The 55,322-nt window shown below is 57.7% G+C and carries 55 protein-coding genes, 2 tRNA genes and 4 pseudogenes (1 of these 61 running past the window's edge); 39 read left to right on the forward strand and 22 right to left on the reverse strand.

Annotated elements, in window-relative coordinates:
• Nucleotides 1-209 precede the first annotated feature (209 nt).
• Nucleotides 210-560 (reverse strand): hypothetical protein, encoded by a 351-nt coding sequence (locus tag ACZRJ6_RS15695; RefSeq protein WP_463970563.1) that lies wholly within the window; start codon nucleotides 558-560, stop codon nucleotides 210-212.
• Nucleotides 561-742: 182 nt separating this feature from the next.
• Here ACZRJ6_RS15695 and ACZRJ6_RS15700 point away from each other — a divergent pair, with 182 nt between their 5' ends.
• Both ACZRJ6_RS15700 and ACZRJ6_RS15705 read left to right on the forward strand, forming a co-directional pair.
• Nucleotides 743-1,231 (forward strand): hypothetical protein, encoded by a 489-nt coding sequence (locus tag ACZRJ6_RS15700; protein ID WP_463970562.1) that lies wholly within the window; start codon nucleotides 743-745, stop codon nucleotides 1,229-1,231.
• Nucleotides 1,232-1,441: 210 nt separating this feature from the next.
• The gene (locus ACZRJ6_RS15705; protein ID WP_463970561.1) at nucleotides 1,442-1,723 is read left to right on the forward strand and encodes a hypothetical protein; all 282 of its coding nucleotides are present in this window, start codon (nucleotides 1,442-1,444) and stop codon (nucleotides 1,721-1,723) included.
• Nucleotides 1,724-3,082: 1,359 nt separating this feature from the next.
• Here ACZRJ6_RS15705 and ACZRJ6_RS15710 read toward each other — a convergent pair.
• On the reverse strand, nucleotides 3,083-3,871 hold the full coding sequence (locus ACZRJ6_RS15710; protein ID WP_463970560.1) for a hypothetical protein: 789 nt from the start codon (nucleotides 3,869-3,871) through the stop codon (nucleotides 3,083-3,085).
• Nucleotides 3,872-4,031: 160 nt separating this feature from the next.
• Here ACZRJ6_RS15710 and ACZRJ6_RS15715 point away from each other — a divergent pair, with 160 nt between their 5' ends.
• A complete protein-coding gene (locus ACZRJ6_RS15715) occupies nucleotides 4,032-4,631 on the forward strand; it encodes a hypothetical protein (protein WP_463970559.1) in 600 nt (199 codons plus the stop codon).
• On the opposite strand, the pseudogene ACZRJ6_RS15720 reads toward ACZRJ6_RS15715, so the two are convergent.
• Nucleotides 4,607-5,158: pseudogene (locus tag ACZRJ6_RS15720) on the reverse strand (NlpC/P60 family protein); the annotation flags it as partial. The gene ACZRJ6_RS15715 and the pseudogene ACZRJ6_RS15720 overlap by 25 nt on opposite strands.
• Between ACZRJ6_RS15720 and ACZRJ6_RS15725 the strand changes: the two are divergent.
• Nucleotides 5,127-5,348 (forward strand): hypothetical protein, encoded by a 222-nt coding sequence (locus tag ACZRJ6_RS15725; protein WP_463970558.1) that lies wholly within the window; start codon nucleotides 5,127-5,129, stop codon nucleotides 5,346-5,348. The pseudogene ACZRJ6_RS15720 and the gene ACZRJ6_RS15725 sit on opposite strands and share 32 nt — an antisense overlap.
• A 61-nt stretch (nucleotides 5,349-5,409) precedes the next feature.
• The gene (locus ACZRJ6_RS15730; RefSeq protein WP_463970557.1) at nucleotides 5,410-5,583 is read left to right on the forward strand and encodes a hypothetical protein; all 174 of its coding nucleotides are present in this window, start codon (nucleotides 5,410-5,412) and stop codon (nucleotides 5,581-5,583) included.
• Nucleotides 5,584-5,749: 166 nt separating this feature from the next.
• Here ACZRJ6_RS15730 and ACZRJ6_RS15735 read toward each other — a convergent pair whose 3' ends face one another.
• Complete coding sequence (locus tag ACZRJ6_RS15735; RefSeq protein ID WP_463970556.1) at nucleotides 5,750-6,085, reverse strand: hypothetical protein; 336 nt, start codon at nucleotides 6,083-6,085, stop codon at nucleotides 5,750-5,752.
• Nucleotides 6,086-6,262: 177 nt separating this feature from the next.
• Between ACZRJ6_RS15735 and ACZRJ6_RS15740 the strand changes: the two genes are divergently transcribed.
• From ACZRJ6_RS15740 to ACZRJ6_RS15760, 5 genes and pseudogenes are all read left to right on the forward strand, one after another.
• Nucleotides 6,263-6,928, forward strand: a complete 666-nt coding sequence (locus tag ACZRJ6_RS15740) for a lambda exonuclease family protein (RefSeq protein WP_463970555.1) — start codon at nucleotides 6,263-6,265, stop codon at nucleotides 6,926-6,928.
• Nucleotides 6,925-7,413, forward strand: a complete 489-nt coding sequence (locus tag ACZRJ6_RS15745) for a single-stranded DNA-binding protein (RefSeq protein WP_463970554.1) — start codon at nucleotides 6,925-6,927, stop codon at nucleotides 7,411-7,413. The genes ACZRJ6_RS15740 and ACZRJ6_RS15745 overlap by 4 nt, the downstream gene beginning before the upstream one ends.
• A 250-nt stretch (nucleotides 7,414-7,663) precedes the next feature.
• Nucleotides 7,664-7,984, forward strand: a pseudogene (locus ACZRJ6_RS15750) (hypothetical protein); the annotation flags it as partial.
• A 701-nt stretch (nucleotides 7,985-8,685) separates the two neighbouring features.
• Entirely contained in the window at nucleotides 8,686-9,318 is a 633-nt protein-coding gene (locus ACZRJ6_RS15755; RefSeq protein WP_463970553.1) for a hypothetical protein, read from the forward strand.
• A gap of 72 nt (nucleotides 9,319-9,390) precedes the next feature.
• Entirely contained in the window at nucleotides 9,391-10,155 is a 765-nt protein-coding gene (locus tag ACZRJ6_RS15760) for a phosphoadenosine phosphosulfate reductase domain-containing protein (protein ID WP_463970552.1), read from the forward strand.
• Nucleotides 10,156-10,187: 32 nt separating this feature from the next.
• Here ACZRJ6_RS15760 and ACZRJ6_RS15765 read toward each other — a convergent pair whose 3' ends face one another.
• Nucleotides 10,188-11,165: a hypothetical protein gene (locus ACZRJ6_RS15765; protein ID WP_463970551.1), complete on the reverse strand. Its 978-nt coding sequence runs from the start codon at nucleotides 11,163-11,165 to the stop codon at nucleotides 10,188-10,190.
• Nucleotides 11,166-11,224: 59 nt separating this feature from the next.
• On the opposite strand from ACZRJ6_RS15765, the gene ACZRJ6_RS15770 reads away from it, so the two are divergent.
• From ACZRJ6_RS15770 to ACZRJ6_RS15800, 7 genes are all read left to right on the forward strand, one after another.
• The gene (locus ACZRJ6_RS15770; protein ID WP_463970550.1) at nucleotides 11,225-11,536 is read left to right on the forward strand and encodes a DUF4406 domain-containing protein; all 312 of its coding nucleotides are present in this window, start codon (nucleotides 11,225-11,227) and stop codon (nucleotides 11,534-11,536) included.
• Nucleotides 11,533-11,868, forward strand: coding sequence for a hypothetical protein (locus ACZRJ6_RS15775; protein WP_463970549.1), 336 nt, complete (start codon nucleotides 11,533-11,535; stop codon nucleotides 11,866-11,868). Before ACZRJ6_RS15770 ends, ACZRJ6_RS15775 begins: the two co-directional genes overlap by 4 nt.
• 328 nt (nucleotides 11,869-12,196) lie before the next feature.
• Complete coding sequence (locus ACZRJ6_RS15780; protein WP_463970548.1) at nucleotides 12,197-12,799, forward strand: hypothetical protein; 603 nt, start codon at nucleotides 12,197-12,199, stop codon at nucleotides 12,797-12,799.
• 64 nt (nucleotides 12,800-12,863) lie between these two features.
• Nucleotides 12,864-13,220, forward strand: coding sequence for a hypothetical protein (locus ACZRJ6_RS15785; RefSeq protein WP_463970547.1), 357 nt, complete (start codon nucleotides 12,864-12,866; stop codon nucleotides 13,218-13,220).
• Nucleotides 13,221-13,292: 72 nt separating this feature from the next.
• Entirely contained in the window at nucleotides 13,293-13,496 is a 204-nt protein-coding gene (locus ACZRJ6_RS15790) for a hypothetical protein (RefSeq protein WP_463970546.1), read from the forward strand.
• Between the two features lie 17 nt (nucleotides 13,497-13,513).
• Nucleotides 13,514-13,723, forward strand: a complete 210-nt coding sequence (locus tag ACZRJ6_RS15795; protein ID WP_463970545.1) for a DUF4224 domain-containing protein — start codon at nucleotides 13,514-13,516, stop codon at nucleotides 13,721-13,723.
• Nucleotides 13,724-14,755: a site-specific integrase gene (locus ACZRJ6_RS15800; RefSeq protein WP_463970544.1), complete on the forward strand. Its 1,032-nt coding sequence runs from the start codon at nucleotides 13,724-13,726 to the stop codon at nucleotides 14,753-14,755.
• Nucleotides 14,756-14,834: 79 nt separating this feature from the next.
• Here ACZRJ6_RS15800 and ACZRJ6_RS15805 read toward each other — a convergent pair.
• Together ACZRJ6_RS15805 and ACZRJ6_RS15810 are read right to left on the reverse strand one after the other, a co-directional pair.
• A tRNA-Leu gene (locus ACZRJ6_RS15805) sits at nucleotides 14,835-14,921 on the reverse strand.
• 649 nt (nucleotides 14,922-15,570) lie between these two features.
• Nucleotides 15,571-16,179, reverse strand: a complete 609-nt coding sequence (locus tag ACZRJ6_RS15810) for a LysE family translocator (RefSeq protein ID WP_463970543.1) — start codon at nucleotides 16,177-16,179, stop codon at nucleotides 15,571-15,573.
• 172 nt (nucleotides 16,180-16,351) lie between these two features.
• Between ACZRJ6_RS15810 and ACZRJ6_RS15815 the strand changes: the two genes are divergently transcribed.
• Entirely contained in the window at nucleotides 16,352-16,771 is a 420-nt protein-coding gene (locus ACZRJ6_RS15815; RefSeq protein ID WP_463970542.1) for an RDD family protein, read from the forward strand.
• A gap of 354 nt (nucleotides 16,772-17,125) precedes the next feature.
• Here ACZRJ6_RS15815 and ACZRJ6_RS15820 read toward each other — a convergent pair whose 3' ends face one another.
• Both ACZRJ6_RS15820 and ACZRJ6_RS15825 read right to left on the reverse strand, forming a co-directional pair.
• Nucleotides 17,126-17,656, reverse strand: coding sequence for a hypothetical protein (locus tag ACZRJ6_RS15820; protein WP_463970541.1), 531 nt, complete (start codon nucleotides 17,654-17,656; stop codon nucleotides 17,126-17,128).
• Nucleotides 17,657-17,942: 286 nt separating this feature from the next.
• Nucleotides 17,943-18,155: pseudogene (locus ACZRJ6_RS15825) on the reverse strand (MPN domain-containing protein); the annotation flags it as partial.
• Nucleotides 18,156-18,454: 299 nt separating this feature from the next.
• Between ACZRJ6_RS15825 and ACZRJ6_RS15830 the strand changes: the two are divergent.
• A complete protein-coding gene (locus ACZRJ6_RS15830; RefSeq protein WP_463970540.1) occupies nucleotides 18,455-19,024 on the forward strand; it encodes a MepB family protein in 570 nt (189 codons plus the stop codon).
• 5 nt (nucleotides 19,025-19,029) lie between these two features.
• Here the strand turns inward: ACZRJ6_RS15830 and ACZRJ6_RS15835 are convergent.
• Nucleotides 19,030-19,556, reverse strand: a pseudogene (locus ACZRJ6_RS15835) (IS66 family transposase); the annotation flags it as partial.
• A 58-nt stretch (nucleotides 19,557-19,614) separates the two neighbouring features.
• Here ACZRJ6_RS15835 and ACZRJ6_RS15840 point away from each other — a divergent pair.
• A complete protein-coding gene (locus ACZRJ6_RS15840) occupies nucleotides 19,615-19,866 on the forward strand; it encodes a site-specific integrase (protein ID WP_463970539.1) in 252 nt (83 codons plus the stop codon).
• 78 nt (nucleotides 19,867-19,944) lie between these two features.
• Here ACZRJ6_RS15840 and ACZRJ6_RS15845 read toward each other — a convergent pair.
• Together ACZRJ6_RS15845 and ggt are read right to left on the reverse strand one after the other, a co-directional pair.
• Nucleotides 19,945-20,018: transfer RNA gene (locus ACZRJ6_RS15845), tRNA-Cys, on the reverse strand.
• Nucleotides 20,019-20,259: 241 nt separating this feature from the next.
• A complete protein-coding gene (gene ggt / locus ACZRJ6_RS15850) occupies nucleotides 20,260-21,984 on the reverse strand; it encodes a gamma-glutamyltransferase (RefSeq protein WP_463970538.1) in 1,725 nt (574 codons plus the stop codon).
• A gap of 593 nt (nucleotides 21,985-22,577) precedes the next feature.
• On the opposite strand from ggt, the gene ACZRJ6_RS15855 reads away from it, so the two are divergent.
• The 7 genes from ACZRJ6_RS15855 (at nucleotide 22,578) to ACZRJ6_RS15885 (ending at nucleotide 30,990) form a co-directional block, all read left to right on the forward strand.
• The gene (locus ACZRJ6_RS15855; RefSeq protein ID WP_463970537.1) at nucleotides 22,578-23,507 is read left to right on the forward strand and encodes a LysR family transcriptional regulator; all 930 of its coding nucleotides are present in this window, start codon (nucleotides 22,578-22,580) and stop codon (nucleotides 23,505-23,507) included.
• Between the two features lie 125 nt (nucleotides 23,508-23,632).
• Nucleotides 23,633-25,270 (forward strand): GMC family oxidoreductase, encoded by a 1,638-nt coding sequence (locus ACZRJ6_RS15860; protein WP_463970536.1) that lies wholly within the window; start codon nucleotides 23,633-23,635, stop codon nucleotides 25,268-25,270.
• Between the two features lie 19 nt (nucleotides 25,271-25,289).
• The gene (locus tag ACZRJ6_RS15865) at nucleotides 25,290-26,747 is read left to right on the forward strand and encodes an aldehyde dehydrogenase family protein (protein ID WP_463970535.1); all 1,458 of its coding nucleotides are present in this window, start codon (nucleotides 25,290-25,292) and stop codon (nucleotides 26,745-26,747) included.
• 160 nt (nucleotides 26,748-26,907) lie between these two features.
• Nucleotides 26,908-27,852: a catalase family peroxidase gene (locus ACZRJ6_RS15870; protein WP_463993547.1), complete on the forward strand. Its 945-nt coding sequence runs from the start codon at nucleotides 26,908-26,910 to the stop codon at nucleotides 27,850-27,852.
• Nucleotides 27,849-28,391 carry a hypothetical protein gene (locus tag ACZRJ6_RS15875; RefSeq protein WP_463970533.1) on the forward strand — a complete coding sequence of 181 codons (543 nt, stop codon included), beginning with the start codon at nucleotides 27,849-27,851 and terminating at the stop codon, nucleotides 28,389-28,391. Before ACZRJ6_RS15870 ends, ACZRJ6_RS15875 begins: the two co-directional genes overlap by 4 nt.
• A 38-nt stretch (nucleotides 28,392-28,429) precedes the next feature.
• On the forward strand, nucleotides 28,430-29,707 hold the full coding sequence (locus tag ACZRJ6_RS15880; RefSeq protein ID WP_463970532.1) for an MFS transporter: 1,278 nt from the start codon (nucleotides 28,430-28,432) through the stop codon (nucleotides 29,705-29,707).
• A gap of 134 nt (nucleotides 29,708-29,841) precedes the next feature.
• Nucleotides 29,842-30,990, forward strand: coding sequence for a MalY/PatB family protein (locus ACZRJ6_RS15885; RefSeq protein ID WP_463970531.1), 1,149 nt, complete (start codon nucleotides 29,842-29,844; stop codon nucleotides 30,988-30,990).
• Between the two features lie 54 nt (nucleotides 30,991-31,044).
• On the opposite strand, the gene ACZRJ6_RS15890 is transcribed toward ACZRJ6_RS15885, so the two are convergent.
• From ACZRJ6_RS15890 to ACZRJ6_RS15905, 4 genes are all read right to left on the reverse strand, one after another.
• Entirely contained in the window at nucleotides 31,045-31,260 is a 216-nt protein-coding gene (locus ACZRJ6_RS15890) for a TOBE domain-containing protein (RefSeq protein WP_133102741.1), read from the reverse strand.
• Nucleotides 31,261-31,429: 169 nt separating this feature from the next.
• On the reverse strand, nucleotides 31,430-33,820 hold the full coding sequence (locus ACZRJ6_RS15895; RefSeq protein WP_463970530.1) for a TonB-dependent siderophore receptor: 2,391 nt from the start codon (nucleotides 33,818-33,820) through the stop codon (nucleotides 31,430-31,432).
• A gap of 126 nt (nucleotides 33,821-33,946) precedes the next feature.
• Nucleotides 33,947-34,897, reverse strand: a complete 951-nt coding sequence (locus ACZRJ6_RS15900; protein WP_463970529.1) for a FecR domain-containing protein — start codon at nucleotides 34,895-34,897, stop codon at nucleotides 33,947-33,949.
• Entirely contained in the window at nucleotides 34,894-35,412 is a 519-nt protein-coding gene (locus ACZRJ6_RS15905) for a sigma-70 family RNA polymerase sigma factor (RefSeq protein ID WP_350612774.1), read from the reverse strand. The genes ACZRJ6_RS15900 and ACZRJ6_RS15905 overlap by 4 nt, the downstream gene beginning before the upstream one ends.
• 203 nt (nucleotides 35,413-35,615) lie before the next feature.
• Between ACZRJ6_RS15905 and ACZRJ6_RS15910 the strand changes: the two genes are divergently transcribed.
• Entirely contained in the window at nucleotides 35,616-35,792 is a 177-nt protein-coding gene (locus tag ACZRJ6_RS15910) for a carbohydrate porin (RefSeq protein ID WP_463970528.1), read from the forward strand.
• Here the strand turns inward: ACZRJ6_RS15910 and ACZRJ6_RS15915 are convergent.
• Nucleotides 35,789-36,409, reverse strand: a complete 621-nt coding sequence (locus tag ACZRJ6_RS15915) for an LbetaH domain-containing protein (protein WP_463970527.1) — start codon at nucleotides 36,407-36,409, stop codon at nucleotides 35,789-35,791. The two genes, ACZRJ6_RS15910 and ACZRJ6_RS15915, sit on opposite strands and share 4 nt — an antisense overlap.
• Before the next feature lie 166 nt (nucleotides 36,410-36,575).
• Between ACZRJ6_RS15915 and ACZRJ6_RS15920 the strand changes: the two genes are divergently transcribed.
• The 3 genes from ACZRJ6_RS15920 (at nucleotide 36,576) to ACZRJ6_RS15930 (ending at nucleotide 39,643) form a co-directional block, all read left to right on the forward strand.
• Complete coding sequence (locus ACZRJ6_RS15920) at nucleotides 36,576-37,490, forward strand: pyridoxal-phosphate dependent enzyme (protein ID WP_463970526.1); 915 nt, start codon at nucleotides 36,576-36,578, stop codon at nucleotides 37,488-37,490.
• A gap of 287 nt (nucleotides 37,491-37,777) precedes the next feature.
• Complete coding sequence (locus ACZRJ6_RS15925; protein ID WP_463993548.1) at nucleotides 37,778-39,028, forward strand: ribonucleotide-diphosphate reductase subunit beta; 1,251 nt, start codon at nucleotides 37,778-37,780, stop codon at nucleotides 39,026-39,028.
• A gap of 126 nt (nucleotides 39,029-39,154) precedes the next feature.
• Nucleotides 39,155-39,643, forward strand: a complete 489-nt coding sequence (locus tag ACZRJ6_RS15930) for a DUF1289 domain-containing protein (RefSeq protein WP_149414558.1) — start codon at nucleotides 39,155-39,157, stop codon at nucleotides 39,641-39,643.
• A gap of 124 nt (nucleotides 39,644-39,767) precedes the next feature.
• Here the strand turns inward: ACZRJ6_RS15930 and mdeB are convergent, their stop codons facing one another.
• The gene (gene mdeB / locus ACZRJ6_RS15935; RefSeq protein ID WP_463969584.1) at nucleotides 39,768-42,446 is read right to left on the reverse strand and encodes an alpha-ketoglutarate dehydrogenase; all 2,679 of its coding nucleotides are present in this window, start codon (nucleotides 42,444-42,446) and stop codon (nucleotides 39,768-39,770) included.
• 191 nt (nucleotides 42,447-42,637) lie between these two features.
• On the opposite strand from mdeB, the gene ACZRJ6_RS15940 reads away from it, so the two are divergent.
• Together ACZRJ6_RS15940 and pcsA are read left to right on the forward strand one after the other, a co-directional pair.
• Nucleotides 42,638-43,576: a class I SAM-dependent methyltransferase gene (locus ACZRJ6_RS15940; RefSeq protein WP_463969583.1), complete on the forward strand. Its 939-nt coding sequence runs from the start codon at nucleotides 42,638-42,640 to the stop codon at nucleotides 43,574-43,576.
• Between the two features lie 150 nt (nucleotides 43,577-43,726).
• Nucleotides 43,727-44,446, forward strand: coding sequence for a phosphatidylcholine synthase (gene pcsA, locus ACZRJ6_RS15945; RefSeq protein ID WP_463969582.1), 720 nt, complete (start codon nucleotides 43,727-43,729; stop codon nucleotides 44,444-44,446).
• Nucleotides 44,447-44,486: 40 nt separating this feature from the next.
• On the opposite strand, the gene ACZRJ6_RS15950 is transcribed toward pcsA, so the two are convergent.
• Nucleotides 44,487-45,272: a sulfite exporter TauE/SafE family protein gene (locus tag ACZRJ6_RS15950; protein WP_463969581.1), complete on the reverse strand. Its 786-nt coding sequence runs from the start codon at nucleotides 45,270-45,272 to the stop codon at nucleotides 44,487-44,489.
• A gap of 109 nt (nucleotides 45,273-45,381) precedes the next feature.
• Nucleotides 45,382-46,152 carry a class I SAM-dependent methyltransferase gene (locus ACZRJ6_RS15955; RefSeq protein WP_463969580.1) on the reverse strand — a complete coding sequence of 257 codons (771 nt, stop codon included), beginning with the start codon at nucleotides 46,150-46,152 and terminating at the stop codon, nucleotides 45,382-45,384.
• A 197-nt stretch (nucleotides 46,153-46,349) separates the two neighbouring features.
• Here ACZRJ6_RS15955 and ACZRJ6_RS15960 point away from each other — a divergent pair, with 197 nt between their 5' ends.
• From ACZRJ6_RS15960 to ACZRJ6_RS15975, 4 genes are all read left to right on the forward strand, one after another.
• Nucleotides 46,350-46,871 (forward strand): DUF3455 domain-containing protein, encoded by a 522-nt coding sequence (locus tag ACZRJ6_RS15960; RefSeq protein ID WP_463969579.1) that lies wholly within the window; start codon nucleotides 46,350-46,352, stop codon nucleotides 46,869-46,871.
• Nucleotides 46,872-46,961: 90 nt separating this feature from the next.
• Entirely contained in the window at nucleotides 46,962-47,501 is a 540-nt protein-coding gene (locus ACZRJ6_RS15965; RefSeq protein WP_463969578.1) for a sigma-70 family RNA polymerase sigma factor, read from the forward strand.
• A complete protein-coding gene (locus ACZRJ6_RS15970; RefSeq protein WP_463969577.1) occupies nucleotides 47,498-48,208 on the forward strand; it encodes an anti-sigma factor in 711 nt (236 codons plus the stop codon). Before ACZRJ6_RS15965 ends, ACZRJ6_RS15970 begins: the two co-directional genes overlap by 4 nt.
• A 104-nt stretch (nucleotides 48,209-48,312) precedes the next feature.
• On the forward strand, nucleotides 48,313-48,867 hold the full coding sequence (locus tag ACZRJ6_RS15975; protein ID WP_463969576.1) for a UPF0149 family protein: 555 nt from the start codon (nucleotides 48,313-48,315) through the stop codon (nucleotides 48,865-48,867).
• Between the two features lie 4 nt (nucleotides 48,868-48,871).
• On the opposite strand, the gene ACZRJ6_RS15980 is transcribed toward ACZRJ6_RS15975, so the two are convergent.
• The gene (locus ACZRJ6_RS15980) at nucleotides 48,872-49,225 is read right to left on the reverse strand and encodes a DUF1428 domain-containing protein (RefSeq protein ID WP_463969575.1); all 354 of its coding nucleotides are present in this window, start codon (nucleotides 49,223-49,225) and stop codon (nucleotides 48,872-48,874) included.
• Between the two features lie 239 nt (nucleotides 49,226-49,464).
• Between ACZRJ6_RS15980 and aroA the strand changes: the two genes are divergently transcribed.
• A complete protein-coding gene (gene aroA, locus ACZRJ6_RS15985; protein WP_463969574.1) occupies nucleotides 49,465-50,721 on the forward strand; it encodes a 3-phosphoshikimate 1-carboxyvinyltransferase in 1,257 nt (418 codons plus the stop codon).
• 32 nt (nucleotides 50,722-50,753) lie between these two features.
• Nucleotides 50,754-51,143 (forward strand): hypothetical protein, encoded by a 390-nt coding sequence (locus ACZRJ6_RS15990; RefSeq protein WP_463969573.1) that lies wholly within the window; start codon nucleotides 50,754-50,756, stop codon nucleotides 51,141-51,143.
• Nucleotides 51,144-51,298: 155 nt separating this feature from the next.
• Here the strand turns inward: ACZRJ6_RS15990 and ACZRJ6_RS15995 are convergent, their stop codons facing one another.
• Nucleotides 51,299-55,322 carry the 3' portion of a filamentous haemagglutinin family protein gene (locus tag ACZRJ6_RS15995; RefSeq protein WP_463969572.1) on the reverse strand. It continues 8,540 nt past the right edge of the window, so only the last 4,024 of its 12,564 coding nucleotides appear in the window; its start codon lies off the right edge, out of view; the stop codon is at nucleotides 51,299-51,301.

Consider the following 55,322-nt stretch of genomic DNA (forward strand, 5'->3'; position numbering starts at 1 on the left):
GGCTTAGTTTTTGTTGGTGTGAGAGCTTACATTTTCTAAGATCCTCGACTCCTTTTCCAGCCGGTCAGATTTTTTCTACACCCTTAAATGCGAAGAGCCCGTAAAGAAGAATCGTAGTCATGGGTTGGTAGTTGATCGCCAGTGCAGCCATATAATTCTCCGGGCAATAAAAAGGCCCACCGAAGCGAGCCTGGGATGATCGTTTGTTGTTACAAGCAGCCTTGGAGTACCGTCAAGCGCTTGCTTGCTATCCAATTGCGGACCACGACATAGTATTTGGATACCGATCCCGAGCCTTCGGGCTGAATGTCCACGAAGTAGGCGGAGGCCTCTGTGAAAACGGTAAAGCCGCCGCCTCTACCTGCTTGAAGGGTCGCACCTGGCGTACCGCCGAAGATTGGCTGATTCTGCCATTCATACTGAACGCATTCCGCTACGTCTTTATCCGACTTCTTCGAGTGCAGGACTTTGTACGGCCCCTCTTGTCGCGCTTCGTTCATGGTGGGCGGCATGCACCCCGCCAGCATCGCCACCGCTACCGCCGCTATCAAAATCCGCATGTCGTTCCCTCTCTGTTTAGGGCGGAAATCTAGCATCTCTGATCTCTAGCTCAAACCGACATTGGGTCGATCTCCGGTTTATTTATCAATCCGGTCGAGGCTCATCCACCAATTTTCCACCCTGCCATAAAGATTCGGAGAACGGTGCCGACAAGACGTGCTCCAAAATATGGAAATTAATCATGCTCCCTCGTATCAGAAACACCCTTTCGCTGCTCGCTATGCTGGTAGCTGCCTCCGCTACGGCCCAGCAGCAGGCCACTGAGCAGTTCCCGCACATCCCAGCGATGAGCCATCAAACAATGACCTACAACGGGAAGGTCATTTACGAAGCGGACGTAGATCAGAACGCCCCAAATCCCAGGCCGTTTTCTCTCCAAGTGAGTGTCGATTCCTATTCTGGCAATTGCAGCAGTATCGTGGGCCATGTTTCGGCTGCCGCATCAAATGATAAAGGCGCGAAAGGAAGTGCATCATCTGAATACATCAGCTGCGTAGTTACAGAACTCGCCCCTGACGGCCAAGCGAAAGCAGACATCGTTTATGACTTCCAGAACGAGAAACAAAACGTTCACAAATCCGGCCACGTCAAAGCCAATCTGCAAGTAGGGAAAGAATACAAAACCGAAAACAATGGCTCACAAGTAACTCTTCTTATGCGTACCTACTGACGTACGAGAGCGGCCGAGCTGAGCGAAGCCAGTTATGGTGATGGTGATGGTGATGGTGATGGTGATGGTGATGGTGATGGTGATGGTCACCATAACTGAATCGAATGACCATGCCCGGCCCGCCGGGCTTTTTCATGCATCATCTATATTCGAAAACCCATCACCAAATCATAAGGACCTGATATGGCGCCTAGCCAGAATGACCTGACCATGAAACTGAACAGCGCGTTGGAGTGCCCAGCAGATGACCCTGATGCGTATATACGCGTGCGAGTTGCCGTAGTCAGCGTTTTAGCTTTATGGCCGATCGATGCTATCCATAAGGCCCTGGTCAAGTTCCTCCCGTGGGACGAGGACATTTCTCTAGAAAATAGAAAAACTTTCGCAGGGCTAGGCGAGTCGGTGGAGATCTTCATATCCGCCAGCCCTGACGAATACGATGAAGTTACTCTCCAGCACGTTTTAAACTCCGCCCAGATGCTAGCAATCTAGCATCCCGCGTCCACCCCAGCGGCGCTGGATGCTGTGCCCGCCAGATGCAAAAAGCCCAGCGCGGGGCTGGGCTATTTCCGGGGTCAGCTTTCGATCAAGAAAAGACGACGATCAGTTGAAGCGTCTCAAAGCACACGTCTACAGTCTCTCGTAGACAACTTCAAATTCAGATCCAAGCTCTTGTTGGAGGACAGCAAGCATGGCATCAGCGGCATTATCAAACTCAGTATACTCATCTTCCCCCCATGGGCCTGGATCTGGTGGATAGTCCCAGTTCAAAGCTTTGTCATGCCACCGTGTCATTTCAGCCAGGCGCACGAGAGTGGTAGTACTCAGTGACAGTTTATCTTCGATTGACCCCACCGAAAATCGTGCGAGAGCGGCCTCATTTCCGCACCACAATGCACCGCCTCCCCACTCAAACATCAACCGTATGCGAAACCGTTCAGCCATGCGTCCCCCGATACGTTTATCCAAAAAACCAATCGTATCGTGGATCAGTTGCTTAGTGATTAATTCTGGCCTAGAGAACGACTTCGAGTAGAAAATAGGCTTCCCACCATTTTGTTGGCCCTGGCCAGGCATCCAGTGTGGATGGAATGCCAGTAACTGGGCTGCTCCTCACTCCCAGCCAAGGTCCTTATAGGAAGTTTTGTCCTGCTCAGGAAAGTCGGTTGTGTAATCTCCCCAGCCCATATACGAATAGTATTTGCTCGTCGCTTCAAAATGGCTGGAGGCTTCGACCTGCCAAGTAAGTATTGCCTCGGGCTCAAGAAGGTTCCGCGCACCTTCGCCGTGAGGGCCAGCAAGACAAAATGTCTGACACCCGTCGGGCTCTAGCCAGAGTTCATGATTCATTGAACGCTTGGTTCCCTCTTTGGTTTGGCGGGACTGTAATACCTGCACAGAGGTTAGTTAATATAACTGCACTTTATTCTTTATAAAAAATCGAGCTCGGCCAAATAATGTTATTACAGCCAACTCTCGAACCCTTCAACTCATCAACAAAGCCTTGTCAACCTATCAACAATTCGCAGTGACTCAGCAAGATGCTTTTTTGCGCCAGCCTCACTTATTGACAAACTCAGATCATAGTCGCAATTATTTCGAAACCTTTTTAATCTATCCATATCAGTAGCAAGAGATTTAGAGCCGGGACTAATCGATCTGACTACATCTATGACTGCCTTATGAGACCCCTCCTCTGAACTTTTTGAAGCTTTCCCCAGCACATCGAGACGCTCTCTCGCCGCATGAAAAACCGCATAATAAGCTCGACTACTGGCATTCCTGATTTCAAACTCACTTAAATCACTCGCGCTTAACTTGGCGCAAGCATAATCCAAAAAATCAGCTGATTTAATTGACAATCCGGAGCTCTCCATCCATGGGTGAAACGCCAATACTAATATGCTGAGAAAATGTATCCTCAAACATCTCGGCTAGTTTTTCAGATACTTGCATATCGATCTCTACAAGTGCGTCAATATCAAAATCAACACAATACTCGAAAGTAATACCAAACTCATTGGCAATGACAGAAAAACTTCTCAGCCCGTCTGCAACGGACGCTACAACTCTGGATCCTGCTTGGACTCTTTGAGCAATATCTATCTCTAAAACCTCCTGTTCCTTTAGATATCTTGCAGCAGCGACCAACTGCCTAACATTTGCCCGAAGATAAACTTGAACATCTTCAACTCCCAGCTTCAGCAGACAAGATGCCGCCTCATGCGCACTTATGAACAAGCCTGCCTGAAAACAAATATCAGCAATATTTGCAACAGTACCTATATGGTCTTTTGGATATCCAAAAGAAAGCATATCAGTGACCATATCAAGCCGACAGATCCGCGGCCCGATCATTGCTCGAACGTAATACCAATCCCAGTCTTTTCCATAAGTCCTAGCATACCGATTTAGAATTTCGTCGATCTTGGCGTTATCGGCCTTAAAGCTCCACATCACTGCCTGCCCGCGCAACGAATGTCCGGCGTCCTTTGGTATTGCTTCCAGCCCCTGCAGATCCTTGAGAAGTCGCCTCCAATTCCAATCATCAAGCTTTTCACCGCGCATAAGTGACTGACCGATATCATTAATTCGGTCAGTAAGCTCTCCCGCCTTCGTCTTTGGTACTGCGCCGACCATGGCAATCTCGCGTCATTATGGTTGCGATGACTATATCATAACGACATCAAACAGCATCTTATCGACTGGTCAATGCTTAGAGCCACTGTCCAAATCATCAGTTCCCATGGCTACGACGCGCCAGTAGGCTTTGATACTCCTTTGACTGCCAGGAGGCCGCATGTCCTCACTCTTGTTCTATACGGATGAAGACGAAGCGATTGTGGCCACGGATACGCTTTTACATTATTCCGTCGACACGCCCCCAGGATTCGCCAGCAAGGCCATCTCGATCCCTCACATGCGCATGATCATCGCCGCTACTGGATCGGCCCTTCTTTTCAGCCGATGGATCGGCCTTGTGAATAACCAGGGTTTTGCCCTCGATGTAGATGCAGTCAATGCTCATGCGCCCCAAGAGCTTCAGGCCCTCTGGAGCGAACTGAATCGCCATGTCCCCGCCCTCCACGACCAATCTGCAACGATCTATCACTTCGGGATTTCCGACGATTCTGGAAAAATCCATGGGTTCGCTTACCGTTCTGTGTCGGACTTTAAATCCGAGCTTTTAGATTATGGCCTTGGCGTAAAGCCAGAGCTTATGGACAAGACGGGAATCGACCTGAGTTCGTTCCCCGAGTGCGCGCCTGAAATAATGCGTGCACAGTCGCGACAAGAAGACGAAAAGACCAAGGATCGCGTTTACATAGGCGGTACGACTCAAGTTACTCATCTAACGAAAGACGGGTTTTCGATCTACTCATTGGGCAGTTTGGACTGAGCATCTTTGTGCCTGAGGATCAGGCGCGTTCGGTCGTGCCAGGGGCCGCCGTAGACAATGATCTCGGACGGCCTGCCGTACATGTGGTGCAGCAGGAACGGGCCGGGGCCGAATGTGCCAGACTCTTCACCCGGTAGCGACGGATCGGTGCCCAGGTAGATTCCGGCGTGATTCGGGTGAGCAGTCCGCCCAACCTGCATAACGATCAGATCGCCACGCTCCGGCCGGTCGACGCGCACGAAGCCGGCGGCCTCGTAGTTGTCCTCGTACAAGCTGGCGTTCTCCGCACTCTCCCACCAGCCATCGGCGCGCTGGAAGGCTTCGAACTCAAGACCCCACTCACGTTGATACCAATCGGCGCAGACCTGCCAGCAATCCCAAGCGCCATGCACGAACGGACGCTTGAGCAGTGGCGTACTGCCGGTCGGCGTGATCGTTCTCAGATCCCCCTCGGGCCAGCTCAAAATGTGCCAGGGCAAGACCGTGGCTTCGCACATGGCCAGATCATGCGGTGACCTGCGCACCGTCGGCAACATGCGAAGCATCGTGATCCCAGCACTGCAGCGTGAAGCGACAGCGCATCGCAGCGCCGCAAGCGAGTTCGCCGGGGTCTTCCCTGAGCTTGAGCAAGACGCCGAACTGCTGGAGTCAGCCATACGGGCCGGAATCCAGCGCTGCACGCCTCAGCCGCACCAGCAAGAGCTTTTTGCAGCATGACGGACCTTTTCACTGATGCACCTGGTGACGGGTGCATTGGGAAAACAACCGAGGGTTTGACATGAAAAGCTTCACGAAAGAAATCGCAGTCGAACAGGCTCGCTCGTTCAACCATTCGGCAGTCTTTGCCGCAAAGCTTGGCAGCCTCCCGGCCACTATCGAAATGTGCCGAAAGCGCCGTGACGAATGGATGCGCGTTGCTCGCGGCGAGATCCGCCACCCATTCTTCGCATAGGACAACCAACGCCAACGACAGCCTGTCGCTAACTGCCCGGTCACCTGCGTGCCGAAGCGCAGGCTGTATAGGCACGGGCCTGAATGCACAGGCTGATGCAACAAAACGACTTGGCGGGCGACTGCATACCTCGCAAGGACCGCGGAGCAATGTATTCGGCGTGACTTTATTTGGGAGCGTACACACCACACATATCTTTTTGAAGCGCCAGGAACGGTGGGGTGCTTAGGGTGTTCACCATATTCGCTACTTCGGCGGCATGAGCAGGGTCTGCTTGCACTTTTCTGACCTCAGGCTTTATTGACTCCATCGATGAGTCGTTGGCGAATGCGTTTTCGATGCTTGCGTTCATGCCAGGGTTTGATTTGTTGCAAGCTTGTTCCATCGCGATAGCAGTTAACGCGGTTTGATGCAGCTCTTCACTCTCATTTGCGAAAGAACTCGCCGCGAAGCAAATGCCTGCCAAGCATAGCGACAGCCTACAAATCCTTACTACCGACATTCAAAGCTCCTTATTTATAGATGCTGAGGCCAGCAAGCCCCTAGTCAAAGCCCTATCAGCTTAACACCTACCCTTCCCCGCCTCTATTACGTCAGCACTCACCCCGCGCCCATCGGCAACCAGCGGGAGGCATGAGTGTTGACGAATACAGGTGAACCAACCACTGAGGAATCAGCGATGGAATACATGGCAGCTCAAATGGATCGCCAGATTGAAGGCGCCCAGCTCCGGTACGACGCGGCGATCGAGGACGGGCTGCAGCCGGCCTTCCCTGTCGCGGATTACGACCACCAGATATTTCAGCCGGCAACCGTCGAAGAGTCGAAGCGGCAGCTGTCGGGTATTCAGCTTGGCCTTGAGCGTCTGACCGGCATGCCGGCCGACGACTTCTTCGTCAGCAAGGAAATGATGTGGGGCACCGAGCAAGAACCATTTGCCCGCATGGCCTACGAAGAGAAAACTGGCCTGATCGTCCAAGAGTGCGGATTCATCTGCCTCACTGATTTTATGGCTGGCTGCAGCGTCGACGGCTTCATCGAGTTCGAGGGCCGCAAAGGGGTCTGGGAGGCGAAGTGCCCGAAAAGCTCGACTCACCTTGGCTACCTCGAAGCTGACCGCCTCCCTCCAGAGCACGCACCGCAGATCCTGCACAACATGTGGGCTACCGATGCTGAGTTTGCGGACTTCGTTTCGTTCGACCCGCGTATGCCTGAGCACCTGCAGCTCTTTATTCATCGGGTTGAGCGTGATGAAAAGGCAATCGCCGACTACGAGGCTGAAGTTGTCGACTTCCTGCTCGGCGTGGACGCAATGGTGCTTCGACTGATGGAGAAGGCAGCATGAGAGGCGTTAACAAAGTCATCCTGGTCGGAACCTGCGGCCAGGACCCAGAAGTCCGCTACCTGCCCAACGGCAACGCGGTCACCAACCTGAGCCTGGCAACCAGCGAGCAGTGGACGGACAAGCAAACCGGCCAGAAGGTAGAAAAGACCGAATGGCACCGGGTTTCGATGTTCGGCAAGGTTGCGGAGATCGCCGGTGAATACCTGCGTAAAGGTTCGCAGGTCTACATCGAAGGGAAGCTCCAAACCCGCGAATGGGAGAAAGACGGCATCAAGCGCTACACCACGGAGATCGTGGTGGATATGCAGGGCACGATGCAGTTACTTGGCGGGAAGCCGCAGGATGGCGATCAGCGCCAGTCGCATCCGCAAGCCGCAGCAGCTCGACAGCAGCCGCGGCAACAACCCAGCCAGCAAGCCGCGCCACCTGACAGCTTCGACGACGACATCCCCTTCGCCCCGCACCACCACCTCAGCGGCGCCTGACATGCACGCTCGCGAATCTGCCGACGCACTCAGCGTCATCAAATACGCCGCGATGATGGCCGCATGCAGTAAGCAAGCCTGGGCAGTTTACTCGGTGCCCAGGCAACGCTTGCTTGCCAGACCTTATACAGGTGCGCGCTTCCGACTGATGGAAGTGTGCCACCCATGAGCAAGGTCAAGCGTGTGGTCCAGCAGCGAAGACACCAAACCTGGCTCGCACTGCCGGTCAGCGGAATAGAAGAGGTAGGCCATGGCCAAATCAGTACAGGAAAGGTCGGCCAAGGCTGCGCAGAAGCGCCAATTGGTCGCAGAGAAGGAATTGCGACACAAGGTCAGGCCCGGTATCGAACAGGCCATGGAGCGGATCTGCGCCAGAAGCAAGACGCCGATCATCAGCGAGGTTCTGCAGATCGCCATCATGAAGATGGATTTGATGGGCGACCACGAGTTGATCGAGTTCTTGAGTTATCCGCGCCACGAAATCGTTATTAGCGAAAACGTGGCGCGAGAATTCCACAACCAAAGCATGGCGGAACTGACGCGTGATCCTGGCGACGAAGTTATCCCGCCGGATCAAAATTTGGAGGGAGCGGGAGGGTTCGAACCCCCTCGGCACTGTCCGGACACCAGCGCTACTCGTAAAACCCTTCGCAATTTGGAAAATCGATCGCTCCCAGCGCCGCCCCGCCCCATCCAAATGCCGCTGTAATAGCCATCAACACTACTCCTAGATCGATATGGTTAAAAATTGGTACTCCAAAAGTAGCAGGAGCGCCACATAGCGTTACTAGGCCCGATGCGATTGCCAAACCGCTGAAGAGTTTTTCTTTCGTTCTGGCTGTTAGTCCGTGCTCGTTAGAAATCGCCTTTTCGCGACTTCGTTAATGTCGGCGATCTTACACGCCTAACGCCCCAAATCAAAACTTGTCGCATCCGGTAACGGAGGGCGACAGCTGTGTGAAATTGGCACTTTGGGATGTAGCTAGACCTTCACTGCGCTCTTGATAATCCAAACACCAACCAGAACAAACACTGCTGATTTAGCCACGGCGAACAGAGAATCTCTTCCAGCAAATAACTCGAATGCCGAAAATAGTAGTGAGATCGTTCCTACTACCACCAAACCATAGCCAACCGGGCGCACGTACTTGGGGAACATCTATTCATCTCCATGATAAAACAGAAATTGTAAATTTCCCCACCCAGTTACGCTATCAATCATTCCGCCTCCATCCGATATCACGGAGGGCGGCGCCTGACTGGAGATAATCCATGGACGACCAGTTCTACTTACAGGACAGCCGCAGTCACGCCTATGTCGGCGATGGCCTTTCGTTCTGGGGCTTCGGTGGCTCCGGCTACGTCACCGACTTGGCCAAGGCCCAGGTGTTTACGCGGGATGGTGCTTGCGATCACCGCGACACTGACATCCCATGGCCCAAGGCCTATGTCGACGCCAGGGCGCGTGTTGGTGTCGACTGCCAGAATGTCACCTTGAGCGAGGCGCTGGAGCAGAACCCCGATGCAGCCGAGTTCTACATCCAGAAGCCGCAGTGCTGGAACGGAAATAATCTGATTTGGCTTTGCGAAGATGGAGTGTTCGTGAGCGACCTATCGAAGGCGGTTGTAGTGCCGAGAGCTCACACTGTCACTTGGATCGGCAAGCTCGGTCAATCAGGTGCGGTGGTATGGCCCAAGCCTTATATCGATGCACACGCCCGACGCCTTGTTGAGCGCGATGACGTGAACATCAAGGAAGCTCTACGCGGCACCGGAATCAAGCTGGTAAAGCCGAAGAAGCCTCGCGAGATGGTGTTCAACTGCCAGGGCTGCGGCCGATTCATCAGTGACGAGCGGCGCTATCAGGAAGACTGCCGGAACTGCGGAACAAGTAACACGCCTTGATCCGACTCCATGCCCTGTCGAACACGAATACCCCATATCAACGAATCACGCCAGCCGGCGAGGATCCCCCCTATGCACGTTTTGTTCTGCAGTTACGGGAACGACTCCATCGCCCTGATCCAGTGGGCACACGAGCTCGAGCTTGAGAATGTCATCTGCCTCTACTCCGACACCGGCTGGTCCGCCAGCTGGTGGGCCGACCGTGTAGCCCAGGGCGAGGCACTGGCGAAGGACTACGGATTCGCCACCGCACGCACGGAGTCGGAGGGGATGCTCGCACTAGTCAAGCGAAAACGTGGCTGGCCAGGTGCTGGTGGGCAGGGCCAATTTTGCACAGGTGAGCTGAAGGTGACTCCAGCTTTGGAATGGCTCGACGCCAACGACCCGGGCAAAGAGGCTACAGCGATGACCGGGGTGCGGCGTAGCGAGAGCAAGCATCGCTCAGACGCACCCGAGTATGTGGACGAATCGGAGCGGCACGGCGGCCGGGAGCTTTGGCAGCCGCTGGTCAGGCACACCGATGAAATGCGTGATGCCTTGATCCGACGAGCCGGGTTCGAAGTTCTGACGCATCGATCACTTGAGTGCTACCCGTGCATCAACGCAAATATCGACGACATTCGGCTGCTTTCTGAGGATCGGATACGGCTGATCGACATCACCGAGAAGGACCTGGGCTTCACCAAGAAGGGAAAACCGCGGGTGATGTTTCGCACGGCACGCCGCAAAGGTGCTGTAGGAATCAGGGCTGTCGTACAATGGGCAGCAGCGCCCAGGCCGCGAGACCAGATGCAGATGTTTCCCGCAGAGTGTGACTCCGGCTACTGCGGTGGCTGATTCTCCTTGAAGCCTGCCGGAGCACATCGCTCTCACGGTTTATCAAAGTAGAAAATAGGTAGATGGGCTTCGCCGGGCGGACAGATATAGAGTTCTGAAATATCAAACTCAGGTTTGTACGTTATACGAAACGGCGAAAAATCCCCCTGAAACAGTTCACTGTAAATATCTGGCCCCCACTGAGCTGCCTGCAACACATGTATTGCAGCCATCGCGCTAATTAAATGACCAAGACTTGCTTTATCAAAGTTTCCTTCTCTGTCGTGTTTGACTTCGTTGTAGGCGCAATACCAATCGAGGCTCTGCGTAGGTCGGCTTGCGACCCAATTATCAAACGGCCATATACTTTGATAATTGAAATACTCCTTCAGACTTACCCCCCACTCATCCAACCTTAAAAGTGGAACTAGTTTTACATAATCTCGTGTAGTTAAAGTTTTACCGTGAATCGACTTTGATGTGTTCGCGGCAATCAATCCGCGCCAATTGGCTTCCACTTCGGTTGAAGCAAGAATTAGTAGCTCGCGAACTCTATGACCATAACTGCTCATATTCTCTGGAACTGGCTCAATGTATCGAAATAATTTAACTAGCTCTTGAAAAAGGCTAGTAGCAGCTATGGTTGACTGAAGCTGCGAGGAATGCTCTGAAGCTGATGCTGACCTTGCACTGTACCCACCAATAAACGGGTTATCAGAAGTTATGCCACGCCAAACTCTCGGATAGTAAGCTCCTAATGGTTGCGAGAGCTTTTTAATGTTGTCTTTGTCTACATAAATGCTCGCCAGAGAGAAGTCATAGCTAGCACAAAGTAGATCATCGCTGTAACGGGCAACATCATCCGGAGTAGTCAGCTGCTCCCTATACTTTTCCCACCTATCAAGATCCGCATTAAATATACGACCTGATTTATGAGGCGCAAATAGTATTAGCGCGCCAGCCTCGTCGCGCCAAAACGCACAGAACTTCCCATTGCGGTCCATAAAAACTGAAACATCTGACCCAGTCATAACGCTTGGCTTCCATCTTCTATTTTTTTCCAACCTGCCACAATTCTTGAGAGGTATCCATGCTTAAAATTTACCTCAGCGGCCCCATGACCGGCCTGCCCGGCCTCAACTTCGCCGGCTTCCACGCCATGACCACCAACCTGCGCGCCGGCGGCCACACTGTCACCAACCCCGCCGAACTCAACCCCGACGGCGGCACCTGGAACGACTGCATGCGCCGCGACATTGCAGCCCTGATGGACTGCGACACCGTGGCCACTCTGCCCGGCTGGGAGCATTCAAAGGGTGCGCGCCTGGAAGTCCTGATCGCCGAACGCCTCGGCATGACGGTTGTGAATGCCCATGATCTGGTAACGAGGGAGGCGGTATGAGCGACGTAAAGCGCTATCACGTAACCGAGGCGGGGCTCGTTGAGGGCCAGGCCCTTGGCCGATTCAACGTTGTACTGGGCGCCGATCACGACCGGGTCACCGCCGAGCGTGACGCCCTGCAGCTGAGCCTGACCGCAGCGGATGAGCGGGCGGATCAGGAAGTCATCGCGCTGAACGAAATTGCCAGGGTTTCTCGGATGGGCGAAAAACCATTCGAGATTGCGACCTTGGCTATCGGTGAGATGTCCGCACTCAAGCCAGCAGAAGCCACTCACGACTTCAGCATGATCGGCACCGAGAAGATGCCTCCGATGGAGTACGACGAGCCATGACCGACCTCAACGCGCTATCCCCCGCAGCGCGTTCTGCAGCGATGCGTGGCGGTACTGCTGGCTGGGCTGAATTCGGCGGCGCCGTCGAACACATCCGATATATGGAGTTGCGACCGCGTAGGCCTGGGCGCAAACCGAAGTGCCACTGTGGTTGCCGGACGCCGAAGACTCATCTTGGCATGGCCAACGGCGTCTGCTTAACGAGTGGCTGCGAAATGTCCATGCGCCGCTGGACCAAATCTCGATAGGAGTACATCCGTACTCCACCCGCAAAACCTGTAACCCCTCCCCCTTCAAAGTCAGCCGCTATAGCGGCAAGGACGAAGTCATGCCTGAAATAAAGGAACGCCCCATCCTGTTCTCGGCGCCGATGGTGCGCGCCATCCTGGAAGGCCGGAAGACGGTGACGCGCCGGGCAGTGAAGTTTCCATTCATCGACCGCGCTGTCGGTTGCGAACTATCCGGCAATGAAATTGGGCCGGAGGAAATCCACAACAACTGCCCTTACGGCGTTCCGGGGCAGCGGCTGTGGGTGCGCGAGACTTTCGCGACGCTAAGTGCCGGCGAATATGAACCGGTGAAGCCGCACGGCGGGCGCGGGCAAAACATCATGTACGCCGCTACCGACCCGTTGGCTGACTTGAGCGTCAGTAATCGCGGCTACGGTTATCGGCCGTGTATCCATATGCCGCGGTGGGTGAGCCGCATCCTGCTGGAGATCACCGACGTGCGCGTCGAGCGATTGCAGGACATCAGCGAAGAACAGGCCTTGGCCGAAGGCGTAGACCGGCACAAGGTCGACTCATACCTATCCGCCGGTATAACCCGGGCCGCTGGGTTTGCATTTCGAGACCTTTGGATGTCGATCAATGACAACTGGGACGCCAACCCCTGGGTCTGGGTCGTTGAGTTCAGGCGGGTGACGCCATGATCGTCATCGGCCTATTTCCAGCCCTCCTATTCATGGCCTGGAATATCTATAAGGGGCCGAGGCCATGAAAGCCCGCACCGAAAAGAAGCTGAGCAAGCTCCTGGTGCGGTCCCATCCCTCGTTGTACCGACGCGCATGGATCGACAAGGACGAACCGTCCGAACTGGCTTATGAGCAAAACACGCGCGTGAGCAACGTGCCCTCAGTTGGCGGCGGCACGGACTACTGGGGCGACGGCCAGGATGCCTACACGGTCTGGGCTGACTGGAAATCGAACTGGCCGTGGCATGGCCCCTTTGAGGAATACCCGCACGGCCACCAGCTCGCGCGCTACCCCAACACCGCAGGGTTCAAACCGACTACCCGCAACCTGTTGAAGCTTGCCGCCGATTGCGAGCTGGCTTCGAAAGCAAAGCCCTAACCCCAATCCCCCTACATGCCTACCGGTAAGCGGTGGGCCACCTTCTGCCGCCCAGCGCGGCAAGGACAGCTCATGTTCGCAACGAAAATCTTCCTGCTCCTTATGGGGGTAGCGCTGTACCTGATTGGCAGCATGGCCTGGTTCTTCTGGGCGGTGCCTGAGCTGTTCGCCGTCGGGGCTGAGGCTGAACTCTTCGGCATCTTTGCCGGCTGCATCACCTGGTTGTGCCTGACCTTCGGCACGATCGTTCACATCATCAAGACAGCGCGGCCATAGGGCGGCAGGAGGTATATATGGACGGAATTCAGTTCCTGTCGCACGAAGAGGTCTGCACCCTAACCGGGGCCAAGACGAAAGCCGGCCAAGTGCTGGTGCTAAAGAGGAACGGCATTCGCCACACGATCAAGCGCAGCGGCTGGCCTTGCGTCATCGCTTCAGCACTCACTGGCGAGGCTGCCAGGGTAACGGAAAAACCGAAATGGCAACCGCGGCTGGTGGGATAAATGGGACGCAAACCAACTCGGCCGGGGAGCATTCCCCGGCTACGCGAAAGGAAGCGCGGCAACACGACGTATTACCTTTACGACACCGGGGGGACGCCTCGCAAAGAAATACCGCTGGGCAAAGACTATGGGCTGGCAATTTTGGAGTACGCCAAGCTTGAAAAGAGCCGTGTATCCCAGGCTCTGGCGCAGGATGTGCTGACATTCACCTATGTCGCAGAAAAGTACATGCTGGAAGTCGTTCCAACAAAAGCGCCCGCAACGCAGAAAGATAACGCTCGAGAGCTGAAGCAGTTGCTTGCCTTTTTCAATGACCCGCCTGCGCCGCTGGAGGCTATCGAGCCTCAGCACGTAGCTCAATACTTGAGGCATCGAGGTAAGACCGCGCCAGTGAGAGCAAATCGCGAGAAGGCGCTACTCAGCTCGATCTGGAACTTTGCCAGAACCAGCGGCTACACATCCTTAGCCAATCCGTGCGCCGGAGTTAAAGGCAATAAAGAAAGCGGACGCGACATCTACGTCGAAGATGAAATTCTCGCGATGGTGTATTTGCACGCAGACCAACCGCTAAAGGACGCGCTAGATCTGTTCTACCTGACGGGTCAGCGTATCGCTGACACCCTAAAAATGGATGAGCGCGATATCAGGGAAGATCGCCTGGCTGTGCAGCAAGGGAAAACCAAGGCCAAGCGACGAATTGAGATCGTTGGGGAGCTGAAAGTTGTGATCGACCGAATACTGGCCAGGAAAGACGGTCATAAAATCCGATCAAGCAAGCTCATCGTAATGGACAATGGGCAGCCTATGACCAGCAGTATGCTGCGGGGGAGGTTTGATTTTGCGAGGGAAGCTGCCGGCGTAAAAAAGGCAGACTTTCAGATGCGGGACCTGCGCGCAAAGGCTGGTACCGATAAGGCGGAATCAAGCGGAGATATTCTGCAAGCCAGAGATCAGCTTGGGCACACCACCGTGGTGATGACTGAGAACTACATCCGCAAGCGCATCGGCAAAAAAGTCACGCCGACGAAGTGAATTGCGGAAAGGAGAAGAATATTGCGGAAAAAAACAAAGACTTTCAGGGCAGTAAAACCCTGCAAGCTCTTGATATATATGGTGCCCGAAGCCGGAATCGAACCGGCACGCCCTTACGAGCGGGGGATTTTAAGTCCCATGCGTCTACCAGTTTCGCCATTCGGGCGGTAGCGCGGTGAAGCAGCTCAAGAAGCTCTGAACTATCAAAGTGGCACTTGAGCCCTGCAGCAGGCTAGGGAATATATAGATCCAGCCCCCTTGACGCAAGTTCTGGCGCTGTCTTTTTCAGACCACTCAAATGGGCTATCGCAGAAAAAAAGCTCAACAGATCAGTGATCTACCTATTCTCCGTGATCCGGCGGAGCAGATCGCACGGTACCTTTGTGTCTAGGCCGAGGGCCATGCCGGCTGCCGAAAATGACAGCCCTGGGCATTCATCTCGACACCGCCATCTGATACGCTTTTTTCTTCACCATCTGCATCTGTACCGAAACACGCCCTACGCCCACAATGGGTCGCTCCCGACACGCCCGTGGAGCCCGGCAGGAATCGTCCTGCCGCCCCTTCTTTTCGGAGGCCTCATGGCTAAGATGGCATTTTTTCTATTGGGTTTTTTAGCGTTGACCGTCGGCATTGGCCTACTCGCCACCATTTCACCGATCTGAATCCACAGCCTTCAATCGTCAGTGGAAACGCTGACAGACTCCATGCGTCGATGTACGTGGTCCTCTGCGTCTACTTGTCCATGACCTGTTTGACCGCATCTCTGCCCAACAACAAATAGTTCGAAATTTTATATTCCGGCCTCTACCTTTTTAACCCGCAAAAAACATCGGGTACAAAGAAAGCACCAACAATCCAGCCATCGAAAAGTTGAACACCCTTAACCAGCGGGGGTTGCGTAACACGTTGCGCAACCCACTGCCGCACCCGGCCCAAACGCAGACACTGGGCAGGTTGACCACGGCAAATACAAGAGCGATGACCAAGACGTTAGTGACGTAGCCTTCAGCGGGTGTATAGGTGGTGATTGCACCCAACGCCATGACCCAGGCCTTGGGATTGACCCACTGGAACACCGCCGCACCGAGAAACGTCATGGGTTTACGGCCGTTATCGGTGTCATCGGACAGCGGGCTGGAAGTCGCAATTTTCCAGGCCAGGTACAGCAAGTACGCAGCCCCTACATAGCGCAACAGCGTGTAAGCCCAGGGCAGCGCCTTGAACACCTCGCCAAGCCCCAACCCGACCGATATCACCAACACCATAAATCCGATGCTGATCCCCAGCGCATGGGGGATCGAGCGGCGGAAGCCAAAGTTCACCCCGGATGCCAGCAGCATGGTGTTATTGGGCCCCGGCGTAATCGAAGACACAAAGGCGAACAGCGCGAATGCCGAGAGCAGGCTTGAGGACATGAGCATGAGGAAGTGACCCGAACAAATTATTGTAGCCACGACAGTAGTGTGTTCCACGGATGTGCGCCCCATACAGCTGGTGCGAGATAGAGAGATACACTTGCGCGTTTTGTACGCCGCTTGCCTTCACTGCACGGTATGCTTGCCAACCGACAAGCCAAAACGCACGGAGCGACAAATGGAAGTCTCCAGAACTTCTTTACTGGTACGGCGTATCGGCGCTTACGTTATCGACTATGGTGCAATCGTCCTGATAGGACTGTGGCTTTACACCCAGGACAACCTGCCCTTCGCCGGCTTCGAGCTAATCTTTGTCTATGTATTCCTCTACCCGTTATGTGAATGGGCCTTTCAGGGCCGGACACCGGGAAAATACGTCTTTGGGCTGATAGTCATCAACGGTGCAGGCGGGCCGCCTACTTTTGTTCAAGCACTCATCAGAGGCCTCGCTCGGCACATTGAGGCTCCTCTGGGAATCATCACACTCTTCATTTACGCCCAGTCGGCACGATGCCAGCGGGTTGGAGACATGCTGGCGAAGACTTATGTGATCCCGACCAAAGACTTGACAGAACTGCGCACGAGAATGCAAAGCTAACCATCGAGAAGGCCGGCACGGCCTTGAACCGCCGGCCAGCTAAATCACAGACAATAAAAAACCCCGTAGATCATTGATCTACGGGGTTTCTAAGAGTGGAGGCCGAGGTCGGAATCAAACCGGCGTAGGTGGATTTTCAATCCACCAACAAAACAAGCTATTTCAATAGGTTATCACCACTACCGTTCCGCAACTAGCTAACTTTAATGAGCCTACAGCCCAGGCGGGCCGTGGGGGTGGCTCTTGATTGCGGAAGTGTTTTTACCCCTCCTGCCGACCGAACACAACCCACCCCAATGCACAGCACCCTCTACATCGATCAAGCCTAATCGCACATCACCTTTCGGGACTCAGTTACTTAACGCTGACTTGGCCCCGCGCGTACATTGAGGTCGAGTCATGATCGGGGATCGTGCAGGTAATCACGCCGGGTGGGCCGGGCTTCTTGTGTTTGTCCAGGGTGATCACGTTGGCCAGGTGGAAATACTGCTTGTCGTCCAGATTTTTGGCCGACGCAGCATAGTAGAGCAGTCGGCCCAGGACTTCGGTGAAGGCCGCGTAGCAGTGCTCCTCCTCACTCAGTTCCGCGGGGTAGGTTTTGCTTTCCATCTGAATCACCACTGGCTCCTCGGGCGTTGACTGAGGGTCGGCTTCTACGCTGTCCATCGCATAGCTGATTTTCGGCTTGCGATCGTTGTAGCTGTAGCGCAGGAACTTCCTATCCTTCATCGCGTAGGCCAGGCCCTTTTCCGGGTCCAGATAGAGTGTGACGTCATAGGTATTCACGACGCGCTTGCCAATCAGCTCCGATGCCGCTTGGGCGGTTTGCAGGCCGGCGCTCAGAGTGATTGCGACCAGGGTGCTAATGAGGGTGGCGGTTTTCATTCCTGGATTTCCGTTCCTTGGCGGTGGGTAGTGGCTCAATAGTGGCGGATACTTTCATGAGTCTACTGGGTGGTCAACTGCGTAAAGCCAGAGAGGACATACTCGGTCTGGTGCAGATGTACGGCGAAGCTTTCGCGCAGCGTGACGAAACGATGAAAAGTCTACGTGAGAGATCCGGCGCGCTGTCAGTGATGTATATAGCGGTGCGCGATCTTCAAGTGATATCCGCGCAAAGGACAGGATCATTGAGGTCCTGCGCCGCCCAGGCCGGAGCCTTGGGCATCGTGGTCGATTCATCTGGGTGTGAGTGCACAATCCCGATCACCTCGCCCAGGTCTTCCGCCGCTGCGTAGTCCTCAGGATCAAACCGAAACTCTTCGTTCGGCTCCGTGGCGATGTCCCTGCACGGGAAGTACTTTTGCTTGCGCCCGATGGCCAGCAGCGGCCCCCGCGGTGAACTGGCTTGTAGCCGTTGCACTTGTAGAGGCCCAGCTCGCACAGGGGCAGCTCAGGAGGAAGAAATGGTCACAGCGAGCGAGTATGTGGCCGGCTTCAAAAAGCGCCACGCGGCGCCGAAGAGGCCACCGATCAACTGGAGGAAGAAGTACGAGGCTGAACGAGCACTGGTGATCAACGAAGCAATCGTTGCGCTCAGGTGCGAAATGCGTAAGCGGCTGGCTATCCCACCTGCGTAATCACACGATGTAACCGCCCGCAGTCCGCTCGGTATGTCGAAGGGCGTAGCATATGTTCTGGATTGGATTGTATGGTCCATGAGTGGTTTAGGAGTTGTTCTCTTTGAAATTCGATTTAACTGAACAAGACACAAAATATGCAGGCGCGGCAGACCCTGCCCTTGGCCATATTCCAAACGATCTGATAGCGGCTATCCAGGATGTGTACACGCCGGCGGGAATGCAATTGACGGAACTGGCTCTACGCGAGGCTGAGAGTGCCGAGTATGGTGCCTCCCGCTTTGGCCTCGACGGACACACCATTGTCTTCCGTGTGGCTAAAACAACGCCGACTAAGATTGGACAGTTCGTCACAATATGGAAGCGCCCGACGTCAGGCAGCATCATTGCACCTCTCGATATCGATGATGGCATAGCCTTTGTTGTGGTGAGTGTGTTCGATGCAACGCATCGCGGACAGTTTGTTTTCGACCAGAAGATACTGGCATCAAAGGGCATCATGGCGATTAACGGTAAAGGCGGTAAGCGCGCTATCCGCGTTTATCCACCTTGGGTCAAACCAGTCGCCAAAGAGGCCGTTAGGACACAGCAATGGCAACTACGTTACTTTCTTCCTCTTGAACAAAGCGGAAGCGCCGATTCCGTGCAGGTGCGTCGGCTCTTTGAAGTTTAAGATCCTTATTCGTCATTCTTGAGCGTTCTGGGTAAGCCAGGCGTCCACCTATGCGGCAGCAACTGATCAATTTCACTCGCCCGTTGCGTCGGCAGTCGCGTGAGAGCGTCCTTCAGATAGGCATACGGATCATGGCCATTCAGCCGCGCAGACTGGATCAAGCTCATGATCGCTGCCGCCCGCTTGCCGCTACGTAACGACCCTGCGAAGAGCCAATTCTTGCGTCCAAGAGCCCATGGTCGGATCTGGTTCTCGGCCCAATTGTTGTCTATGGGTACGGCCCCGTCATCGAGGTAGCGCGACAGCGCTGGGCGATCATCCAGGCATGCAGTTCGAAGAGTTTGCGCCGCGCATGGACCATGCAGCCGATCTCGGTCACGCCAAATTCAAAGCTGGCCTTGTAGCCGCCAAAATCATCGCAGACCAGCTTGCCCCTCCAGTCTCGCAGGAAGTTGCGAGCATGTTCACCGGCGCGGCTGGGGCTGAAGTCATAAACGACAGCTGCCATTTCGCAGAACTGGCTGACCGGCCAGCGCCCCGCCGATATCCTCAAGGCATCGACCAACGACCTGATCAATGGATTTTTGACGGTGCGCCAAGGCAAGACAGAGAAGCGTCTGCGCAATCGCTGGGATGAGGCCAGGGAGAAAGCGGCGGCGAATGACGGCGACACGACTCTCTCGGCAACCATCAGGCAATTCCAGTTCCGCGATATACGACCGAAGGCTGCCAGCGAAATTGACGATATCGCCGACGCCAGTCGCCTGCTGGGCCACTCGACTCAGGAGATGACGAAGAAGGTTTATCGCCGTGTCGGCGAGATCGTAAAACCGACAAAGTGACGGTTAGTTGCGGAACGCCTCCCAAATCGCAGGCAATAAAAAACCCCGTAGATCATTGATCTACGGGGTTTCTAAGAGTGGAGGCCGAGGTCGGAATCGAACCGGCGTAGGTGGATTTGCAATCCACTGCATAACCATTTTGCTACTCGGCCTCAAACGATCAATGCCAAAACCGCTGGCACTCACCGCATACAAACTTGAGTGGGCTATGTGAAGCTTGCCTCTACTCTATCTCACTGAAAACATTGACGTTTTTTATTCGTCGGTGCGTTCGATGGGCGCAATTATGTACTCATTTGCTGGGGCTTGCAACCCCTTGATTTCAAAAAATATTCTTGTTCCGGGCAAAGTGTAGCCGCTGTGGAGCGAGCTTACCCGCTCCACGAGAAGGCCTTAATAACCCAGGGACAGCCCGGTGTTACGTCGTGGATCATTAGCCCCGTAGAAGCGGTTTTTGCCCACCGGCTTGCCACCCAGGGACGGTGCGCCCACCAGGATCGCCGCCAAATGGTTGGCATCCTGAGGGCCGGCAAACTTGTGGCCCCAGCTTTCGAGGATCTTCTGGGTGTCGGGGCTCAAGGCGAACGTCTCGATGTTGGTTTCCTCGGGCAACCACTGCTGGTGGAAGCGCGGTGCATCGACGGCTTCCTGGATGTTCATCTTGTAGTCGATGACGTTGAGGATGGTCAGTAACGTTGCAGTGATGATGCGACTGCCACCGGGGGTGCCAACCACCATGACGGCCTTGCCATCCTTGGTGACGATGGTCGGGCTCATGGACGACAACGGCGTCTTGCCCGGCGCAATGGCATTAGCTTCGCCCTGGACCAGGCCGTACATGTTCGGCACACCGATCTTGGAGGTGAAGTCGTCCATTTCGTCGTTGAGGATCACCCCGGTCTTGCTGGCCATGACGCCGGCGCCGAACCAGTCGTTGAGGGTGTAGGTCACCGACACCGCGTTACCCCACTGGTCGACGATGGAGTAGTGCGTGGTGTTGTTGCCCTCATGGGGAGAAACCCCCGGCTTGATGTCTTGGGAGATACCGGCCTTTTGCGGGTCGATGGCGGCACGCAGTTTGGCAGCGTAGTTTTTGTCCAGCAGATGGGCGACGGGGTTTTCGACGAAGTCCGGATCGCCCAGGTAGCTGTTGCGGTCGACGTAGGCGTGACGCATCGCTTCGATCTGGTAATGCAGACCCTGGGCCGAGTGGTAGCCCAGCTCAGCCATCGGGTAGCCTTCAAGGATGTTCATGATCTCGCAGATCACCACGCCACCGGAGCTCGGAGGCGGTGCCGAGACCACGTGATAACCACGGTAGTCGCACTCGATGGGCGCCAGTTCGCGGGTCTTGTACTTGTCCAGATCGGCCTGGGTGATGATGCCTTTGCCGGTTTGGCTGGAATCGACAAGCGCCTTGGCCACCCAGCCTTTATAGAAGCCGTCGGCGCCGTTGGCGGAGATTTCCCGCAGGGTTTTCGCCAGATCTTTTTGCACCAGTTTCTGGCCGACCTGCATTGGCTCGCCGCCGTGCAGGAAGATCCCGCGCATGTCCTGGTCTTTCTTGAACTCATCGGTGGCCGTGTGCAGCAGGTCGATATCACCCTGCTCCAGGGCAAAGCCGTTTTCCGCCAGGGTGATGGCCGGAGCAATGACCTGGGCGCGCTTCATCGTGCCGTACTTGCTCAGTGCCAACTCCATGCCTGACACGGTGCCAGGCACGCCGACCGCCAGATGGCCCTTGGAACTCAGGTTGGGGACAACGTTACCGTCTTTATCCAGGTACATATCCGCCGTGGCCGCCAGCGGCGCTTTTTCGCGGAAGTCGAGGAAGGTCTTGCGCCCGTCCGCCAGTTGCACGGTCATGAAGCCGCCACCGCCCAAGTTACCGGCCGCCGGGTAGACCACCGCCAGCGCGTAACCCACGGCGACCGCTGCATCCACTGCGTTGCCACCGTCCTTGAGTACGTCGACGCCGACGTGGGTGGCCAGGTGCTGGGCCGTGACCACCATGCCATTTTCGCCGCCCACTGGGGCCAGGGACGCCGCCTGTACACCGCTGAACGTCAGGACCAGGGAAGTCGCTATCAATGCTCGGGTAAAGGGTTGGTATTTCATCCATGGATACTCTATTTATTGGAAGCCATAAAAGTAGTCTCTTTCGAATCCAACCCCCAGCGCCATGGCGTTTTTATGACAGAGCCTGTCGGTGACGGAATAATGCCCATACTATATTCCGGGCCTTCACGCCGAGCAGGAGACGTCGTTGATGGTGGTGAGCAAAGACCACCGGCATCCGCCGATGAGGGAGCGCCGACCACTACCTGCGCTTCGGCAGACGCGCGGCTGAGTGAGACCAGGTACTGCCGTTATGCTGACCAATAATGTAAACAAACCCTATTGAGCGACAAAAATTGAGGCACCTGGTAAGTCAAGGCTTCTAAAAATGAAAATAAATACCAGAGACTCGACGGGATGTTTACAAAAATCAGAAATCATCCCCGCACTCCAAGATGCAAATGAACCGCCCTTCTTTCCTAGACACCTCGACCGGCCGGTTGAGCTGAATGGTCTGTGATTCGACCTTAACTGAAATTTTGCAACTGGTGATGATTGCAGTGCTTCGCCATATACCTATAAGACAGAATAGAATATTCATTCATGCATGTTAGCGTGAAAGACCTGTACATAATTCTCCACGGACTTATAACTTGAACAAACTGTCTGAGATGCATTCTTTCGTTACCGTGGCGGACACGGGCAGTATTTCCGAAGCTGCTCGTCGTTTGGGCACGGCCAAGTCAATGGTATGCCAGCGGATTCAGCAACTGGAAAAGCGCTTAGGCAGCATCTTGCTGGAACGTGGCCGACAGACCCGCCTGACTGAATCGGGCGAGGTGTTTTACCGTCATTGCATTCAGATCCTAGCTGATATTGAGGAGGCCGAAAGCGCCGTCCTGACGTCTCAATCGACGGTGCGCGGGAGCCTGCGAATTGCAGTTCCGATGGCCTTTGGCATGCGCTACCTAACACCGATTCTGTCGTCTTTTGCTGTGCAGTACCCTGAGCTGGATTTAGATGTCGAGTTCGACGACCGTCGTGTCAACTTGCACGAAGAAGGGTTTGATGCAGCCGTTCGTATTGGTGAACTGCCAGACTCTTCACTAATGGCAAAAACCATTACGCCTAACCGACATATCATCTGTGCAAGCCCGGATTATCTGAATGCTCACGGTACACCGCTCATCCCACAGGATCTGGCTCAGCATTTCGCCATGCTCTATGTGAATCGCGAGCCCCATGGTATGTGGACGCTACCGGTAAACAATACACTGGAATCATTCCGTGTCCGCTGCAGGATGCGCACCAATTGTGGCTACCAACTTATGGACGCTGCCAAGGCGGGTATGGGCCTTGCCATATTGCCCACATTCCTGGCTGCACAAGCCATTGTGGAAGGTGAGCTTAGAGAGGTACTGGAACCTTATGCTCCTCGTGGCGGCAATATCTCCGTTGTATATCGGCAGTCCCAAAAAACCTCGTCCAAGCTTCGTGCACTAAGTAGCTTCCTCAGTGAGCAGATCGGCAACCCTGCGGTGTGGGACCAAATGCTGACGGCTCACTCGCGTCCGCAGTGTTGATTCGTTCGATAAAAGCGAAACGTTGATTCGCTTTTCTTCGGCTTATGGGCGGTTTAGCCCTGGCATATCCTCTTTTCCAACAGGTGCATTAACTGCGTCTGACAGGACGAACTGGAAGAGAACGGATGACAAATACCCTTAACAACCCCTCCCGCCGTGCCGTGCTGGCCGGTGGCGTTATGGCAGCGGCCACCTTCGCCGCTGGTAGTGGCTTAGCGCATGGGCTAAAGCCTGTTGGAAAAACCGGTAATGGCGACGGCCAACGTATCGCATTCGATGTGATTATCGTCGGGGGTGGTTCTTCAGGCGCGGTACTGGCCCGGCGCTTGAGTAAGAACAGTGATCGTCAGGTACTTCTGCTTGAGGCGGGCCACAGCTATAGCCCAGATAATTACCCCGAGCTCATCGCTAACAGCGACATAGTCGGTGCAAATGGCAACTCTGAGTTTGAGTGGGGCTACAAGACGCAGCCGGGGTACATCGATCATCCGATTGGCGCATTGCGCGGTAAGGTGTTGGGGGGGAGTTCGGCAATTAATGGCGCGGTGGCAATCCGTACTCGGCCTACTGATTTCAAGCGTTGGGGGCTGCCAGGCTGGAGTTATGAAGAGCTGTTGCCATTCTTCAAGAAACTAGAAACTCATAGTGGTGGTGCTAGCCCATTGCACGGCCATGACGGGCCGCTACCTGTGCATCAACTCAGCGATGCCGAAGTCACGCTTATGCAGCGAGCCTTTATCAACGCCACAGTCGCTAATGGCTACAAAGTAGTTAGCGACTTTGACAGCGCGGACGCTAACGGTGTCGGCCCGTACCCAATGAACATCGTCAACGGCGTGCGGATCAACACAGGTATGGCCTACCTCACTGATGAAGTGCGCAGCCGCGACAATCTAACGATCCGCGCCGACAGCCTGGTAGACAAAGTGCTATTCGATGGAAAGCGCGCGATCGGTGTGCAGCTAGCAGATGGTGAAAAACTCTTTGCCGATGAAGTCATCCTTTCTGCGGGCAGCTACGCAAGTCCAGCGATTCTGTTGCGCTCCGGTATAGGTCCGCAACAGGACTTACACGCCTTGCAGATTCCGCTGATCGCTGAACTGCCGGTGGGGCAGAACCTGATGGATCATCCATTCTATTACAATGCCTATGCGGCAAACCCTGAGTTGATTGGCAGTCAGTCACCGGCCATTGGTGCCAAGCTCTGGACCCATAGCAGCACAGCCGAAGACGGCGATCTGGATCTGCACATCACCGCCACTCATTTGTTTCCCCATGAGCAGAGCCCTACCCAGGTTGGTTTTGTTCTCGCGGTCGCACTGACCCGGCCACTGTCGCGCGGCAAGGTGACCTTGGCCAGTCGCGATCCGTTCATTGCTCCGAACATCGACCTCAACTTCCTCGCCGAGCCCAAGGATCGCCAGCGCCTACTGGATGGCATCCGCCTGGCTCGTAAAATCAGCACAACGGCGCCGTTGAACACGCTGATTCATTCCGAGCTCAATCCGGGCCTGGGAAATGACACCGACGAGGCTTTGCTTGCCAGTGTAAAAGCCAGTCTTGATACCTATCACCATCCCACCTCGACAGCCCCTATGGGCCGGCCGGGGGATGCACAGGCGGTGGTCGACCTTGAGGCGCGGGTGATTGGTGTACAGGGGTTGCGTGTAGTCGACGCTTCGATCTTCCCTGACGTGCCCTCAGTAGCCACCAACATTACTGTGATTGCTGTGGCTGAGAAAGTCGCCAGCCTCTACGTTTAATAATCCAGGAATTATCTCTATGAATAACACCCCGGTTTTGAACTGGATCGATGGCCTGTGGCTGGACTCCGGTGTTTATAAAGATTCCATCGACCCGGCGACCTATGAGCGAATTGGTCAATACGCTGAAGGTGGTTTACATGAAGCGCAACAAGGGATTGAAGCTGCCAAGCGGTCGTTCGTAGAAACGCCCTGGAAAGATGATCGCAACTTGCGCGCCAAGGTCCTGTTGGAGTTGGCCGATGCCTTTGAGCGTAATGCCGATGAACTGATTGCCATGCTGGCGCTGGAAAACGGCAAGATCAAACCCGAAGCCGAATTTGAGGTCACCATGGTGCCCTCAAAGTTGCGTTATTACGCCGCTATGGCGCGTGCAGAGTACGGTCGGGCGGCAGAGCCTAAGCCAGGCAGAATTTCTCTGGTGATTCGTCAGGCGGTCGGTGTCGCGGGCATCATTGTGCCGTGGAACTCGCCGGTGGTGCTGATGATTCGCTCCCTCGCTCCGGCCTTGGCTGCCGGTTGTACTACGGTGATCAAAATGCCTGGGCAAACAGCCCAGACTAACGCGCTGGTGGCACGGATCATGAGTGAGTCGGTGTCGTTGCCCCGTGGCGTGATCAATTTGTTCAGCGAGCTGGGCGCGGCTGGCTCCATACACCTGGTGGAGTCACCCCAGGTTCCGGTGATCAGCTTTACCGGCAGCACCACCACCGGCCGTGCAATTTGTGCTGTCGGCGCACAGTCGCTGAAGCGTTTTGGCTTAGAACTGGGGGGGAAAACCCCCATGTTGGTATTTAACGATGCCGACCTGGATGCCACAGTGCCAACGCTAGTGAAAGCCCTGACAGTATTTGCTGGCCAGTTTTGTATGACTGGTTCGCGGCTGTTGGTGCAGCGCGATATCGCCCCAGCAGTGATCGAGCGTTTGGCGGCGCAGCTGGAAGCTGTGCGTGTGGGGCCCGCTGCAGATTCATCCAGCGAAATGGGCCCGTTGATCGATAAGCCCAACGTGCAGCGGGTCAACCAAGTGGTAGAGGAAGCGATCGCTGGTGGTGCCGAAGTCATCGTGCGTGGTGGGCCTGTGACCGAAGGGCTCTTGGCCAAAGGCGCTTTCTATCGACCGACACTCCTGCGGGTAAGTGACGCCGAGATGCCAATTGTGCAGCGTGAGACGTTTGGTCCGGTGCTGACCCTGCAGGTGTTCGATAGCGAAGCAGAGGCGATTGAGTTGGCTAACAACAGCGAGTTCGGCCTCGCGGCCAGTGTATGGACTCGCGATATTGATCGTTCTTTACGGGTTGCTCGCGAACTGGAGGCAGGCACTGTATGGGTCAATGATTGGGCGGTGGTCTACGACGAGTTTGAGGAAGGTGGTTTCAAACAGTCAGGCCAGGGACGCCTGAACGGTGTGGCGGCGATGGATGACTTTGTTGAATACAAACACATCGCTCTCAATCCCGGTTTGCGCCAAAACTAAATCAAATTCGTTCGCCTGCGCACTTTGGTGCGTGGGCGGCTGCCTTGGAAGCCCTAAATTGAACCCTATGCGACTACCTCGACTTTTGGCCGGCGCACTGTTGGCAGGGACGTTGGTAGCGTCCTTCGCCATCACCGCAAACGAAGATGATTTTTCTCCCATGAATGACCTCACTATTCCCCAAGACCGTCTTTACGACGCATTGCTTGATGCGCTCTATGCGACTTTTGGTCATCATCCTGGCTTTCGTATTACCCATGCCAAGGGGATGTTGCTGCGAGGCAGCTTTACGGCCACACGAGAGGCTCCGGCGCTAAGTCGAGCGGCCCATTTCCAGGGGCAGCCAGTTCCGGTACTAGTGCGCTTCTCCAACTTCAGCGGTCTACCGGGCACTGCGGATGGTGACCCGATGGCCAGCCCTCATGGTTTGGCTGTGCGCTTTACGCTACCGGGGGATAAGTCCACGGATATTGTGACGCATTCGTTCAATGGCTTTCCGGTCGCCACCCCAGAAGACTTTCTAAGCTTTTTACAAGGCATTCTCGCCAATGTCGCTACGCCGCCTAACCCGTTGCCATTGCAAACATTTCTGGCCGCTCATCCAAGAGCACAGCATTTTCTTGAGGCACCCAAGCCTGCACCTAGCAGCTACGCCAATGTGGAGTATTTTGGTGTCAATTCCCTGATGTTTAGCAACGGTCAGGGCGAGGAGCGTATCGGCCGTTACCGCATTGAGCCTCTAGTGGCAGAGTCCGCATTAACTGACCAGAAAACGGCCGAAATGTCTGCCGATTATTTGCAAGACGAAATCGGCACACGATTAGCCAGAGGGCCGGTGAAGTTGCGGCTGGTCTTGCAATTGGCGGCACCAGGGGACGCCATCGAAGACGGCTCGATTCCTTGGCCGCGTAGCCATCAGGAGGTTGAGCTGGGAATTTTAACCCTCGACTCTGTTGTTCCGCCCGCGGAGCAACAGCCTGGTCAGCAGCGCCTTGACTTCAACCCGGGGCGCTTGATTGATGGCATTACGGTAAGTCAAGACCCGATGATTCAGGCGCGTGAGCGGATCTACCAGCGAGCAGTTCTCAGGAGGCAGCAGCCATGAGCAGTGACGCAGGTGTCAGTGTAATTGTTCATGAGGTCCATCCGCAGTATCAGACTCTGTATGAACAATGGATGAGCAAAGCCATCGACGCTCATCGTCAGTTTCCCGGTTACATGGCCACTGATATTGTCAAACCCATCGGGTCGCAACTGCGATATGCCATAATTTTGCGCTTTATAAGCACGGAGCACGTCATCGCCTGGCTGAAGTCAGACGTGCGGCAGGCCTTGTTGCGTGAGTCTTTGCCATGGCTGCGACGGGACTACTATCGCGCCGACGATGATTCGAAGTTTTGGTTTGAGCCGTTACAAGGACGAGTCACTGTTGATCGTTGGAAGCAATGGTTACTGTCTTGGGTGGTAGTCTTGCCACTGACAGTTTTTATACCCTGGTTATTGTCAGCCGTTCTTGAGCTTACTGAGCTGGACCTGCCGGTTTGGTTGTTCAAAGTTATGGTTGCAGGGGTGGTGTCCTTGAGCATGGTCTATTGGTTGATGCCTTTGACAACCCATATCATGTCTCGCTGGCTGTTGCGCTGAGGCCGATAAAACCATAAGTCACCGCCAAGAGACGCCCAATGACCGACCCGATCCACGCGCTTTACCACAAGATCACCTGGAAGCTGATTCCCTTCCTGTGCTTTTGCTATCTGGCCGCCTACCTGGACCGGATCAATATCGGCTTCGCCAAACTGCAAATGCTCGACCAGTTGCAGTTCAGCGAAACTGCCTTCGGCCTGGGCGCCGGCCTGTTCTTTGTCGGCTATATCATCTTTGAAGTGCCCAGCAACCTGGTGCTGGAAAAGGTCGGCGCGAAGATCTGGATCGCACGGATCATGATCACTTGGGGCCTGCTCTCGGCCTGCACCATGCTGGTCACCTCCACCACCCAGTTCTATATCCTGCGTTTTTTGCTCGGCGCCGCCGAAGCCGGGTTCCTGCCGGGGGTTCTGTACTACCTGACCACCTGGTTTCCCACCTATCGCCGCGGGCGGGTCATTGCCCTGTTCATGATCGGCCTGCCGCTGTCCAGCGTGATTGGCGGGCCGTTGTCCGGCTGGATCATGGGCCACTTCGACTACGTGGGCGGCCTGCGCGGCTGGCAGTGGCTGTTCCTGATCGAAGCGGTGCCCAGCGTATTGCTCGGTGTGCTGACTTTCTGGGCTCTGCCTAACACCTATCAGCAAGCCAAATGGCTGTCACCGGAAGAAAAATCCCTGCTGGAAAGCCAGTTGCGCAAAGACGATGCCGACAGTGCCAGCAGCAAGCACAGCTTGCGCGACGGTTTCTTCAACCTCAAAGTGTGGATGCTCGGCGGTATCGACTTCTCGATCCTGCTCAGCGCCTATGCCATGGGTTTCTGGATGCCAACCTTTATCCGCAACGCCGGGGTTACCGACACCTTCCACATTGGCATCCTCACGGCCCTGCCAAGCGTCGCCGCGCTGTTGGGCATGCTGCTGATCGGCGCCAGTTCCGATAAACACCGCGAACGCCGCTGGCACATCATCGTGCCGTTTTTGGTGGGCGCCGTGGCCATGGCCAGCAGCACCTTTTTCACCCATAACGTGGTCGCCACCGTGGCCCTGTTTGCCATTGCCTCGGCGGCGATCATCGGCGCCGTACCGGTGTTCTTCAGCCTGCCGGCGACCTTTCTTAAAGGCACCGCAGCGGCCACCGGTTTTGCCCTGGCCTGCTCGCTGGCAAACATCGCAGGGCTGGTGAGCAACTCGTTGATGGGGGTTGCGATCGACGTCACAGGCAGCAGCGCCGGGCCCTTGTGGTTTTTCGCAGGCTGCCTGATTCTCAGCAGCTTCCTGGTGATCGCCTTGCCGGCAAAAATAGTGAATCGCTAAACACGCCTCACGTACCCTGGCGATGACGCGCTTCAAATCAAATGGGGGCAAACGGGCAATCAGCTCTGGTGTGTAGGTTTTATGGCGTTAGAATCAGCGCCATTGCACGCCAGCCCCACAGACACGAGCCCCCCATGAGCTTTGATTTCGACACGATCCACCCCCGCCTCGGTACCGGCAGCACCAAGTGGAGTCGCTACCCGCAAGACGTTCTGCCGATGTGGATTGCCGATATGGACATCGCCGCGCCAGCGGCCATTCTGGAGGCTCTGCACCAACGCCTGGACCAACAGATGCTCGGCTACAGCGTCGCCCGCCCGCAAGTGCGCGAGGCAATCGTCGCCGATTTGTGGAACAAGTATGCGTGGCGCGTGCAGCCCGATGAACTGCTGTTCCTGCCCGGTGTAGAGCCAGGGTTCAACATGGCGCTGCATGCTTTCGTCCAACCGGGGCAACCGGTGGTGTTGCAGACCCCCAACTATTGCCCGCTGCGCAACGCACCGGGCAACTGGAACCTGCCAAAGATCGAAGTGCCGTTTGAACTGAGCGAAGCAGGCGAATACCTCACCCCGCTGCCCGCCTTGCGCCAAGCGCTGACCGGCGCCGGCGCCCTGCTGCTGAGCAACCCGCACAACCCGCTGGGCAAAGTGTTCCCCCGCGAAGAATTGCTGGCGGTGGCCACTGCATGCCTGGAGCAAGGCGCGCTGATTATTTCCGATGAAATCCATGCAGACCTGTGCTTCGACGGGCGTCGGCACATCCCCACGGCGAGCCTGAGCCCTGAGATTGCCCAGCGCACCATCACGCTGATGTCGGCCAGCAAGGCCTACAACATCGCTGGCTTGAAAACCTGCTTTGCCGTGGTTCAGGACCCGGTGATACGCGAGCGCTTCAACCGCGCGCGCTGCGGCATGGTCGACAGCGTCAGCCCCCTGGGCCTGGAAGCGACATGGGCAGCTTACAGCCAGTGCGGCGAGTGGCTGGAGGCGCTGGTCAACTACCTGCAAGGCAATCGCGACTACCTGGTAGATGCTGTGCGTACCCGTTTGCCAGGCGTGCTGATGCATGCACCACAAGGTACTTATCTGGCGTGGCTCGATTGCAGCGCATTGGGCCTGGAAGATCCGCAGCGATTTTTCCTGGAACAGGCGAAAGTCGGCCTCAGCGCCGGTCTGGAGTTCGGCGATGACAGCCAACAATTTGTGCGCTTGAACTTCGGCTGCCCAAGGGCGTTGCTCGAAGAAGGTCTCCAGCGCATGGAGCGCAGTTTGCGCCTGCGCTGAGGCCATCGGTTGATACGTGCTGATCGTTCCCAGACGCGGGAACGATCAGTAGCTTCACAGCTTGGCGATGGAGACTTCTGTCGATTTGACGAAAGCAATCACCTCGCTGCCCACCTTCAATTCCAGGTCACGTACCGAACGGGTGGTGATCACTGACGTCACGACGCCGGATGCGGTTTGCACGTCAATCTCGGACACCACTTCGCCGATCAGGATTTCCTTGATCACCCCTTTGAACTGGTTGCGCACGTTGATCGCTTTGATGGTCATGTCGGCTTTCCTTTAGCTGTTGGGTCAATCCGCACGAATGCGCAGGCCCTCAAAATGCGCTATCCGAAACAACAACAAAAAGAATATATAACTATTTATTTATTCCATAAATGAATAAGAAGAGAAGACTTGCCCCTCGCCACAGATTGCGCGCTCGCCGTGATAGAGATCAGAACCCTACCGTTGCCGACACCAGCCAGGTACGCGGCGTTGACAGGGTCAAGCCAGGGGCGCTGTCGGATGAGGTGGCGGCCGAGGCCCAATAGGTGGTGTTCAATACGTTCTCTACAGTGGCGCGCACGGTGATCGGTTTGTCGTCGACTTTGAAGGTGTAGCGCGCGCCAAGGTCATAGCGTTCCCAGTTGTCGATTTTTTGCTGGTTGGCCGCGTCCAGGTATTGCGAACCGGTGTGGATGGCGCGGGCAGTCAGGGTCAGGCCTTGCAGGTGTTGGATGTCCCATTCGGCGCCGAGGTTGACGTTGGCCACCGGGGAGCCGGTGCCGCGCTTGCCGTCGGTCAGGCCCTTGGCGGTTTTGGTTTGCTCGCTGTCCAGCAACATCACACCACCCAGCAATCGGACATGTTCAATGGGCTCGCCAAACACCGTCAACTCCACGCCTTGGTTGCGCAACTCGCCGTTAGGCTTGAAGTTGTTTTGCTCGTCGATGCCGTACGCCGGTTGATTGATGCGGAACACGCTGGCGGTCATCCCGAAGCTGCCCATATCGTACTTGGCGCCGACTTCCACCTGCTTGCTTTTAGTGGGTGGGAAGATCGCGTTTTCGTTGTTCACCCCGCTTGACGGTGCCGTTTCGCCCTGGCTCAAACCTTCCATGTAATTGCTGTAAAGCGAGAACTGATCAGTGACTTTCACCACCAGCCCGAGGGCTGGCGACAGCGCTTGCTCGTCGTATTCCGGTTGGTCCTTCACCCCGTTGCTCCAGGACGTCACCTCGACCTTTTGCAAGCGTGCACCCAGCGTCAGCAGTACGCGGTCATCGAGAAAGCTGAGGGTATCGGCCAGGGCCAGGCTGGTGAAACGGTCTTCGGTATGGGTGCTGGTGTCCCAGCGCACGGCCTTGCCGGGCTTGGGCAATACAACCGGGTTGTAGAGGTTGCTCTTGCCGGGAGTGTAGCGCTCGCCGGCATTGTCGAAGTCCATGTTGAAGCGGTTCAGGCTGACGTTGATGGTGTGTCCCACAGGGCCCGTATTGAACCAGCTGCGGGCGCCGACGGTGACGGTCTTGACGTCTTCATCGCGGCGAAAACTGCGCGGCACAACGGTAAAGTCGCCGTTGCTCTGGGTACTCTGCACCCCATGGCGCAGGAAGTCGTAGTTACCTTTGCGCGCCCCCGCCGAGGCGTAGACCATCAGCGAATCATTCACGTCAAACTCACCACGTACCGCGCCAAAGGTGTCCTTGGTGTGGGACCAGGTCCAGGACTGGGCGAAGTTTCGGCGGATGTCCTCGGCCTTGGGCATCACACTGCCCTTGGCGATTTCGACCCGTTCCTGCGGTGCGTCGGCGGTACGTTCCTGGCGACCCAGGTCGAGGGACAAGCGCACCCGCTCCTTGCGAAAATCCAGGCCGATCACGGCCATTTCTCGATCCACGCTCTGGTGATCCCACTCGGTATCACCGGATTGCTTCACGCCGTTGAAACGCACGCCAAACTGCTGCTCTTCACCGAAGCGCCGGCCGATATCCACTGCTCCGCCGAACTGCCCGGCCGAGGCATAGCTGCCGGTAAATTCGGTGATCGGTGCGTCGGTCGCGCGCTTGGGTTCAATATTGATATTGCCGCCAACGCTGCCCCGCGGGGCGATGCCGCCGAGCAAGGCACCGGGGCCTTTGAGGATGTCGACGCGCTCGACCATTTCCATGTCGATGGCGTAGGTCGGCAGCACGCCGTACAGGCCACCGTAGGACACATCACTGTTGAACAGGCTGAAACCGCGTACCGAAAACTGCTCAAAACGCCCGCCCGCCGGGTTGGTGATGCGCACCGACGGGTCGCTGGCAACCATCTCGCCAAGGGTGCGCGCCTGCAGGTTTTTCACCGCTTTGGCGGTGTAGGAAGTGAGGTTGAAAGGCGTGTCCAAAAAGTCAGCCTCCCCCAACATACCTTGGGCACCTTTGCGGGTGACTTGGTCACCGGCGTAGGTTTCAGCCACTGGCGTGGCACCGACACCAAGAATTGAAGTGGCGGGCAGTTGGTAGCTGCCGCTTTGCGGCGCAGGGATCAAGGTGTAGGCGCGATCACCCACCGCCTGCAATTGCAGGCCGGAACCCTGGAGCAAGCGGGCGAAGCCTTCCTCAACGGCAAATTCACCGGAGATCCCGGCGCTGTTGCGACCGCTCACCAGGGCCGGGTCCACCGACAGGTTGACCCCAGCCAGCCCAGCGAAGCGGGTCAGCGCCGTGCCCAGGCTGCCGGCCGGCACCTCATAACTGCGCCGGGCCGCGTCCTCGGCCCAGCTCACAGGAACAAACAACGGGCTGGCACTCAGGCTCAGCACAAGACTCAGGCGCAACAGCGATGGCGGGACGACGGGCATTTAAAAGGCTCTCTGTTTTCGTTCACTTGCCTTGGATGACAAGCGACGCGAAAAAAGGGGACACGTTCTTTTCAATTAATTAATCCAAACACCATTGCGGCAAGCCCGCTCGCCACAACAAATGCCTCAGGCCAGTTTTTTGCGGGGCGTCAATGTGACCCAATAACGCGTGCGCGAATGCACCTCCAGCGCCAGGGTCGAGGCCAGCAGGCCAAGAATGCGGTCGGTGTCTTCCAGGCGAAAGCTGCCGGTGACTCGCAGGGTTTCCAGGCTCGGGGCCCAGCGCAGCACGCCAGGTCGATAACGTTCGAGTTCGCGCAGGAAGTCGCCCAACGGCTGGTTCTGCGCAGTCAGCACACCGTCGCGCCAGCCCAGTTGCAGGGCGTCGAACGGACTCATCGGACCAAGGCCGGTGCTTTGCAGTCGCGCTTGTTGGCCGCCTTGCAAGGTTGCGACTTGCCCGCGACCATCGCGCACCTGCACCGCGCCCTTGAGCACCGACACCTGGCATCCATCAGGCAACTGCCGCACACAGACCTCGGCCTGACTGACGATGACCTGGCCGTAGCGAGTCTGCACGGTCAACGGTGCTTTGCCCGGTACCGCCAGCGCCAACTCGCCGTCTACCAGAGTCAGGCGGCGCTGGGCCAGGTCCACGTCCACCGCGCTGGCGGTATTGAGTTGCAGACTGCTGCCGTCGGCCAGCGGAACTTGTTTGCGCTCGCCCGTGGCGGTGTGCAGGTCGGCCCGCCAGACGTCGATGGGCAATTGCCGGCTGAGCAACCACACCGCCGGCACCAGTGCCGCCACGCCCAAGGCGCGCTTGAGCACCGCGCGCCGGCCCGGTTGCGGCCGATCCAGGCTGGCCATGGCCAGCGCCTGGGGTAATTGGGCAAAGCGTTGGCGCAGCAACTGCGCCTTTTGCCAGGCCTGTTCATGGCGGGTGTGGCTGTCGCGCCATTGTTGCAGCCCGGCATGATCGCGCTCGGTGGCGCTGCCCGACTCCAGCAACGCCAGCCACTGCGCGGCAGCCCGGGCGACCTGGCGCGCTTCGGGCGACGGCCCGCTGCGACTCACAGCTCCACCAACAGGCAATGCTCATACGCCTGGGCCATATAGCGCTTGACCGTGCGTTCCGAGACCTTGAGCCGCTCAGCAATCTCGCGATAACCCAAGCCTTCCAGTTGGCTCCAGAGAAACGCCCGACGCACAGCCGGTGGCAAACCGTCGAGCAACTCATCTAGGGCGTGCAGGGTTTCCAGCAGCAGCCAGCGCTGTTCGGGCGACGGCACACAGTCTTCCGGCAAGCGCGCCAGGGCATTCAAGTAGGCCTGCTCCAGGCTGCGGCGCTGATGGAAGTTGACCAGCAGACGCTTGCCCACCGTGACCAGATAGGCCCGGGGCTCCTGAAGTTGCGCAATCGGCTGGGCGCTGGCCAGCACCCGCAAGAACGTGTCCTGACTGAGGTCGGCCGCATCCCAGGCATTGCCCAGCCGGCGCCGCAACCAGCTTTCCAGCCAACTGCGGTGGTCGCGGTACAAACTGTGAAGGCTGGGCTCTGCGACGGGCATTGGCATTACTGCATCATTCATGGCAAACAAACCTGCGCGGCGCGAGTTAATCTCAAATGAGATTAATTCTAATTAATATCCTTGCGACGCACCATGTTCTTTTTGCCAAACCCCTTGCGCCTACAAAAGGCGGGTATCGAGCAGCGCCGCCTTTTGCCTGAGCAAATCAATAAACAGCCCCAACTCCCGACTCACCGGCTCCCCCTTGCGCAGCCGCAGCCCAAATGGCTCTTCGCATTGGCATCGGCGAACGCCATGGCAAGGACATCACCAACGACCGCGTGCAGGCGACCAAATGGCTGATGGTGCGACCCAACCTGCAATACGTGAAATACCCGGGAGGGTTGAAGGAAACCAACAGTGCGGTGGTCGGGGGGGTGCAGTTTATTGCGGACTTTTAGTCGGTCTCAGCTTCGGCATCAAACACCTGCCCACGTCGCACCACGCTGCCGGGCTTGAGCACGGCCCCTGGCGCCAATACCCCATTGGCGCCGACCCGGCACTGATCCCCTAACAGCGCCCCGAACTTGTCGCAACCGGTGCAGTGCAAACGGCCGTCGATGCGTACCTGCACCTCCTTGTCGACCCGCTCGTTGCGGTAGTTGGCGACGATGCTGCCAGCTTCCAGGTTGACCCCATGCCCCAGCACCGAATCACCGACAAAGTTGAAGTGGGCCAGCTTGCTTCCGCTGAATATGAAGGAGGTTTTCAGTTCTGTACCGGGGCCGATAATGCAGCGCTCATCCAGCCAGCAACCACCCCGCAGATAGGCTCCGGCGGCGATAAAACAGTGAGCGCCAATGATCAGCGGGCCCTTGAGCACCGCGCCGACCTCGACCATTGCCGTGTGATGGACGGCAATTTCGTCGTGGATTTCATAGTCGGCGGGAGCCAGTTGGGTTAGCAACTGGCGAACAATCGCCGGCGCTTGGGTAACCAGCGCCCAGGGTGTCAGATCGCTCCAGGGTGCCAGTGGCGAGCGAGAAAAATCCTGGATGTGATCGTCGAGTGTAATCAAGACTGCCGCCCCTTTTTCGAATCAGAGAAGGTCAAAACGCTAACACTCTCATTGCTGAAAGTCAGCCATGTGCCACGACGCCAGCTACTGGCACAGCCCGCGACCTGATATACGCCGAGGCTGGCCGACCTTATGATGGCAGGCCTACCAATAAGGAAATTGCGCAATGCTGCCGATTCGTACCCCCTTGATTCTGCACCCAGGCCTCTCCACACCCAGCCGGCGGATCTGGCTCAAGCTGGAAAACCTGCAACCCTGCGGCTCGTTCAAGTTGCGGGGGATGAACACCCTCTGTGCCTACGCCGCCAGCCAGGGCAAGACGACAGTGGTCTGCCCGTCCGGCGGCAATGCCGGGTTGGCGACGGCGGTGGCGGCACGGGGGTTGGGTTTACACGCGCGAATCGTGGTGCCAACGACGACACCGCAGGCGACCCGCGCACGTATCCAGCAGGCCGGCGCTGAAGTGGTGGTGCACGGTGATCTTTGGGATGAGTCCAATCAGTTGGCGCTGCAACTGGCCGAAGCGCCGGATGCGCTGTATGTGCCGGCCTTCGATCACCCGCTGCTGTGGGAAGGCCATAGCAGCATGGTCGACGAGATTCTTGAGGACTGCCCCCAGGTTGATGCCATTGTCACTTCCGTGGGCGGCGGCGGGTTGCTGGCTGGTGTGTTGGTGGGGCTAGAACGCCACGAGCGTTATGACTGCAAGGTCATCGCTTGCGAGACCCAGGGCGCCGCGTCGTTTGCCGCCGCCGTGGACGCCGGGCATCCCGTGCGACTGGCGAAAATCGACACCATCGCCAAGTCCCTCGCCGCCACGCAGGTTGCGGGGTGGCCGGTTGAGCATATCCAGGGTTTCCCCCATCAATGCGTGGTGCTGAGCGATGCCGAGGCGATGATGGGGGTTGCTCGTTACGCCGATGACCTGCGCCAGTTGGTGGAGCCCGCGTGCGGGGTGTCGCTGGCGGTGGCTTATCTGGATCACCCGGCGATTGCCGAGGCGCAGGACGTGGTGATCATCGTCTGCGGCGGTGTAAGCATCAGTGCCGAGACGGTTGGCCAGTGGCAACAAGCGGGCTAAAACGCCCGTTCCATCTTGATGATCTCGATCGACACCGGGCTTTATAGCCAACAAAGGGTTTGCCAGCCGCTCAAGACCGTACTTTCTGCGCGTTGACCACCACAGGCAAACACCATATAGTGTGCCAACACTAACTAATCACCACTACATAGTGTGCGGCGCCGTCAAAGACAGACCACACTGCGTGCAGTATTTCAATGCCTTGAAGCCTGCAAGCAGAGCATTTTTGAACGCGGTGAACAGCAGTCACCCACGCCGTCAGAACGGACCAGGAAGGAGTATTTTCAATGCTGAGTTGGGATGAAGTCGATAAAGAAGACACCCGCGACGTAGTCATCAAAGGCGCCAACGCCGGCCACGCCACCGAAGCCAACATGGACCGCCTTGACGGCGCCGGCGCCGCTGCAGCACTTGAAGCGCGCAACGTCACTGCTAACGATTCCGCCGCTATCGTGCGCGCCAAGGCCGCCCTGGACAAACTCGACGTTGCCGAAGGCCTCGCCGAGTTGGAAGGTGCTGCCGCCCGCGTCGCCGTCGACGAAAAGCGCATGATCAACTGCCGCGCCGACCTCAACCAACTCGTGCCCTTCAAGTACGACTGGGCCTGGCAGAAATACCTCGACGGCTGCGCCAACCACTGGATGCCGCAAGAGGTCAACATGACCGCCGACATCGCCCTGTGGAAAGACCCCGAAGGCCTGACCGACGACGAACGCCGCATCGTCATGCGCAACCTGGGCTTCTTCTCCACTGCTGATTCGCTGGTCGCCAACAACCTGGTCCTGGCCGTGTACCGCCTGATCACCAACCCGGAGTGCCGCCAGTACATCCTGCGCCAGGCCTTCGAAGAGGCGATCCACACCCACGCCTACCAATACTGCATCGAATCGCTGGCCATGGATGAAGGCGAGATCTTCAACATGTACCACGAGATCCCATCGGTCGCCAAAAAGGCAGCCTGGGGCCTGAAATACACCCGCGCCATCTCCGATCCAAAGTTCGAAACCGGCACCGTCGACACCGACAAAGAGCTGCTGCGCAACCTGGTCGCCTACTACTGCGTCCTGGAAGGCATCTTCTTCTACTGCGGCTTCACCCAGATCCTGTCCATGGGCCGCCGCAACAAAATGACCGGCGTAGCCGAGCAGTTCCAATACATCCTGCGCGATGAATCGATGCACCTGAACTTCGGTATCGATGTGATCAACCAGATCAAAATCGAAAACCCACATTTGTGGGATGCCGAAATGAAGGAAGAAGCGACCCAGATGATCCTGCAAGGGACGCAACTGGAGATTGAATACGCTCGCGACACCATGCCGCGCGGAGTGTTGGGGATGAATGCGGCGATGATGGAGGACTACCTCAAGTTCATCGCTAACCGTCGCCTGTCGCAGATTGGCTTGAAGGAAGAGTATCCAGGGACCACGAACCCGTTCCCATGGATGAGCGAGATCATGGACTTGAAGAAAGAGAAGAATTTCTTTGAGACCCGCGTGATCGAATATCAGACTGGCGGTGCGCTTAGCTGGGATTGACGAGACCTAGTGTGGGAGCTTGCTGATACACCGAGTCGCCTGCATCGCAGGCACTCCAGCTCCCACATTGTTCCTGTTTTCGAAGCAGATTCCGGCGCCCTCAAAAATCCCGCAAAACAGCTATTTATGCCCAATCAAACCATCAAGACACCCTGTGTCGGCCTGTGCTCCACCGTTTACGGGGACCTGGTCTGCCGGGGCTGTAAGCGTTATCACCATGAGGTCATTCAATGGAATGGCTACAGCGGTGAAGAGAAGCAAGCCGTGTGGCTGCGCCTCGAACAATTGCTGGTGCAGGTCATGACCAGCAAGCTTGAGGTATTCGATGCACCACGCCTGCGTCAGCAACTGGAAGACCGCAAGATCCGTTTTATGCCGCAGCAGTCACCGTATTGCTGGGCGTATCAGTTGATTGCCCGGGGCGCACGGGTGATTTCGAAGTTGGATGCTTATGGGCTGGCGTTGCTGCCGGAGTTCCGTGAGCGCAATCTGACTGATCTGCGGGATGCCATTGATCGAGAGTTTTTCCTGCTTTCCGAAGCGCACTATCAGCGCTACATCGCGCCTGGGTTTCTCAGGGAGGCGTTTGGTGCGCCTTTGATAGCCAGTATCTAAAACGCCGCAAAACAAGTGTGGCTTGCCTGCGATAGCGCAGTGTTAGTCAGCCGTTTTATCGACGGGTACACCGTTATCGCAGGCCAGCCAGCTCCCACCTTTAATCTTCATTGTTTAGAAGATTTCAGCAGGTCCAGGACGCGCCTCGCTCCGTCTGCAACACATAACGTTCAATCGCCTGCTGGCATACCTCGCGATCCAGGCTCCCCTGCTCCGCCAATGCCGTGAGCGCTGCCAACACGATGTGATAGCGGTCCACCTCAAAGAAATCCCGCAACGCCGCACGGGTATCGCTGCGACCAAAGCCATCGGTGCCAAGCACCGTGAAAGCCGAATCCAGGTACGAAGCAATCATTTGCGGCACCGCCCGCACGTAGTCAGACACTGCAATCACCGGTGCGCCTTTGGGCAAACAGTCGGCCAAATGGCTGTGGTGTGGTGCTTGCCCAGGATGCAGACGGTTCCAGCGTTCCACCTCCCGCGCTTCCCGAGCCAGTTCGCTGAAACTGGTGACGCTGTACACCTCGCTTTGCACCTGCCAATCGTCCGCCAGCAATTGCGCGGCAGCCTGGGCTTCGCGCACCAGCGTGCCGGAGCCGAGCAGGCGTACCTTGCCGCTGGCCTGTTCGCTGAGTCGGTACATGCCCTTGATGATTGCCGCCTCGACACCTTCCGGCTGCGTGGGCTGCGGGTAGTTTTCGTTCATCAGGGTCACGTAGTAAAACTCGTCGACATCGTGCTCCAGCATCTGGCGCATGCCATGGTCGAGGATCACCGCAAACTCGCCGGCAAACGCCGGGTCATAGGCCCGGCAGTTGGGCACGGTAGCGGCGGTCAGGTGGCTGCTGCCGTCCTGGTGCTGCAAGCCCTCGCCGCCCAGGGTGGTACGGCCCGCCGTGGCGCCCAGCAGGAAGCCACGGGCGCGCTGGTCGGCAGCGGCCCAGATCAAATCGCCGACCCGCTGGAAGCCGAACATCGAGTAATAAATATAAAACGGCAGCATGCGCAAACCATGCACCGAATAGCTGGTGGCCGCCGCGACCCAAGAGCTGATGGCGCTGGCTTCACTGATGCCTTCTTCGAGAATTTGCCCGTCGGTGGCTTCGCGGTAGCTGAGGATAGAGCCGATGTCTTCCGGCTCGTAACGCTGGCCGACGCTGGAGTAAATGCCGATCTGCTTGAACAGGTTGGCCATGCCGAAGGTCCGCGCTTCGTCCGCCACAATCGGCACGATGCGCGGCCCGAGGGCCTTGTCCTTGAGCAGGTTGCTGAGCATCCGCACAAAGGCCATGGTAGTGGACATTTCCTTGCCACCCGCCTGGGTTGCGAAGCTGGCATAGCCTGCCATCGGTGGCACGCCTACAGGCTCCGCTTGCTGGACGCGGCCAGGTACATAACCGCCCAAGGCAGCACGGCGCTGGTGCAGATAGCGCATTTCGGCGCTGTCATCAGCCGGTTTATAGAAGCTCAGGGACTCGGCCTGTTCGTCCGACAGCGGCAACTGGAAGCGATTGCGAAAGGCGATCAAGGCATCACGGTCGAGTTTTTTCTGTTGGTGAGTGGTCATCTTGCCCTGACCCGCCTCGCCCATACCGAAGCCCTTTTTGGTCTGTGCCAGGATCACCGTCGGGCGGCCTTTTACCAGGCGCGCGGCGTGGTAAGCGGCATGGATTTTCACCATATCGTGGCCCCCGCGCTTGAGACGGTCGATCTGCTCGTCACTCAAGCCTTCTACCAATTTGGCCAGGGCTTCGCTTTGGCCGAAGAAATGCTCGCGGTTGTAGGCGCCGTCCTTGGCGGCAAAGGTCTGAAATTGTCCGTCCACGGTCTGGGACAGGGTGCGCACCAGCGAGCCATCTGCATCGCGCGCCAGCAAGCCATCCCAGTCCGAGCCCCACACCAGCTTGATCACGTTCCAGCCGGCGCCGGCAAACAACGCTTCCAGCTCGTCAATGATTCGACCATTGCCGCGTACTGGGCCGTCGAGGCGTTGCAGGTTGCAATTGACCACCCAGGTCAGGTTATCCAGGCCTTCTCGGGCGGCCAGGGTCAGCGCTGACATGCTTTCCGGCTCGTCCATTTCGCCGTCGCCGAAGACGCCCCAGACGTGGCGGTCAGTGGTGTTCTGCAAGCCGCGATGCTGCAGATAACGCATAAACCGCGCCTGGAAGATCGAGCTGATGGGCCCAATGCCCATGGAGCCGGTGGGAAACTGCCAGAAGTCCGGCATCAGCCACGGATGGGGGTAGCTGGACAACCCTCGGGCACCGACCTTGAGCGCACCGATTTCCTGGCGATAGTGCTCAAGATCGGCTTCGTTCAAGCGGCCTTCAAGGAAGGCCCTGGCGTAAATACCGGGAGCAGAATGGGGCTGATAGAACACCAGGTCGCCGCCGAAACCGTCATTACGGGCGCGGAAGAAATGGTTGAACCCCACCTCGAACAAATCCGCGGCACTGGCATAGCTGGCGATATGGCCGCCCAACTCGCCATAGGCCTGGTTGGCCCGTACTACCATGGCCAGGGCATTCCAGCGCACCACCGAGGCTAGCCGTTCTTCGGTGGCCAGGTCGCCGGGGAAGCGCGCTTGCTGGTCCACGGCGATGCTGTTGATGTAGGGCGTGCCGTGACGCGGCTTCCAGGCGATGGCGGGTGCGCCGCCAGCATCCGCCAGCATGTCGAGGATCTCCCTGGCTCGCGCGGGCCCGGCGTTGGCTACCAGCGATGCCAGGGCGTCACGCCATTCGGCCAGCTCTTGCTGGTCTGTCGCCGTCTGACTCATTGCACTCGCGAAACCGTTCATGGGCTACCTCCAGGCTTTTTTCCAGTTTATGTCGGCACCAGAGGATTTTTTGACTGTTATAGGCCGTTCAAGCCTATTTTTTGAGCATGAATAACTGCCAAAACCAGCATTACAAGCACGTTGTGCTTCAACCCCCTTAAACCCCGCAATTGTGTTTAAAATGCCGCCCGCTCAATGACCGACGCTGCCCGATGAACCCAGACGCACTCGCCACCCTCAACGCTCATTTGCTCACCGCCCTGCAAACCGCCCCCACGGAGACTCGGCGCCTGTTCCACGGCCGTGGTCGTTGCTGGCCAGGCCTGGAACAATTGACCGTAGACTGGCTGCAAGGCGTGGTGCTGGTGTCACTGTTCAAGGAACCCGAGGCCGCAGAGCTGGCAGCCTTGAAACAGCTGTTGACGCACATCACCGCGTCCAGCCAATGGCAGCAGTCCGGTGCCCATACCCTGGCTCTGCAACACCGCTACCTGCCGCAAAGCACCACCGAGTGGCTGCTGGGGGAGATCGTCGACGAGTTGACCCTCACCGAGGGCGGCCTGCGCTATCTCATCGACCTGGGTAAAAAACAGAACAGCGGTCTGTTTCTCGACATGCGCTACGGCCGCAACTGGGTCCGCGAGCATGCCCAGGGCCTGCGGGTGTTGAACCTGTTCGCCTACACCTGCGGTTTTTCCGTGGCGGCCATCGAAGGTGGGGCCACCCATGTGGTCAACCTGGACATGGCCCGTGGCGCCCTAAGCCGAGGTCGCGACAATCATCGGCTCAATGGCCATGACTTGGGGAAAGTGAGCTTTCTGGGACATGACCTGTTCAAGTCCTGGGCCAAGGTCACCAGCAGCGGCCCTTATGATCTGGTGATCATCGACCCGCCGTCCTTTCAAAAGGGCAGCTTTTTGCTGACCAAGGACTACCAGCGCGTCTTGCGCCGCCTGCCAGACTTGCTCACGCCAAAAGGCACGGTGCTGGCGTGCATGAATGACCCGGCGTTTGGCGAAGATTTCCTGATCGACGGCGTGACCCGCGAAGCACCCAGCCTGCGTTTTGAGCAACGACTGGAAAACCCGCCGGAATTCCCTGATATCGATCCACAAAGCGGCCTGAAGGCGCTGGTCTTTCGTCAAGGCTGATGTCATAGCGCCCAGCGCTTGCTACGCTAACCCTCACGCCGGGTGGTGAACCTTATTCCCTCCTTCCCGGTCGATACTTGCACCCTTTGGCCAGATTCGACGGTGTCACACCCGTCGGCTGCCCCGTTTCACCTTCTGGAGAACGCCCCTGTGATATCGACCCTACATGTAGCCAGACTCAAAGCCTGGGGCGCCCACGGCTTTACCGCCACTGGCGTGGTGTTGGCGTTTCTGGCGACCCTGGCGTTGCTGGAGAATCAGCCCAAGGCCTGCCTGCTGTGGCTGGGCCTGGCGCTGGTAGTAGATGGCGTCGACGGCTCGTTGGCGCGCCGGGTCAATGTACAGACGGTGCTGCCCAGCTTTGATGGCTCGGTGCTGGACCTGGTGATCGACTACCTGACCTACGTGTTTATCCCGGCACTGTTTATCTACCGCTATATCGACTTGCCGGACTTCACGCACCTGTTCACGGTGTCGGTGATCCTGGTCTCTTCGCTGTTCTGCTTTTGCAACGTCAACATGAAGAGCAAGGACAATTATTTCCAGGGCTTCCCCGCCGCCTGGAATGTGGTTGCGCTGTGTGTCTACATCATCGACCCGTCCGCCTGGGTAACGCTTTTGACCGTGATCGGCCTGGCGCTGCTGACCATAACCCCGATGAAGTTCCTGCACCCGTTCCGGGTCAAGCGTTTTATGCCACTCAACATTGCGGTGACCACGGTGTGGTTGCTGTGCAGCCTATTGCTGGTGATCGACCAGCCGTACACCAACAGCCTGACCATGGGCTTGTGGCTGTTGATGTCGGCGTACTTCCTGGGGATTTGTATCTGGCGTACGGCGGTGGAGTGGCTGGATAAGTCGCGCTCGTAATCGGCAAAATGCTGAAGAGAAGCTTGTTGTGGCGGCTGTTTCAAAACGCAAGCTTGTACCCGATCAACCCCAGCATCACCGCCAGGCAAGGGCGCAGGAGCTCGTCCGGCACCCTTCCGGACATATGGCTGCCCACGTAGATCCCCGGCAGCGAGCCCATCAGCAGAAACCCCAGCAGATGCCAATCCATGTTGCCCATGCTCGCGTGCCCAAGGCCTGCGACCAGGGTCAGCGGCACCGCATGGGCGATTTCGGTGCCCACCAGGCGTTTGGTGGCCAGGAACGGGTACAGGATAAACAGCGCCACGGTGCCCAGGGCGCCGGCGCCGATGGAGGTCAGCGCAACCATGGTGCCGAGGATCACGCCAGTGACCACTGTCAGCCCGTTCAGGTTGCGCGGGGTCATGTGGTAGTGATCGCCGGCATGACGTTGCGCGAAGGCCAACAGCTTTTTCTTGAACAGAATCGCCATGGCCGTCAACAGCAGTACCACGCCCAACGCCTGCTTGATCACCTCGTTCATGGCGGTGGGGTCGGTGTGCAGGCTCTTGAGGAACCACAGCGTCAGCAACACTGCCGGCACGCTGCCCAGGGTCAGCCAGCCGGTGATGGTCCAGTCGATGTTCTTATTTTTGCCGTGAACCAGCACCCCACCAGCCTTGGTGATGGCGGCGTACAGCAGGTCGGTGCCCACGGCGGTGGCTGGGTTGATACCAAACCACAACAGGATCGGGGTCATCAACGAGCCCCCGCCCACACCGGTCATACCGACGATAAATCCAACAAGCAGGCCTGCGACAACGAAACCAAAATTACCCACATCCATTACAACTACCTACGGCCTTATAAAATCCTGGCCGCAGCATAGCGATTTTTCTTATAACTACTTATATCAATACGATCTGACTTTATGCCTTTTTGTCAGTTCGATTGATTCAGTCCACACGCAGACATCTATAAGCCTGGGTCTGATACGGGAAAGCCACCGTGTCGCGGCCGCGCAAGGCTGGGTGAGTGTGGATCAAGGTGTGCAGTTGTTCGGTCACCGTCGCTTTCTTGTCGGCCGGCAGCGCGGCGATAAAGCTCACTGACAGGAAGCGGTCCATGATCACCTCTTGCGGGCTGCCAACATGGGTGTAGGGGAAACAGGACATTTGCGGTGCCAAGAAATACTCTCCGGTGAACGCCTCGCGCCACTGCCCGGTATGAAAGCGCGGCGTGTCGCCCTCGTAGGGCGTGATGATCGCAGTAATGGCCGCGACCCAATCCACCGACTCATCCCGCACATTCCAGATTAGCCCCAGGCAGCCGCCGGGCTTGAGCACTCGGTGGATTTCCCGCAATGCCGCTTGCGTGGAAAACCAGTGGAAGGACTGGGCGCAGACCAGGGCGTCGGCACTGGCGTCCTCAAGGGGGATAGCTTCGGCGGTACCTGTCAAGAGATGCACATCCGGCATTCCCTTCGTCAACTGCGCGGCCATGGCTGCTACAGGTTCGACGGCAATCACTGTCGGCGCAACAGTGCTCAGCAGGCGGGTGAACTTGCCGGTCCCGGCTCCCAGGTCGACCACCGTGGACTGCGCATTGATCTGCAGTGCCTCGGTCAGCCAGCCGGTCAGTTGCCGTGGGTAGTCCGGTCGGCCCTGGGCGTAAGTGGCAGCCTGGGTAGAGAACCCCTGTTGAGCAGACGTGTGAACACCGGTCATTGCCAATCACTCCTCGGGTATTACGGGGTCACAGTGTGCGACTGCTGTTCGTCGAAGCCAAGGGCTTCACGTCGGCATGGGACTAATGTCTGCCACCGATTTATTTTTCAATCAGTGCATCCGTTTGATCTCGCGGTGAGTAGTACAGGAAGCAGCCACACCGCTGCCCAGTTGTTCACCCTTACGGAGAGAGACCGATGAACGCTCAATCACTGCTCTGCCTGACCTGCCTGCTCGCTGCCGCTCCGGCAGCCTTTGCCCAGACCGGGTTGCCCGACAGCATCAAGGTGCCGGACGGACACAAGGTGGCCATGGAAACCACCGGTGTTGGCGAAATCACCTACGAATGCCGCGACAAGGCCAATGCCGTCGGGCAGACCGAATGGTTCTTCGTCGGCCCCAAGGCTGTGCTCAATGACCGCAGCGGCAAGCAGGTCGGCACTTACTTTGGCCCGCCAGCCACCTGGCAAGCCAAGGACGGCTCAAAAGTCACCGGTACCCAATTGGCCGTCGCGCCGTCCAGCGCTGGCAACCTGCCCTACCAATTGGTCAAGGCCAACCCGGCTGAGGGCAAGGGCGCCATGAATGGCGTCAGCTATATCCAGCGCGTCGCGCTCAAGGGCGGCGTGGCGCCGAGCTCCGAATGCACGGCGGCCAATAAAGGCAAGCAGGAAGTGGTGAAGTATCAGGCGGACTACATTTTCTGGGCAGCCAATTAATTTGCCTCGAGAGCAAAGTCATCTACGCTGCTCCGATAACACCCCGGCCTTATTTGGCCGGGGCTTGACCTTGTCCTGGTGGCCCGAACCTTGCCCGAACCCTCTTTTGACTATGAAGCCTGCCTGTTGGCATGTGCCCGAGGCGAGCAGCAGGCCTTGCGTCAGCTGTATGAACAGGAAAGCGCCCATCTTCTGGGCGTGGCCCAGCGTATCGCGCGGGATAAGGCCCTGGCGGAAGACATCGTGCATGACGCCTTTATCAACATATGGAACGGCGCCGCCGGTTTCGATCCCGGCAGAGGCTCGGCCCGTGGCTGGATCTTCAGCGTGACCCGGCACATGGCGCTCAACTTCGTACGCAACAATGGCCGTGAAGTGCCGCTCAGTGCAGAGCACGAACAGACACTGACCGCCGAAGCGCCCGTCGACACCTTCGAATACCGTGCCCGCACAGGGCAGATTTACCAATGCCTGGAACATTTGGAGCCGGTCCGACGCAGCTGCGTGTTGCATGCCTATGTCGATGGTTATTCCCACAGCGAAATCGCACAGAAACTGGGCACCCCCCTGGGGACCGTCAAAGCCTGGATCAAACGTAGCCTCGCGGCACTGCGTGAGTGCATGGCATGACGATAAAGAGCACACCTCGCGAGCTGGATGAGCTGGCGAACGAATATGTACTGGGCACCTTGTCGGCCGAGCAACGCATGCACGTGCAACAGCGCCTGGAACAGGACGCCGACCTGCGAACGGCAGTCGATGCCTGGGAGCAACGGTTGTTGCCGCTGACGGAGTTGGCCGAGCCTGTCACGCCCTCGGTGTACCTGTGGCGACGGATCGAACGCAGCCTGGGTCATTCGGTACGGCCCGCCGTCGGGGGCTCGGCGGTGTCGTGGTGGAACCTGCTGGCCCTGTGGCGTGGTTTGGCGGGTGCCGGCATGGTAGCGAGCCTGGTGCTGGCAACATTACTGCTGACCCGCACGGCAACGGTCAACCCGACGGCCTACGTGGTGGTGCTGATGGCGCCGCAAAGCCAGACGCCGGGCTGGGTCATCCAGGCGAGCAACGATCAGCAGATTCAGCTGATACCGCTGGGCGTCATGGAAATACCGGCGGACAAGGCGCTGGAGTTCTGGACCAAAGGCGATGGCTGGCAAGGGCCGGTGTCCCTGGGGCTGGTCAAGCCGGGGCAGACGCTGTCGGTGCCGCTGGATAAACTGCCGCCGCTGGCGCCGAACCAATTGTTCGAGATGACCCTGGAGAACCCAAGCGGTTCGCCGACGGGTAAGCCGACGGGGCCGATTCAGGCGATTGGGCGGGCGGTGAAGGTGATTTGAGTGGTCGCGCAACATTAAGGCGCTGGATTAAAACGCCCACAAGCGCCATCCTCCGCGCTTTAAGCCGCCCCATCAGCGGCGCTCGACGAACAAAGGATATTTCCATGCACGACCAACCCCTCGCCCCTGCCGATTTCGAATCCATCGAAGACATTCTGTTGAAGTACGGCGACGACCACTCGGTGCTGAACCTGGCCGAACTCGACGGTTACTTCACCGCCCTGGTATCCAGCCCGGCTCAGGTGGACGTCGCCGAGTGGTTCCCGGCCATCTGGGGTGGCCAGAACCCGGACTGGGAAAGCACTGACGAAGCCAAGCAATTTATCGACCTATGCGTGCGCCATATGAACGCCATTGCCACCCAGTTGGCAGTGAACGCCCAAGGCTTCAAGGCCCGCTTTGAAGAAACTGAGCACCAGGATCAGCCGCTGACCCTGGCCGAGGAATGGTGCTTCGGTTATATCCGTGGCGCAGCCGTGGGCAACTGGCCGCAACTGCCCGCCGAACAAGCCGAGCAGTTGGAAAAGATTTCCTGGTGCGCAGAGCAGGACAACTTCGAATTGCCTGCCGATCTTGACGTAGGTTTGCATCAGCAGCGGGTCAGCGCCATCGAGCCGGCAGCGCGGGCGTTGCACGATTACTGGTTGGCCAAGCGCTAACCCCTCAGCTATTGAGGATCATCTCAAAGCCGCCATAGATCATCCGTTGCCCGTCAAAGGGCATCGGATTGACGTCGGCCTTCATGCGCGGGTCTTCCATCACCTTGCTCATCCCCGCGTCGCGCACCTGCCGCGACGGCCAGACGATCCAGGAAAACACCACCGTTTCATCGTCCTTGAGCTTGACCGCCATGGGCAGCGAGGTCACCTGGCCCTGGGGCACGTCGTCCCCCCAGCACTCGACGATATTCAGCGCACCGTGCTCCTTGAACACCACCGCCGCGGCCTTGGCATGCTGGATAAACCGCTCACGATTGGCGGTGGGCACTGCGATAACACAACCATCGATGTAAGACATGATCACTCTCCTGATTGGAAGGTATGAACGACCAGGATTGAAACGAGCCGTTCTCTCTTGTAGTCGATCCATCAGGCGCTCAATCGACAGGCTTCTCGACAACGCCGACCAGTGGCATCCCTGCTTGCGGGCACTCACAACGATCCCTGCTCGACAAGGGCATCGTCTTTGGCCGATTATTCGTCTCCGCCAGCCGGCCACTCCACGCCACCACCGCCTTGAATCAGGAGCCTTGTACCTTGAGTTCGCAGAAAACCGTGACCGTTACACCGCCCAACTTTCCACTGAACGGCAAGGTAGCGCCCCCCGGCTCCAAATCCATTACCAACCGCGCTCTGTTGCTGGCGGCCCTGGCCAAGGGCACCAGCCGCCTGAGCGGCGCGTTGAAAAGCGACGACACCCGCCATATGTCGGTGGCCTTGCGGCAGATGGGCGTGGTCATTGATGAGCCGGATGACGTGACCTTCGTCGTCACAGGCCAGGGCAAGCTGCAATTGCCCCCACAGCCGCTGTTTCTCGGCAATGCCGGGACTGCGATGCGCTTCCTGACGGCGGCGGTGGCCACGGTGCAAGGCACGGTGATACTGGATGGCGACGAGTACATGCAAAAACGTCCCATCGGCCCCTTGCTGGCGACCCTGAACCAGAACGGTATCGCGGCCGACAGCCCGACAGGCTGCCCTCCGGTGACCGTCCACGGTAGCGGTCAGGTCAAGGCCAAGCGCTTCGAGATCGACGGCGGCCTGTCGAGCCAGTACGTCTCGGCGCTGTTGATGCTGGCGGCCTGCGGTGAAGCGCCCATTGAAGTAGCCCTGACCGGCAAGGACATTGGCGCTCGTGGCTACGTTGACCTGACGCTCGATTGCATGCGCGCCTTTGGTGCCCAGATCGAAGTCGTCGACGAAAGTACCTGGCGAGTGGCGCCGACCGGCTATACCGCCAACGACTACCTGATCGAACCCGACGCTTCCGCCGCCACCTACCTGTGGGCCGCCGAAGTCCTCACCGGCGGCGCCATCGACCTGGGCGTTGCCCCGCAAGACTTCACCCAGCCCGACGCCATGGCCCAGGCCGTGATCGCGCAGTTCCCGCACATGCCGGCCACGGTCATCGGTTCGCAAATGCAGGACGCCATCCCGACCCTCGCCGTGCTGGCCGCGTTCAACAACACGCCGGTGCGCTTCACCGAATTGGCTAACCTGCGGGTCAAGGAATGTGACCGGGTCCAGGCGCTGCACGACGGTCTCAACGAAATTCGTCCCGGCTTGGCGACCATCGAAGGTGATGACTTGCTGGTGGCCAGCGATCCGGCGTTAGCCGGCACCTCGTGCAACGCGTTGATCGACACCCACGCCGACCACCGCATCGCCATGTGCTTTGCCTTGGCGGGACTGAAAGTCGCGGGGATCAAAATTCAGGACCCCGACTGCGTGGGCAAGACCTATCCTGAGTACTGGAAGGCCCTGGGCAGCCTTGGCGTCCAGTTGAGCTACTGAGCCATCAACACCGGTGTGGGGAGGGAGCTTTCATGACAATTCGCCAACCCTGCCCACCCGGCGCCTGCGATTGCGAACGTGAGCAATTGCTCGACGCCCCCGACGCAGACCAGCGCATCCTGCACCTGACCCGCCAGGAAGAAAAACGCCTACTCGAACGCCTTGAGAATCTGCAAAGCCTGCCGGACCTGGAGCGCATGCAAGAACGGATGTACCAGCAACTGGGCATCCGCGTTCACGTTGCTCCCGGCCACACGGAAGTGAAAACCATGCGCGGGATTGAGATTATCATCGACGACTTGCCGGGCCTGTGTCGCAAGACCCGCAAGTTGATCCCGACGGCTATTCGCAAAGGGCTGGAGAAACAGCCGGAGATTGCGTATCGGTTGCTGGATGCCCATGACTTGTTTCGGGAGGATTAAAACAGGTCCCGTATCTGCGCTAAAGTTCGACAGCTCCCACATTATTTGATCCGGACCGACGAACACCCGCCCCTCCGGTCGGCTATAAGGCTGCCAAAAAAAGGGGCAATCACTGATCGCCCCAAACTGGTTACAACGAGAGGTCCATCAAAACCCTACAAACTAATCTGCCCCCGCTCCTCATCCGTCAACCGCGCCCGCGCCTGTTCACTCAAAGGCCCCGCGCCCAACACCTGCACCGGACTGTCCGGGTTATACACCGGCGCCCTGCGCGCATCCTCCTGCCCTCGCGGTACTGGCTCTGTACCAAACCCGAGCACCTCAACCGTCACAATCGAAGCCCTGCCCCCGCGCGCAGCCGCCTGCTGATTACGCGCCGCATCTTCCGCCGCCTGGGACGCCGCCGCACCCGCCGCGCTGGCCGAGCTCATCGCCCCGGCATTCACCGACGCCGACACCGGCACCCCGGACGACTTGCCCTGGGTCTGGATATTCGCCGCGTTCACCACCCGCAACGCCGCAATGTTGATATTGCCCGACACCCGAATCCCCGCCTCCCCCGCATCAACCGTGCCCAACGGCGCAATCAAGTCGATGTCCCCCGCGGGCACTTCCGGGATCGGGTTAAGCGTGGCAATCCCTGCCCCCGTGCTCGGCACCGACGGCGACAAGGTCACATTGCCCCAACCGTCATAGACCCGCTTGGGCGGCGTATACACCACGGTGGTCTTGGATCCCCGGCCGGCGTTGATATCCCCCGCTGCCGACCAGCCCATGATCGAGCCGCCAAAAGTGGTCATGATCCGGCTCTGGCCCAGCAGAATGCTGCCCATGGAATACAGCTGGATATCCCCCGCGCCCTGGGTAATAACCCCCGCCGAAGCCGGTGGTGCAGCGCCTTCTATGCCGAAGGTCTGACCGCCGCCAGGGGTGAGCATCTGGATCGAGCCGCCAAAATTGGTGTGCACGCCGGAGCCGCCAAACAAGGTGATATCGCCCTTGTAGGTGATCGCATTGCCGGCCACGTCCTTGTCCGGGAACAGCGCAGCAATCGCCGCCCGCCCCCGTACATAACTGCCCTCGCGCACACCGCCGTCCTGGTTGTATTCACGGCCGGCAGCCTTGAGCTCGGTGAAATACACCTCACGGGCAAACACCCGCTGTTGCTCCGCCGGCAGCGCCGTGTAATAGGCCCGGGCCTGCTCGCTGTCACCTTCAAAACCGAAGCGCTCGGCCAGCCAGGTGACCAGTTCGTTTTCGTAGGTCTTGGCGACCTTGCTGCCCTGGATCGACAGCGCCTCACCCGGCTGCGCCAGGTTGCTCGGGTTGAGGTAGGCCTCCACAAAGCGCCGATAATCCGGGCCGTTGGGGCCGGCGCCGGCTTGCATGACAATGCTCGCGCCGGGGCGGTTATCGCCTGGGGCGACAGGGCCGAGGCTGGTGACACTTACCTCGCCGCCCTTCAGGACGTCGCCGCCAGACATGAGGATATTGCGGCCAGCAGTCAGCTCCAGGGTGCCGGGGCCGGCGACCTGGAAGTTGCTGTAGAGGATGTCGCGCCCGGCAGAGACGATGGATATATCGTTGGGGCTGTTATGGATGAACAGGTTGCCCGTCGACAGGGCGTTTTCGGGGCTGGGAATGGTATTAAACCGACTGCCACTGCTGACAATATCCCGTCCGGCCATCATCCACACCGACGCACCACCCTCGTACCAGGTCTGCCCCGTATGAAGATACGTTGGGCCAGAGTCAAAGGAGATGATCCGTCCACTGGTGACCCCCACCAGATCCCCGGTAACCGCATAGAAACGTGCAGGGTCGGTTGAGCGGTTCGAGGTTGTCGACGCGCTGGCGGAACCAAAGACGAACAATGGCAATGGATTGCCATTCGCAGGACTACCGTTCGCCGACAGGTTGCTGCCGTCAACAGCGACCTCACCGTTAACCCTGCCGACAAACGCCGGACGCCAAGGGGTCGCCATGACGCTCGGATCGGCCGACGATGGCGTCACGAACATGCCGCCGGCGTAAATCGAGTCGTTAGCCAGGAACTGCAACTGGCCATGGGCGCCTGGGGCGAGCAACAGAGCAGAACTGTAATCCAGGTCAAACTGCGGTGAGGCAGCGGCTTTGCCGTAGTAAAAACTGCCGCTGGCCGCCGTTGCCCGGACAATCGAGGGATAGACAATCGCCAGGTCTGACGCTATGCCTCCAGTGTTTGGGGTCAAATTGCCTCCCGCTGAAAACAGGTCAATGGCAGTACGTTCGGTCCACAGCGAGAACCAACTGGTGCCAATACCGTGTTCCAAGTTCCCTTGTTCCTTGGAGCCACGTGTGAGTGGCGAACTGTTGAGCAGTTCCACTCGCCCTGGGTCCACCACATCCTGCAAAACAACATCGCCCAGTGTCGCCAGGCTAAATGTGGCATCGCCCGGCACCAGCGTCATGCCGCCCACTGCCCGGCCACGGGTGGCCTGCAATGCATCGAACGCCCGGGTTTCGCCAGCACCGTGATCTTCCTTGACGCTGCCATAGTGCAGGTCAATCTGGCCCAGGGCACCGCCAAGCAACTGCGCATTACCACGTAAATTCACCAGCATGCCGTTCTGCCCGCCGACCAAAAGGTCACTGGCCGGGTTCATGGCACCACCGATACGCACGCGCAAATCGCCACCGCCCGTCAACTGCAGACTGCCATCGCTCGCCACTCGGCCAGTACTGCCAACGGCCAGCACCAGGCCTTGACTGCGCGGGTTGGCGAAGGAAAGCATGGCATTACCGGCCATGCGCTGAAGTAACCCTGCGTCACCCGCGACCTGTATGTCCAGATCACCACCACCCAACGTGCCGAAACCGGTAAAGCCGACCAACTGATCCGCACTGGCAGCCTTACTCGCCAGGTCATTGTCGGCCGTGTAGCTACCGAAGTTGATCCACCAGGCTGTCGGTTGGGGTTGGCCGCCGACATTCACATCCGCACTGCCCTGGCGCCACAGCCAATTACCCACACTCGCCGAATCTGTGCCGGCATCCAAAGGGTTAGGCCGAAAAAAGCCGCTATTGAGTGGAGCAACGATGTTCCCCGTCAGGTTGCCACCTACGTTCATCGTCAGGTTGCCGCCTGCCTCCGGGTACCAGGCACGGTACAGGCTGCCAGTGTCACCGTTGACGAACTGTTCGAAGTAGCTGCCAGGGTCATTGAGTACGGTCTTGCCACGCCCCAGAGCCTTGGGCTGGTTATAAGGGTCGCCCTTGTAAGTGGACGTGGAGGACGTGCCCGCCGTATAGACCCCGTACAGCGAATCCATGCTCAGGTTGCCGGCACTGAGCAGCTCAAGGTCACCGGTGCCGGTGCGGATCACACTGAAACGCGTGCTTGATGGCACTGCTGCATACTTCGTGACGCTCAGGGAAAGACAGTAACTGGGCAACTGGGCACACAAATCCTCGACCGAGTGCATCGTTGGATTGTTGAACTCCTTGACCATCGCGTCAGTGATCACCGTCCCCTCTTCGACGCCCAAGTCGTCCACCGCGACTTGGGTCCATACATATTGAGCCTTGATAGCGCAGTACTCCGGAGAACTGAGACAGAAGTCGGCAACCGTGCCTAGGCTTAAGTCGTCAAACAGCTTCTGGTCAATCGGCTCACCCTCTTTGATATCGAGCCCCTCCCCATCCGGCCCGAGGTCCAGGATCGCCTGCGCAGTCCACGTTTGAACACCTTCTGGAGGCAGTTGCTTGGCAAACATGCCGTAGTGACTGTCCGCCAGATGCAAGTCACCGCTGCGCGGATGCGCTTGCAGGATGCGGCTGTCCGCCGCCTCGGTGTCAGCCCCTGCCACAAGGCGCAGCGACCATGATTGCGAACCTTCAGCCAGCATCGGCGAAATGGCCCAGAGCCGATTCGGCTTCCCGGCCACTTGCGCACGCAACTGCACCGAGTCCGCACCGGCCAGCAACTTGACATTGGTCCCCGAAGGAATGAGTGCGCCCCGTGGCAGCGGTATATTACCGTTGAGGGTGACGATATTGTCAGTGGCCCTCGTGGCGGCATCTACGGAGGGCAGCGGCACACCTTTGGGCCAGGTCATGGCCCCAAATTTAGTCCCTTGAGTCAGCAGGCTGCCAGCTTCCAACTGTGAACCGGCCACCAGTGTGTGCGCCTGGCTCAAC

It is taken from the genome of Pseudomonas sp. C321 (genome assembly GCF_055407105.1).

Excerpts from the sequence above, each read along its gene's own strand:
- ACZRJ6_RS15695 (WP_463970563.1), bottom strand. The coding sequence starts at position 560 with ATGCGGATTTTGATAGCGGCGGTAGCGGTGGCGATGCTGGCGGGGTGC.
- ACZRJ6_RS15700 (WP_463970562.1), top strand. The coding sequence starts at position 743 with ATGCTCCCTCGTATCAGAAACACCCTTTCGCTGCTCGCTATGCTGGTA.
- ACZRJ6_RS15705 (WP_463970561.1), top strand. The coding sequence starts at position 1,442 with ATGAAACTGAACAGCGCGTTGGAGTGCCCAGCAGATGACCCTGATGCG.
- ACZRJ6_RS15710 (WP_463970560.1), bottom strand. The coding sequence starts at position 3,871 with ATGGTCGGCGCAGTACCAAAGACGAAGGCGGGAGAGCTTACTGACCGA.
- ACZRJ6_RS15715 (WP_463970559.1), top strand. The coding sequence starts at position 4,032 with ATGTCCTCACTCTTGTTCTATACGGATGAAGACGAAGCGATTGTGGCC.
- ACZRJ6_RS15725 (WP_463970558.1), top strand. The coding sequence starts at position 5,127 with ATGGCCAGATCATGCGGTGACCTGCGCACCGTCGGCAACATGCGAAGC.
- ACZRJ6_RS15730 (WP_463970557.1), top strand. The coding sequence starts at position 5,410 with ATGAAAAGCTTCACGAAAGAAATCGCAGTCGAACAGGCTCGCTCGTTC.
- ACZRJ6_RS15735 (WP_463970556.1), bottom strand. The coding sequence starts at position 6,085 with ATGTCGGTAGTAAGGATTTGTAGGCTGTCGCTATGCTTGGCAGGCATT.
- ACZRJ6_RS15740 (WP_463970555.1), top strand. The coding sequence starts at position 6,263 with ATGGAATACATGGCAGCTCAAATGGATCGCCAGATTGAAGGCGCCCAG.
- ACZRJ6_RS15745 (WP_463970554.1), top strand. The coding sequence starts at position 6,925 with ATGAGAGGCGTTAACAAAGTCATCCTGGTCGGAACCTGCGGCCAGGAC.
- ACZRJ6_RS15755 (WP_463970553.1), top strand. The coding sequence starts at position 8,686 with ATGGACGACCAGTTCTACTTACAGGACAGCCGCAGTCACGCCTATGTC.
- ACZRJ6_RS15760 (WP_463970552.1), top strand. The coding sequence starts at position 9,391 with ATGCACGTTTTGTTCTGCAGTTACGGGAACGACTCCATCGCCCTGATC.
- ACZRJ6_RS15765 (WP_463970551.1), bottom strand. The coding sequence starts at position 11,165 with ATGACTGGGTCAGATGTTTCAGTTTTTATGGACCGCAATGGGAAGTTC.
- ACZRJ6_RS15770 (WP_463970550.1), top strand. The coding sequence starts at position 11,225 with ATGCTTAAAATTTACCTCAGCGGCCCCATGACCGGCCTGCCCGGCCTC.
- ACZRJ6_RS15775 (WP_463970549.1), top strand. The coding sequence starts at position 11,533 with ATGAGCGACGTAAAGCGCTATCACGTAACCGAGGCGGGGCTCGTTGAG.
- ACZRJ6_RS15780 (WP_463970548.1), top strand. The coding sequence starts at position 12,197 with ATGCCTGAAATAAAGGAACGCCCCATCCTGTTCTCGGCGCCGATGGTG.
- ACZRJ6_RS15785 (WP_463970547.1), top strand. The coding sequence starts at position 12,864 with ATGAAAGCCCGCACCGAAAAGAAGCTGAGCAAGCTCCTGGTGCGGTCC.
- ACZRJ6_RS15790 (WP_463970546.1), top strand. The coding sequence starts at position 13,293 with ATGTTCGCAACGAAAATCTTCCTGCTCCTTATGGGGGTAGCGCTGTAC.
- ACZRJ6_RS15795 (WP_463970545.1), top strand. The coding sequence starts at position 13,514 with ATGGACGGAATTCAGTTCCTGTCGCACGAAGAGGTCTGCACCCTAACC.
- ACZRJ6_RS15800 (WP_463970544.1), top strand. The coding sequence starts at position 13,724 with ATGGGACGCAAACCAACTCGGCCGGGGAGCATTCCCCGGCTACGCGAA.
- ACZRJ6_RS15810 (WP_463970543.1), bottom strand. The coding sequence starts at position 16,179 with ATGCTCATGTCCTCAAGCCTGCTCTCGGCATTCGCGCTGTTCGCCTTT.
- ACZRJ6_RS15815 (WP_463970542.1), top strand. The coding sequence starts at position 16,352 with ATGGAAGTCTCCAGAACTTCTTTACTGGTACGGCGTATCGGCGCTTAC.
- ACZRJ6_RS15820 (WP_463970541.1), bottom strand. The coding sequence starts at position 17,656 with ATGAAAACCGCCACCCTCATTAGCACCCTGGTCGCAATCACTCTGAGC.
- ggt (WP_463970538.1), bottom strand. The coding sequence starts at position 21,984 with ATGAAATACCAACCCTTTACCCGAGCATTGATAGCGACTTCCCTGGTC.
- ACZRJ6_RS15860 (WP_463970536.1), top strand. The coding sequence starts at position 23,633 with ATGACAAATACCCTTAACAACCCCTCCCGCCGTGCCGTGCTGGCCGGT.
- ACZRJ6_RS15865 (WP_463970535.1), top strand. The coding sequence starts at position 25,290 with ATGAATAACACCCCGGTTTTGAACTGGATCGATGGCCTGTGGCTGGAC.
- ACZRJ6_RS15870 (WP_463993547.1), top strand. The coding sequence starts at position 26,908 with ATGAATGACCTCACTATTCCCCAAGACCGTCTTTACGACGCATTGCTT.
- ACZRJ6_RS15875 (WP_463970533.1), top strand. The coding sequence starts at position 27,849 with ATGAGCAGTGACGCAGGTGTCAGTGTAATTGTTCATGAGGTCCATCCG.
- ACZRJ6_RS15880 (WP_463970532.1), top strand. The coding sequence starts at position 28,430 with ATGACCGACCCGATCCACGCGCTTTACCACAAGATCACCTGGAAGCTG.
- ACZRJ6_RS15885 (WP_463970531.1), top strand. The coding sequence starts at position 29,842 with ATGAGCTTTGATTTCGACACGATCCACCCCCGCCTCGGTACCGGCAGC.
- ACZRJ6_RS15890 (WP_133102741.1), bottom strand. The coding sequence starts at position 31,260 with ATGACCATCAAAGCGATCAACGTGCGCAACCAGTTCAAAGGGGTGATC.
- ACZRJ6_RS15895 (WP_463970530.1), bottom strand. The coding sequence starts at position 33,820 with ATGCCCGTCGTCCCGCCATCGCTGTTGCGCCTGAGTCTTGTGCTGAGC.
- ACZRJ6_RS15905 (WP_350612774.1), bottom strand. The coding sequence starts at position 35,412 with ATGAATGATGCAGTAATGCCAATGCCCGTCGCAGAGCCCAGCCTTCAC.
- ACZRJ6_RS15910 (WP_463970528.1), top strand. The coding sequence starts at position 35,616 with ATGGCTCTTCGCATTGGCATCGGCGAACGCCATGGCAAGGACATCACC.
- ACZRJ6_RS15920 (WP_463970526.1), top strand. The coding sequence starts at position 36,576 with ATGCTGCCGATTCGTACCCCCTTGATTCTGCACCCAGGCCTCTCCACA.
- ACZRJ6_RS15925 (WP_463993548.1), top strand. The coding sequence starts at position 37,778 with ATGCTGAGTTGGGATGAAGTCGATAAAGAAGACACCCGCGACGTAGTC.
- ACZRJ6_RS15930 (WP_149414558.1), top strand. The coding sequence starts at position 39,155 with ATGCCCAATCAAACCATCAAGACACCCTGTGTCGGCCTGTGCTCCACC.
- mdeB (WP_463969584.1), bottom strand. The coding sequence starts at position 42,446 with ATGAACGGTTTCGCGAGTGCAATGAGTCAGACGGCGACAGACCAGCAA.
- ACZRJ6_RS15940 (WP_463969583.1), top strand. The coding sequence starts at position 42,638 with ATGAACCCAGACGCACTCGCCACCCTCAACGCTCATTTGCTCACCGCC.
- ACZRJ6_RS15950 (WP_463969581.1), bottom strand. The coding sequence starts at position 45,272 with ATGGATGTGGGTAATTTTGGTTTCGTTGTCGCAGGCCTGCTTGTTGGA.
- ACZRJ6_RS15955 (WP_463969580.1), bottom strand. The coding sequence starts at position 46,152 with ATGACCGGTGTTCACACGTCTGCTCAACAGGGGTTCTCTACCCAGGCT.
- ACZRJ6_RS15960 (WP_463969579.1), top strand. The coding sequence starts at position 46,350 with ATGAACGCTCAATCACTGCTCTGCCTGACCTGCCTGCTCGCTGCCGCT.
- ACZRJ6_RS15970 (WP_463969577.1), top strand. The coding sequence starts at position 47,498 with ATGACGATAAAGAGCACACCTCGCGAGCTGGATGAGCTGGCGAACGAA.
- ACZRJ6_RS15975 (WP_463969576.1), top strand. The coding sequence starts at position 48,313 with ATGCACGACCAACCCCTCGCCCCTGCCGATTTCGAATCCATCGAAGAC.
- ACZRJ6_RS15980 (WP_463969575.1), bottom strand. The coding sequence starts at position 49,225 with ATGTCTTACATCGATGGTTGTGTTATCGCAGTGCCCACCGCCAATCGT.
- ACZRJ6_RS15990 (WP_463969573.1), top strand. The coding sequence starts at position 50,754 with ATGACAATTCGCCAACCCTGCCCACCCGGCGCCTGCGATTGCGAACGT.